Annotated in this window: 57 protein-coding genes (2 of these 57 cut by a window edge); 22 read left to right on the top strand and 35 right to left on the bottom strand. The window is 41.1% G+C overall.

The window, feature by feature from the left end; all coding sequences use genetic code 11:
- The 5 genes from HCN54_RS14470 to HCN54_RS14490 all read right to left on the bottom strand — a co-directional run.
- Window positions 1-2,930, bottom strand: partial view of a VPS10 domain-containing protein gene (locus HCN54_RS14470; protein ID WP_167598345.1) — the 5' portion only. It extends 253 nt beyond the left edge of the window; only the first 2,930 of its 3,183 coding nucleotides appear in the window; its start codon is at window positions 2,928-2,930; its stop codon lies off the left edge, out of view.
- A gap of 60 nt (window positions 2,931-2,990) precedes the next feature.
- Entirely contained in the window at window positions 2,991-4,334 is a 1,344-nt protein-coding gene (locus HCN54_RS14475) for an MATE family efflux transporter (protein ID WP_167598346.1), read from the bottom strand.
- Between the two features lie 98 nt (window positions 4,335-4,432).
- Entirely contained in the window at window positions 4,433-5,473 is a 1,041-nt protein-coding gene (gene hemH / locus HCN54_RS14480; protein ID WP_167598347.1) for a ferrochelatase, read from the bottom strand.
- Between the two features lie 100 nt (window positions 5,474-5,573).
- The gene (locus HCN54_RS14485) at window positions 5,574-6,308 is read right to left on the bottom strand and encodes a ThuA domain-containing protein (RefSeq protein WP_167598348.1); all 735 of its coding nucleotides are present in this window, start codon (window positions 6,306-6,308) and stop codon (window positions 5,574-5,576) included.
- A 2-nt stretch (window positions 6,309-6,310) separates the two neighbouring features.
- Complete coding sequence (locus HCN54_RS14490; RefSeq protein ID WP_167598349.1) at window positions 6,311-7,198, bottom strand: helix-turn-helix transcriptional regulator; 888 nt, start codon at window positions 7,196-7,198, stop codon at window positions 6,311-6,313.
- Between the two features lie 190 nt (window positions 7,199-7,388).
- Between HCN54_RS14490 and hemA the strand changes: the two genes are divergently transcribed.
- From hemA to HCN54_RS14560, 14 genes are all read left to right on the top strand, one after another.
- Window positions 7,389-8,654: a glutamyl-tRNA reductase gene (gene hemA / locus HCN54_RS14495; RefSeq protein WP_072981749.1), complete on the top strand. Its 1,266-nt coding sequence runs from the start codon at window positions 7,389-7,391 to the stop codon at window positions 8,652-8,654.
- Between the two features lie 3 nt (window positions 8,655-8,657).
- Window positions 8,658-9,575 carry a hydroxymethylbilane synthase gene (gene hemC, locus HCN54_RS14500; RefSeq protein WP_167598350.1) on the top strand — a complete coding sequence of 306 codons (918 nt, stop codon included), beginning with the start codon at window positions 8,658-8,660 and terminating at the stop codon, window positions 9,573-9,575.
- 20 nt (window positions 9,576-9,595) lie between these two features.
- Window positions 9,596-10,252, top strand: coding sequence for a uroporphyrinogen-III synthase (locus tag HCN54_RS14505; RefSeq protein ID WP_167598351.1), 657 nt, complete (start codon window positions 9,596-9,598; stop codon window positions 10,250-10,252).
- A 33-nt stretch (window positions 10,253-10,285) separates the two neighbouring features.
- Window positions 10,286-11,317: a uroporphyrinogen decarboxylase gene (gene hemE / locus HCN54_RS14510; protein WP_072981753.1), complete on the top strand. Its 1,032-nt coding sequence runs from the start codon at window positions 10,286-10,288 to the stop codon at window positions 11,315-11,317.
- A complete protein-coding gene (locus HCN54_RS14515) occupies window positions 11,314-11,805 on the top strand; it encodes a DUF6973 domain-containing protein (protein ID WP_072980790.1) in 492 nt (163 codons plus the stop codon). The genes hemE and HCN54_RS14515 overlap by 4 nt, the downstream gene beginning before the upstream one ends.
- Entirely contained in the window at window positions 11,802-12,542 is a 741-nt protein-coding gene (locus HCN54_RS14520; RefSeq protein ID WP_167598352.1) for an EI24 domain-containing protein, read from the top strand. Before HCN54_RS14515 ends, HCN54_RS14520 begins: the two co-directional genes overlap by 4 nt.
- Window positions 12,539-13,165, top strand: coding sequence for a hypothetical protein (locus HCN54_RS14525; RefSeq protein WP_167598353.1), 627 nt, complete (start codon window positions 12,539-12,541; stop codon window positions 13,163-13,165). The genes HCN54_RS14520 and HCN54_RS14525 overlap by 4 nt, the downstream gene beginning before the upstream one ends.
- Window positions 13,166-13,183: 18 nt before the next feature.
- Window positions 13,184-14,086, top strand: a complete 903-nt coding sequence (gene hemF / locus HCN54_RS14530; RefSeq protein WP_167598354.1) for an oxygen-dependent coproporphyrinogen oxidase — start codon at window positions 13,184-13,186, stop codon at window positions 14,084-14,086.
- 34 nt (window positions 14,087-14,120) lie between these two features.
- The gene (gene hemB / locus HCN54_RS14535) at window positions 14,121-15,110 is read left to right on the top strand and encodes a porphobilinogen synthase (protein WP_167598355.1); all 990 of its coding nucleotides are present in this window, start codon (window positions 14,121-14,123) and stop codon (window positions 15,108-15,110) included.
- Window positions 15,111-15,225: 115 nt separating this feature from the next.
- Entirely contained in the window at window positions 15,226-16,404 is a 1,179-nt protein-coding gene (locus HCN54_RS14540; protein ID WP_072980800.1) for a CNNM domain-containing protein, read from the top strand.
- Window positions 16,401-16,874: a methylated-DNA--[protein]-cysteine S-methyltransferase gene (locus tag HCN54_RS14545; protein WP_167598356.1), complete on the top strand. Its 474-nt coding sequence runs from the start codon at window positions 16,401-16,403 to the stop codon at window positions 16,872-16,874. Before HCN54_RS14540 ends, HCN54_RS14545 begins: the two co-directional genes overlap by 4 nt.
- A gap of 36 nt (window positions 16,875-16,910) precedes the next feature.
- Window positions 16,911-18,050, top strand: a complete 1,140-nt coding sequence (locus HCN54_RS14550; protein ID WP_167598357.1) for a serine hydrolase domain-containing protein — start codon at window positions 16,911-16,913, stop codon at window positions 18,048-18,050.
- Between the two features lie 2 nt (window positions 18,051-18,052).
- Entirely contained in the window at window positions 18,053-18,766 is a 714-nt protein-coding gene (locus HCN54_RS14555) for a 3'-5' exonuclease (RefSeq protein ID WP_167598358.1), read from the top strand.
- 30 nt (window positions 18,767-18,796) lie between these two features.
- Window positions 18,797-20,488 (top strand): ABC transporter ATP-binding protein, encoded by a 1,692-nt coding sequence (locus HCN54_RS14560; protein WP_167598359.1) that lies wholly within the window; start codon window positions 18,797-18,799, stop codon window positions 20,486-20,488.
- Between the two features lie 569 nt (window positions 20,489-21,057).
- Here HCN54_RS14560 and HCN54_RS14565 read toward each other — a convergent pair.
- The 7 genes from HCN54_RS14565 to HCN54_RS14595 all read right to left on the bottom strand — a co-directional run bounded on the left by HCN54_RS14565 (window position 21,058) and on the right by HCN54_RS14595 (window position 28,454).
- A complete protein-coding gene (locus HCN54_RS14565; RefSeq protein ID WP_167598360.1) occupies window positions 21,058-21,714 on the bottom strand; it encodes a 3-oxoacid CoA-transferase subunit B in 657 nt (218 codons plus the stop codon).
- Window position 21,715: 1 nt separating this feature from the next.
- Entirely contained in the window at window positions 21,716-22,354 is a 639-nt protein-coding gene (locus tag HCN54_RS14570) for a peroxiredoxin (RefSeq protein WP_167598361.1), read from the bottom strand.
- A gap of 38 nt (window positions 22,355-22,392) precedes the next feature.
- A complete protein-coding gene (locus HCN54_RS14575) occupies window positions 22,393-23,097 on the bottom strand; it encodes a CoA transferase subunit A (protein WP_167598362.1) in 705 nt (234 codons plus the stop codon).
- A gap of 84 nt (window positions 23,098-23,181) precedes the next feature.
- A complete protein-coding gene (locus tag HCN54_RS14580) occupies window positions 23,182-25,521 on the bottom strand; it encodes a penicillin-binding protein 1A (RefSeq protein WP_167598363.1) in 2,340 nt (779 codons plus the stop codon).
- 7 nt (window positions 25,522-25,528) lie between these two features.
- Complete coding sequence (locus HCN54_RS14585; RefSeq protein ID WP_167598364.1) at window positions 25,529-26,011, bottom strand: gliding motility lipoprotein GldH; 483 nt, start codon at window positions 26,009-26,011, stop codon at window positions 25,529-25,531.
- The gene (locus HCN54_RS14590) at window positions 26,004-27,173 is read right to left on the bottom strand and encodes a stage 0 sporulation family protein (RefSeq protein ID WP_167598365.1); all 1,170 of its coding nucleotides are present in this window, start codon (window positions 27,171-27,173) and stop codon (window positions 26,004-26,006) included. Before HCN54_RS14590 ends, HCN54_RS14585 begins: the two co-directional genes overlap by 8 nt.
- A gap of 243 nt (window positions 27,174-27,416) precedes the next feature.
- Window positions 27,417-28,454 carry a rhodanese-related sulfurtransferase gene (locus HCN54_RS14595; RefSeq protein ID WP_167598366.1) on the bottom strand — a complete coding sequence of 346 codons (1,038 nt, stop codon included), beginning with the start codon at window positions 28,452-28,454 and terminating at the stop codon, window positions 27,417-27,419.
- A gap of 543 nt (window positions 28,455-28,997) precedes the next feature.
- Between HCN54_RS14595 and recA the strand changes: the two genes are divergently transcribed.
- The 4 genes from recA to HCN54_RS14615 all read left to right on the top strand — a co-directional run bounded on the left by recA (window position 28,998) and on the right by HCN54_RS14615 (window position 32,498).
- Window positions 28,998-30,008, top strand: coding sequence for a recombinase RecA (recA, locus tag HCN54_RS14600; RefSeq protein ID WP_072980825.1), 1,011 nt, complete (start codon window positions 28,998-29,000; stop codon window positions 30,006-30,008).
- Window positions 30,009-30,079: 71 nt separating this feature from the next.
- Window positions 30,080-30,496, top strand: a complete 417-nt coding sequence (locus HCN54_RS14605; protein WP_128755653.1) for a hypothetical protein — start codon at window positions 30,080-30,082, stop codon at window positions 30,494-30,496.
- Between the two features lie 17 nt (window positions 30,497-30,513).
- The gene (locus HCN54_RS14610; protein ID WP_167598367.1) at window positions 30,514-31,062 is read left to right on the top strand and encodes an RNA polymerase sigma factor; all 549 of its coding nucleotides are present in this window, start codon (window positions 30,514-30,516) and stop codon (window positions 31,060-31,062) included.
- A complete protein-coding gene (locus tag HCN54_RS14615; RefSeq protein WP_167598368.1) occupies window positions 31,059-32,498 on the top strand; it encodes an outer membrane beta-barrel protein in 1,440 nt (479 codons plus the stop codon). The genes HCN54_RS14610 and HCN54_RS14615 overlap by 4 nt, the downstream gene beginning before the upstream one ends.
- Window positions 32,499-32,702: 204 nt before the next feature.
- On the opposite strand, the gene HCN54_RS14620 is transcribed toward HCN54_RS14615, so the two are convergent.
- Window positions 32,703-33,458 carry a lysophospholipid acyltransferase family protein gene (locus HCN54_RS14620; protein WP_167598929.1) on the bottom strand — a complete coding sequence of 252 codons (756 nt, stop codon included), beginning with the start codon at window positions 33,456-33,458 and terminating at the stop codon, window positions 32,703-32,705.
- A 115-nt stretch (window positions 33,459-33,573) separates the two neighbouring features.
- Here HCN54_RS14620 and trpS point away from each other — a divergent pair, with 115 nt between their 5' ends.
- A complete protein-coding gene (trpS, locus tag HCN54_RS14625) occupies window positions 33,574-34,542 on the top strand; it encodes a tryptophan--tRNA ligase (RefSeq protein ID WP_167598369.1) in 969 nt (322 codons plus the stop codon).
- Here trpS and dprA read toward each other — a convergent pair.
- Window positions 34,539-35,639 carry a DNA-processing protein DprA gene (gene dprA, locus HCN54_RS14630; protein WP_167598370.1) on the bottom strand — a complete coding sequence of 367 codons (1,101 nt, stop codon included), beginning with the start codon at window positions 35,637-35,639 and terminating at the stop codon, window positions 34,539-34,541. The two genes, trpS and dprA, sit on opposite strands and share 4 nt — an antisense overlap.
- Before the next feature lie 95 nt (window positions 35,640-35,734).
- On the opposite strand from dprA, the gene HCN54_RS14635 reads away from it, so the two are divergent.
- Both HCN54_RS14635 and HCN54_RS14640 read left to right on the top strand, forming a co-directional pair.
- Entirely contained in the window at window positions 35,735-36,667 is a 933-nt protein-coding gene (locus HCN54_RS14635; protein WP_167598371.1) for an SPOR domain-containing protein, read from the top strand.
- 99 nt (window positions 36,668-36,766) lie between these two features.
- A complete protein-coding gene (locus HCN54_RS14640; protein WP_072981757.1) occupies window positions 36,767-37,276 on the top strand; it encodes an acyl-CoA thioesterase in 510 nt (169 codons plus the stop codon).
- Between the two features lie 63 nt (window positions 37,277-37,339).
- On the opposite strand, the gene HCN54_RS14645 is transcribed toward HCN54_RS14640, so the two are convergent.
- The 21 genes from HCN54_RS14645 to HCN54_RS14745 all read right to left on the bottom strand — a co-directional run bounded on the left by HCN54_RS14645 (window position 37,340) and on the right by HCN54_RS14745 (window position 57,521).
- The gene (locus HCN54_RS14645) at window positions 37,340-38,758 is read right to left on the bottom strand and encodes an amidohydrolase (RefSeq protein WP_167598372.1); all 1,419 of its coding nucleotides are present in this window, start codon (window positions 38,756-38,758) and stop codon (window positions 37,340-37,342) included.
- A 68-nt stretch (window positions 38,759-38,826) separates the two neighbouring features.
- The gene (locus tag HCN54_RS14650) at window positions 38,827-40,080 is read right to left on the bottom strand and encodes a murein hydrolase activator EnvC family protein (protein WP_167598373.1); all 1,254 of its coding nucleotides are present in this window, start codon (window positions 40,078-40,080) and stop codon (window positions 38,827-38,829) included.
- The gene (locus HCN54_RS14655) at window positions 40,080-40,847 is read right to left on the bottom strand and encodes a DUF4292 domain-containing protein (protein ID WP_167598374.1); all 768 of its coding nucleotides are present in this window, start codon (window positions 40,845-40,847) and stop codon (window positions 40,080-40,082) included. Before HCN54_RS14655 ends, HCN54_RS14650 begins: the two co-directional genes overlap by 1 nt.
- Before the next feature lies 1 nt (window position 40,848).
- Window positions 40,849-42,195: a tetratricopeptide repeat protein gene (locus HCN54_RS14660; protein WP_167598375.1), complete on the bottom strand. Its 1,347-nt coding sequence runs from the start codon at window positions 42,193-42,195 to the stop codon at window positions 40,849-40,851.
- 9 nt (window positions 42,196-42,204) lie between these two features.
- Complete coding sequence (locus HCN54_RS14665; protein WP_167598376.1) at window positions 42,205-43,215, bottom strand: sugar phosphate nucleotidyltransferase; 1,011 nt, start codon at window positions 43,213-43,215, stop codon at window positions 42,205-42,207.
- A gap of 93 nt (window positions 43,216-43,308) precedes the next feature.
- Window positions 43,309-43,743 carry a dUTP diphosphatase gene (dut, locus tag HCN54_RS14670; protein ID WP_072980851.1) on the bottom strand — a complete coding sequence of 145 codons (435 nt, stop codon included), beginning with the start codon at window positions 43,741-43,743 and terminating at the stop codon, window positions 43,309-43,311.
- Window positions 43,744-43,775: 32 nt separating this feature from the next.
- Window positions 43,776-45,212, bottom strand: coding sequence for a lipopolysaccharide biosynthesis protein (locus HCN54_RS14675; RefSeq protein ID WP_072981759.1), 1,437 nt, complete (start codon window positions 45,210-45,212; stop codon window positions 43,776-43,778).
- A 72-nt stretch (window positions 45,213-45,284) separates the two neighbouring features.
- Complete coding sequence (locus HCN54_RS14680; RefSeq protein WP_167598377.1) at window positions 45,285-45,707, bottom strand: hypothetical protein; 423 nt, start codon at window positions 45,705-45,707, stop codon at window positions 45,285-45,287.
- 177 nt (window positions 45,708-45,884) lie between these two features.
- Window positions 45,885-46,760 (bottom strand): ATP synthase F1 subunit gamma, encoded by an 876-nt coding sequence (gene atpG, locus HCN54_RS14685; RefSeq protein ID WP_072980855.1) that lies wholly within the window; start codon window positions 46,758-46,760, stop codon window positions 45,885-45,887.
- A gap of 29 nt (window positions 46,761-46,789) precedes the next feature.
- Window positions 46,790-47,134 carry a four helix bundle protein gene (locus HCN54_RS14690; RefSeq protein WP_167598378.1) on the bottom strand — a complete coding sequence of 115 codons (345 nt, stop codon included), beginning with the start codon at window positions 47,132-47,134 and terminating at the stop codon, window positions 46,790-46,792.
- 26 nt (window positions 47,135-47,160) lie between these two features.
- Entirely contained in the window at window positions 47,161-48,741 is a 1,581-nt protein-coding gene (gene atpA / locus HCN54_RS14695) for a F0F1 ATP synthase subunit alpha (RefSeq protein WP_072980859.1), read from the bottom strand.
- A gap of 50 nt (window positions 48,742-48,791) precedes the next feature.
- Entirely contained in the window at window positions 48,792-49,331 is a 540-nt protein-coding gene (gene atpH / locus HCN54_RS14700; RefSeq protein ID WP_167598379.1) for an ATP synthase F1 subunit delta, read from the bottom strand.
- Window positions 49,332-49,346: 15 nt separating this feature from the next.
- Window positions 49,347-49,847, bottom strand: coding sequence for a F0F1 ATP synthase subunit B (locus tag HCN54_RS14705; RefSeq protein ID WP_009781967.1), 501 nt, complete (start codon window positions 49,845-49,847; stop codon window positions 49,347-49,349).
- A gap of 76 nt (window positions 49,848-49,923) precedes the next feature.
- Entirely contained in the window at window positions 49,924-50,112 is a 189-nt protein-coding gene (gene atpE / locus HCN54_RS14710) for an ATP synthase F0 subunit C (protein WP_004569351.1), read from the bottom strand.
- A 17-nt stretch (window positions 50,113-50,129) separates the two neighbouring features.
- A complete protein-coding gene (gene atpB, locus HCN54_RS14715) occupies window positions 50,130-51,317 on the bottom strand; it encodes a F0F1 ATP synthase subunit A (protein WP_167598380.1) in 1,188 nt (395 codons plus the stop codon).
- A gap of 90 nt (window positions 51,318-51,407) precedes the next feature.
- Window positions 51,408-51,806, bottom strand: coding sequence for a DUF6168 family protein (locus HCN54_RS14720; protein WP_167598381.1), 399 nt, complete (start codon window positions 51,804-51,806; stop codon window positions 51,408-51,410).
- The gene (locus HCN54_RS14725) at window positions 51,803-52,018 is read right to left on the bottom strand and encodes an AtpZ/AtpI family protein (protein WP_167598382.1); all 216 of its coding nucleotides are present in this window, start codon (window positions 52,016-52,018) and stop codon (window positions 51,803-51,805) included. Before HCN54_RS14725 ends, HCN54_RS14720 begins: the two co-directional genes overlap by 4 nt.
- Complete coding sequence (locus HCN54_RS14730) at window positions 51,987-52,391, bottom strand: polymer-forming cytoskeletal protein (protein WP_167598383.1); 405 nt, start codon at window positions 52,389-52,391, stop codon at window positions 51,987-51,989. Before HCN54_RS14730 ends, HCN54_RS14725 begins: the two co-directional genes overlap by 32 nt.
- A complete protein-coding gene (locus HCN54_RS14735; RefSeq protein WP_240924897.1) occupies window positions 52,391-54,952 on the bottom strand; it encodes a tetratricopeptide repeat protein in 2,562 nt (853 codons plus the stop codon). Before HCN54_RS14735 ends, HCN54_RS14730 begins: the two co-directional genes overlap by 1 nt.
- Before the next feature lie 324 nt (window positions 54,953-55,276).
- Window positions 55,277-55,990, bottom strand: coding sequence for an ABC transporter ATP-binding protein (locus tag HCN54_RS14740; RefSeq protein WP_167598384.1), 714 nt, complete (start codon window positions 55,988-55,990; stop codon window positions 55,277-55,279).
- Window positions 55,991-56,051: 61 nt separating this feature from the next.
- Window positions 56,052-57,521: a DUF5687 family protein gene (locus tag HCN54_RS14745; protein ID WP_167598385.1), complete on the bottom strand. Its 1,470-nt coding sequence runs from the start codon at window positions 57,519-57,521 to the stop codon at window positions 56,052-56,054.
- A 104-nt stretch (window positions 57,522-57,625) separates the two neighbouring features.
- Between HCN54_RS14745 and HCN54_RS14750 the strand changes: the two genes are divergently transcribed.
- Window positions 57,626-57,671, top strand: the 5' end (the start) of a protein-coding gene (locus HCN54_RS14750; RefSeq protein WP_167598386.1) for a ferredoxin--NADP reductase. 1,007 nt of this gene lie beyond the right edge of the window; 46 of the gene's 1,053 nt are visible here — the first part of the coding sequence; it begins with the start codon at window positions 57,626-57,628; its stop codon lies beyond the right edge, outside the window.

A 57,671-nucleotide genomic window follows, 5' to 3' on the forward strand; every position in this document is an offset into this window, starting at 1 on the left:
GTTTGATACAGCGCTTTTTCAATTTCCTCAAGATCTTCCCGCAGGGTTTTAGACTTTTCCCGAAGTTCTTCAGTATCGGGATTGTCTTTATACTGCTTTTCAAAAGCACTCAACTGCGTGTTGATGTTTCTGATCTTTTTGATGCTCTGGTGCGCGTGATCTACAGTCTCATTTACATCTGAAATAAAATCAAATTGCGCCTGCATATCTGCAACGGTCGCTTCAGAACGTGGATCTGCCAGAACGGTGTATGGTTGCGTATAATCAGTTCCGTTTACATTCAATTTTACAGTGTATTCACCGGGGATTTGCTGTGGCCCCTGAGTACTCGCCCACCACAAGATCATTCCCGGAAGTCGCTCTGCGCCGTCATAGGTCATATCCCAGTTGAATTGATTAGCCCCTTCTTTGACTTTTAATTTATCGTCACTTCCTTTACTGCTGTACGATTTGATCGTATCGTTTTTAGCATCAAAATACGTCAATGAAATGCTGTCTTTTTCAGCATCGTATTCCGGAAGGTAGAAATAGGTCATCACGCCGCTTGGATGATTGGTCCCTGCCGAATTCGACTTGCGACTACCGCCGTCCATTCTGTAAGTATCTTTTGGTTTATACAAATGCACTGCATCGGTATCTTCTGCTTCGATCGCCTGATGCAACATACTTAAATCATCAATGATATAAAGGCTTCGCCCTTGTGTTGCTACGATCAAATTGTTCTCCTTAAGCGCCAAATCAGTAATCGGAACAATAGGTAAATTCAGCTGAAAAGGTTTCCAATTTTCACCGGCGTCAAACGAAATGTACATTCCGGTTTCGGTACCTGCATACAATAAACCTTCTTTTTCAGGGTCTTCGCGCACGACACGCGTGAAGTGCTCTGCTTCGATTCCGTCAGTGATTTTTTCCCAGCTTTTACCGTAATCTGTAGTCTTGTATAAATACGGTGCAAAATCACCGGTTTTATATTTGGTCCCGGCGATGTAGCAGGTGCCCTCGTCAAAATAACTCGGCTCAATACTGTTGATCATCATCCACTCGGGCATTCCTTTTGGCGTTACATTCTCCCAGTTTTCACCGCCGTCGCGCGACACATAAACCAAACCATCGTCGCTACCGGTCCAGAGCAAGCCTTCTTTCAACGGACTTTCATTAGCTGCGAAAATGGTACAGTAATATTCTACGGAAGTATTGTCTTGCGTGATCGGCCCACCGGAAGAACCTTGTTTTGATTTATCATCAGTGGTAAGGTCCGGGCTGATCACTTCCCAACTTTGTCCTTCGTTTGTGGTTTTATGCACGTGATTACTGAAGGTGTACAACACATCTGGATTGTGACGGGAGAACATAATGGGGAAATTCCATTGAAAACGGTACTTCATATCTTCAACACCGTGGCCCATTGGGTTATCTGGCCAAACCGAAACCGAACGCACCGTGTTGTTCTCGTGATTCACTCGGGTTAAGAAGCCGTCATAGCTTCCACCATAAACGATATTTGGATTTTCTGGGTCTACCGCTATATGCGCACTTTCGCCACCGGCTGTGCTTTCCCAATCTTCTTCACTAATGCTGTAGCCATCTGTTCTATGTGGAATTCGCACCGTAGAGTTGTCTTGCTGCGCTGCATAAATGCGATACGGAAACTGATTATCTGTCGCTAATCTATAAAACTGCGCAGTAGGCTGATTGCCGTAAGTACTCCAGGTTTCTCCACCATCATAAGTGATCTGAGCGCCACCATCATCTCCCATTACCATACGCATAGGATTTTCTGGAGCGATCCATAGATCGTGGTGATCCCCGTGCGGCGCATTATGACTTTCAAAAGTTTTACCGCCATCGGTACTTTTATGATAGCTCACATTAAGTACATACACGACATCTTCATCTTGAGTATCTGCATATACTTTAGTATAATACCACGCGCGCTGTCTTAAGTTGCGATCGGCGTTGATGAGTCTCCAGCTGATACCGCCGTCTTCACTTCGATAGAGACCACCTTTATCTTTATTTTCAACCATCGCAAAAACACGTTCTGAATTTACAGGCGAAACCGCAACTCCAATGATTCCTAACGTATCTGTTGGGAACCCGCTGTTTTTTGAAATTTCTTTCCAGGTTTTACCGCTATCAGTAGATTTCCATAAGGCTGAACCTTCACCACCACTGATAAAGCTGTACGGCGTTCTGCGGGAATGCCAGGTTGAAGCATATAAAACACGTGGATTATTTGGGTCGAATGTCAAGTCGACTGCACCGGCATCTTCGGTAGCAAAGAGCACGCGCTCCCAATTGGCGCCACCATCTGTAGATTTGTAAACTCCACGCTCTTGCGTTGGTTTATAAATATCTCCCAAAACCGCAGCATAAACAATGTCTGGATTGGTAGGATGTACACGTATTTTTGAAACGTGTCGGCTTTTAGGTAAGCCTGCTTTTTCCCAGGTTTTACCGGCATCTGTAGATTTCCACATTCCGTAACCGGAAGAAACATTTCCGCGCAGCGTGTTTTCACCACCACCCACATAAATGATATTGTGATCGCTAGGAGCAATTTCCACCGCGCCTATACTTCCGCCGAAATAACCATCAGAAATATTGTCCCAAGAACGACCACCATCTTTGGTACGCCATACGCCACCACCGGTAGCTCCAAAATAGAATAAGTTGGGTTTACCCGGAACACCGGTCACCGCCGCACTACGACCACCTCTAAACGGACCTATAAGACGATATTCTAAAGCTTCATAAAGAGCTTCATCAACGTCCTGTGCTTGAATATTGGTTGATGAAAGAAAGAACAAAGAGCAAAATAGCCCAAGCAAACAAGATACACTGCGAAATGCATTCCGCGCGCTTCGCGTTGTTTGAGTGTAACCGCTTGCGGCATTTGACCCTCGATTAACGAGTAAAAGTTTGTGCATAATTAAAAGACTTAGTTAGTAGCTAACTAAGTTAATCATTACAATCTTTTTTGAATACCTCTAGTCTAATTTTAGGCGTGTTTCTCGCCATAAAAAGTAAGCCGTAACTACTGTTGATAAGGTATCAGCAATGGGAAAAGAAATCCAAACGCCTAATTCGCCAAAGTAATTAGGAAGTATAAGCACCAGCGGAATAAAGAAAAATCCTTGTCTGGTGAGCGTTAAAAGCAATGCCGGAGTTGCTTTACCAATCGCTTGATAATACGCCGAACCAATTAACTGAATCCCTATGATAGGAATCGCTGCAAACACCCAGCGCATCGCCCAAGGAGTATCGCGCAGCACCGCTTCGTCTTGCGTAAAAACCGAAACAATCGCTTCGGGGAACGCCATAATTGCTATAAAGATCAGTACGGCAACCCCGCAAGCATAATAGATCGCTAGCTTGATGCTTTGACGCACCCGATCAAAATTTTGCGCTCCGTAATTGTAACCGGCGATCGGTAGAAAACCTTGGGTAACCCCAAGGACGGGAAATAGAGCGAACATAAGCATACGACCTATGATCGCATAGACTGTGACCGAAGCTTCGCCGCCCAGTTCAAACAGAATATTGTTCATCAACAAATAGGTTAAGCTTACCACTGCTTGTCGCGCAAGGGTCACAAAACCTAAAGCCGACATTTCTTTTAAAATAGGCCAGTCAAGACCAAAATGGCTGACATCAATTTTCAATTCAGAATTGTCGCTTAGGAAGTACCATAACACGTAAAAAAAACAACAGATGTACGATGCTGTGGTTGCCCAAGCGGCGCCTTCCATCCCCATATCTAGGATGTTGATTAAGAGATAGTCAAGAATCAAGTTCCCTAACGACGGAATGATCATCGCAATCATTGCAAATTTAGGTTTGCCTTCGGCCCTGATCACATTGTTGCCCATCATACACAGCGCAAGTACCGGCACTCCGTAAAGTACAATTCGGTAATAGATCTTTGCGGGCTCAAAGATGTCGCCCTTTCCTCCGAAGGCAGGAATTAACTGATTGATAAAAACCAAGCCTAAAATCACCATACTGATGGTCAACAGTAAGGTTATGGTTATTTGATTACCAAAGGTTTTTAGCGCCTTGCTCTTATCATTAGCTCCTAACGCGCGAGAAATAATAGAAGAACCACCTATCCCGATCGCCATCCCCAAAGCTGCAATAAAAAAAGAAACCGGCAGCACCACATTGATCGCTGCGATCGCAATACTCCCAATCCAATTGCCCACAAAAATGGTGTCGACAAGAATATTGAGCGACATCACTAGAATGCCTATAGATGCCGGCACTGCTTGCTTGATAAGCAGCGTGCTGATTGGTTCGTTTCCTAAAGCTTCAGAACGTTCAGTTTTTAGCAATTTGTTTTGGGTTAAAAAGATTCATGCTTGTAAGTATTCTCGAAAATAAAAATTCCAGATGCTTACAAAAAAAGATTCCCGCCTACGCGGGAATGATGTTATGCTTTAGCTTTTGAGGCTTCAACTAGTGCCCAATCGTTGATCCAGGTAGCAACAACATGCGCCCAATCGTCGCGATCATTTAAGCAAGGGATAGTGGTAAATTCCTTACCGCCCATCTCGTGGAAGATCTCCTCGCCTTCCATCGCAATTTCTTCAAGCGTCTCGAGACAATCACTCACAAAAGCCGGAGTAACGATTGCTATTTTTTTGATGCCTTCTTTACCAAAACGCTCTATGGTACGATCGGTATAGGGTTGCAACCACGGGTCAAAACCTAAACGAGATTGGAAAGAAGTGAAATAGGTTCCTTCTTTTAAATTGAGTTTTTCAGCAACCTGGCGTGTGGTTTCATAACACTGGTGGCGGTAGCAAAACTGATGTGCCTGAGAAGGCGTCTGACAACAGCTGCCGTCTATTTTACAATGACTTTTTGTAACGTCGCTTTTGCGAATGTGTCGCTCAGGAACTCCGTGATAACTGAAAACCAACATCTCATAGTCAAGGTTTTCAATTTTCTCGTGAATGCTTTTTGAAAGTACTTCAATATACTCCGGCTTGTTGTAAAACGCAGGAATATCTGAAAAACGCATATGCGGAAAATGTGCTTTACGCAACTCTTCAGCTAAAACAAGAATGGTTTCTGTTGTCGCCATAGCAAACTGAGGATACAAGGGAAGAATCAAAACCTCATCTACACCTTTTGCATTCAACTCTTCAAGACCTTCTTTTAGGGAAGGTGTGCCGTAGCGCATCGCCAATGCCACAGGAACATCAACTTTCTCTGAAACTTTTGCCTGCAGGCGTTCACTCAACACGATCAAAGGCGAACCTTCGTCCCACCAAATTTTTGAATAGGCTTCAGCAGATTTTTTTGGTCGGGTATTTAAGATGATTCCTTTTACAAGCAGCGTGCGCGCCCAAAGCGGGACGTCGATCACGCGCTCATCCATCAAAAACTCTCCTAAATATTCTTTTACATCCTTAGGATCGGTGCTTTTAGGCGATCCCAAATTCACTAGAAGTACTCCTTTTTTCATGCCTTTTTTTTAGTGCGTCAAAATTACGACTTATCAATTTTTTAGAAATACGATAACTATAAAGCTTATGTGAAACTTTATTGAGAAAATCTATTTTAATTTATTCCATCAACCAGCGCATCACACTTTCCAGATGTGCCTTAAATGCCACCTCATCATACGCTTCGTCGGTGTGGCCGCCGCCGGTATAATACATTCTACCACCATCAAAATCCTGATACCAAGCAATGGGATGATAATCGCCGTTGGTTCCGCCTTCATAGCTGCTTTCATCCAAATACAATGTAGGAGTCACCGCGTCACTTAAATTGTAGTAGTTATACCACTCGTCTGTGCGCTCAAAAGTTTTAGCATACATGCTGGTGGTTACGTGCGGAGCCGCTTTTTTTAAGGATGCCTTCCGCACATTTGGATTATTAGGATGATCTTTAAAATAACCACCCACTAATTTACCGTACCACGGCCAGTCAAACTCAGTATCTGTGGCTGCGTGGATGCCCATAAATGCACCGCCGTTTTGAATATAATTTTTGAACGCAGCTTCCTGATCAGGACCTAAAATATCTCCCGTGGTGCTTAAAAAAATAACAAGATCGGTTTTAGCTAAATTTTCAGTATTGATAGCCAAAGAGTCTTCGCTTTGCGTGATCTGCCAACCTTCCTGAGCTCCTATATCTTTAAGCGTTGCAACTCCTTTTTCTATGGAACCGTGACGCCAACCCATCGTTTTGGTAAAAACTAAAACGTGCTTTGTAACAGGTTGGTTTGTTGTTCTGGTCGAATTGCAACTCGAAAGAATCAGCAATAGACCTAAAACCGGGATTAATTTTCTCATAATTAGCTTAAAGATTGAATGTATTTTTTGGGCGTAGTCCCGTATTGTTTTTTGAAAGCCGCAATGAAATGACTTGCAGTACTGTAACCAATTCGCAGCCCTACTTCATTTACATTGTGCGAACCGCTTGCCAATAATTGGCGGGCAACTTCCATCTTATAATCGAATAAAAAACTATAAACCGAGTCCCCATAGATCTGCTTGAAACCTTCTTTGAGTTTATTGAGGCTAAGATTGATCTCATCGGCGAGTTCCTGTAGCGATGGCGGTTCGGCCATTCGTGCGATCACGATGTCTTTAGCGCGTTTAATCTTTGCTACATTATCCTCATCAACCAAAAACGGACACTGCTCCACATCAGCTTCAGACGGACGGTTAAAATACAAGCTGATCAATTCGTAAACCTTCCCTTTAAAGTACAAAGCCTTGACCGAAGGATGCAGGTTGTAATTCATCAATTGGTTGAGCACAATCGCCATGGAAGGTGAGATCAAACCGTCTTTGTAATATTTTCGGTCTCGATTTTCGTCACTTAAAAAGGTGATAAAATCTGCTTCTCTTGAAAAGAGCGAATGAAATTTCTTGATCGAAATAAACACCGAAATCACCCAACTCTCCGGAGCGATCTCCAAATTAATGGGTAAATCCCGCTGCGGATTATACAGCAACAACGAATGCTCCTCCGCAAGCGGAAGTTTGTAATTTCCTTCATTAAACTGAAAGACCGAATTACCCTTTGCACAAAAATGAAATTGAATAAAACTACTATCAACTTCACGGGCTATCTGTTGGGCTTCAGTGGTTTCATTATTAAATTTTAGAATAAAAAATCCCTCTTCAATAGTGGTTTCACTATATAAACCTGTAGCGATATTTTTGACTGCTTCCATAACTTTAAAAATAAACTTTATTTAGATTTATTCTAAACAGTATCGTTTCTTCATCTTACAACACCTCACTAAATTAGCCCATTTGCAGCATTTTCCTCAAAAAAAGAGCAATTTATTCGGTCATCGTTAAAAATCATACCTCTAGCGTTATTTTTTGAAGCTTTACCGAAATACATTTGCACCCGAACTTATGAATACAAACGGCAAACGACATTTTTACCCGGCTTATCCCGGTGATTTTTTCGCCATCGGCTTAAGCTATTTAAAAGCAGATGCTGAAACGCGCGGGCATTTTAGTGTTGATAGTACCATTCAAGAAGCGATTTTAAGTCGCGCTCACGAAGAGGGTATTGAAGGCTTGAGTATTATTTCTACCTGCAACCGTACCGAATTGTATGGTTTTGCTCAAGAACCTTTAGACCTCATCAAATTGTTATGCGAGCACACGCGCGGCACCATTGAAGAGTTTAAAGCGGTCTCTTACGAGTACAAAAACGAGCAAGCCGTCGAGCATCTTTTTAAAGTGGGCACCGGTCTTGACAGTCAGATTCTAGGAGATTTTGAAATTATAAGTCAGTTAAAAAGTGGCTTTAAACGCGCTAAAAAACTCAATTTGGTCAATCCGTTTATGGAGCGATTGATCAATGCCGTGATTCAGGCGAGTAAGCGCATAAAAAATGAAACCAATATTTCGAGCGGGGCAACTTCAGTGAGTTTTGCTTCGGTTCAATATATGTTATCCCGTGTTCCTTTTATTTCAGAGAAGAACATTTTGCTTTTCGGTACCGGGAAAATTGGGCGTAATACCTGTGAAAATTTGGTAAAACACACCAAAAACGACCACATCACGCTCATCAACCGCACCAAAGACAAAGCCGAACGCATCGCGGGGAAATTCAATCTTATTGTTAAGGATTACGCTGATATTCAGTCGGAAATCGCTCAAGCAGATGTGCTCATTGTAGCAACAGGCGCACAAAAGCCTACCATTTCAAAAGAGCTTTTATACCTCAAGAAACCCTTACTTATTCTCGATCTGAGCATTCCGAAAAACGTGAATGAAAACGTTGAAGAAGTAAACGGCGTAAGCCTGGTGCATCTTGACCAACTTTCAAAAATCACCAACGATACGCTCAATCGCCGCAAAAAGCAATTGCCGCAGGCAGAAGCTATCATCGAGGAAATTCAAGAGGAATTTTACGAGTGGTTAACCGCGCGTCAATTTGCTCCTACCATTCGCGCTTTAAAGATGAAATTGGCCGATTTTAAAGATGGAGAGATCGACAATCAGCGCAAAAAAATTGATGGTTTTAATGAAGAACAAGCCGAAATTATCAGCGAGCGCATCATTCAAAAAATCACTACTCAGTTTGCAAAACACTTAAAAACCGAGGATTTTTCAAATACCGAAAGTCTGGAGTTGATACAGAAAGTGTTTAAACTTCAAAATAACTAAGCTTTGGCAAAAACCATACGCATAGGTACCCGCGATAGCGAACTAGCGCTTTGGCAGGCACATACCGTACAGAATCAATTGGAATCTTTAGGTTATAAAACCGAGTTAATCTCGGTAAAATCAACCGGAGATCTTATCCTTGACAAACCGCTTTACGAACTTGGAATAACCGGTATTTTTACCAAAACTCTTGATGTTGCGATGATCAATGGCGACGTAGATATCGCGGTGCATTCTATGAAAGATGTTCCCACGCAACTCCCTAAAGGTATTGTGCAAGGTGCGGTTTTACCGCGTGCTGCTACCGAAGATATTTTTGTCTTTAAAGGTGATAAAAACGCTACAGATTTTTCAGATTCTGTTACCATTGCTACGGGAAGTTTACGCCGCAAAGCGCAATGGCTTAATAAACACCCAAAGCATCAAGTGGTTGATCTACGCGGAAACGTGAACACCCGCCTGCAAAAGGTTGCCGATAATGATTGGGCGGGGGCTGTTTTTGCAAAAGCCGGTTTAGAACGCATTAACTTGAAGCCCGAAAATCACGAAGTTTTAGACTGGATGATTCCTGCTCCGGCACAAGGCGCAATGGTGGTCGCAGTAATGGATAATGATGTTTTTTGCAAGGAAGCTTGTGCAAAACTCAATGATGCTGATGCAGCGTTAACCACAAAAGTTGAGCGCGAATTTCTTCGGAAATTAGAAGGTGGTTGTACCGCTCCTATTGGTGCGATCGCAAAAATTGAAGACGACCATATTCATTTTCATGGAGCGCTTTTCAGTCTGGATGGAACTCAAAAATTGGAGATTAAAGAAAGTATTCCGATTTCAGAATGTCAGGATTTTGGTGCGCTATGTGCTTTAAAAATTCTGGAAGAAGGCGGCCGCGAATTGATGGAAGCTATTAAGAAAGAACTTTAAAAATCCCCTCATCCTCAACAATGAAAAGCATTCTTTCCACAAAAAAACTCACTTCTGCTCAAAAGAATTTGATCTTGGGCGCAGGTTTTTCAGTGGTTGAATATGATGCGATTCAAATTGAATTTCTGGATGTTGAATTTCCGAAGAACTTAGAAAATCTGATTTTCACGAGTAAAAATGGGGTTCAGGCTTTTTTAAACACGCAACCCGATTTAAATACTGAAACGTTCAGCTGTTTTTGTGTAGGTTCTAAAACCGAAAGTTCTTTGATCAAAAAAGGCTTTAATGTGGTGAAAACTGCTCAAAATGCAGCAGATTTAGCCGATTTCATCGTGAAAAACCACAAAAATGCGCATTTTTCATTCTTTTGCAGTGTAATAAGAAGAAATGAACTTCCAGATTGTTTGACTAAAAAACAAGTGTCTTTTGAGGAAATTGTTTGCTATAAAACAAAAAGCAATCCGCAAGAATTCAAGCAGGAATTTGACGCCATTCTTTTTTTCAGTCCGTCTGGAGTACAAAGTTTTTCGGCTGTAAATCATTTTAAGACTATGCTTTCGGTTTGCATTGGTAACACCACTGCTGCCGAAGTTCAAAAACATACCCAAAACGTTACCGTTGCCAATGCCACTACCATCGAGAGTGTTATTGCGCGGGCGGTAAAGGCTTTAAACTAACCTCGGGTGCGCTCGAGACGACAAGAAACTATTATGATCAAGAACGATTTATTTTTAAGAGCATTAAAGGGAGAAACGGTAGAGCGCCCTCCGGTGTGGATGATGCGTCAAGCGGGACGTTATTTACCCGAATTTCAAGAGATCAAAGCAAAATATGATTTCTTTACCCGTTGCCAAACTCCGGAGCTTGCCAGTGAGATCACCGTGCAACCCATACGCCGTTATGGGATGGACGCCGCGATTTTATTCAGTGATATTTTGGTGATTCCGCAGGCGATGAATATTCACGTAGAGATGAAACCTGGCATTGGGCCGTGGTTGCCAGATCCTATTCGTTCTCACAAAGACCTAGATCGTGTGATCGTACCGGACATTAACGACACACTGGGTTATGTAATGGACGCCATTAAAATGACTAAGGAAAAACTCAACGACGAGATTCCGTTAATAGGTTTTGCCGGTAGTCCGTGGACGATCTTGTGTTATTGCGTGCAAGGTCAAGGTTCAAAAAACTTTGATATCGCAAAAGAATTTTGCTTTACCCAGCCCGAAGCTGCACACGCGCTGCTTCAGAAAATCACAGATACCACAATTTTATATTTAAAAGAAAAGGTAAAAGCCGGAGTGAATGCCGTTCAGGTTTTTGACAGCTGGGGTGGAATGCTCTCTCCGGTAGATTATCAAGAATTCAGTTGGCAATACATTCAGCAGATCATTGATGCTTTAAAAGAAGAAATTCCGGTGATTGCCTTCGGAAAAGGCTGCTGGTTTGCGCTAGGCGAAATGGCAAAAAGTGGTGCTTCGGCATTAGGTGTAGATTGGACGTGTAGCCCACGTAACGCACGCTACCTAACCGGTGGCAACATTACGCTTCAAGGAAACTTTGATCCTACGCGCTTGTTTTCGCCTCCGGCGGAAATAAAACGTATGGTTACCGAAATGATTGACGCTTTTGGAAAAGACAAATACATTGTGAATCTAGGCCATGGTATTCTACCAAATATTCCGCTAGAAAATGCCGGCGCGTTTATTGAAGCCGTAAAAGAATACAAAGCTGAGCGATGAGCATACTTGCCCGTTTAAAAGGATTGAGTTTTTCTCAGCTTTTTAAGCTGGCGGGTCTTTTTGTTCAAAACCCGGGATACGTTTTTCTGACGGCGAAGGCCTCAAAAAAAGCCTTGAGCATCGCCACTAAATACTACGGGAATACCCATCATAAAAGCAATAAAGCAAATGCGTTTAGACACGCCGTTTGGAATGTTCTTCTAGGCCAGGCGGTGTACAAAAAAACACAAAGCCTGCGCCAAGCGCAAGATTGGGCTCAGCGTTTTACAGATTTACATGAAGAACTTTTTGTAAACCGAAAAATGGATCGTGTGATGGATTTGCACAACAATGCGTTTGGTATTCAAGCCCTTCGCATGTTTGCAAACAGACCTGAAGCTGAAGCAATTCATTTTTTACGGGAAGCTGCAGAAAATGCGATCGCAATAGCCAGCCCTGCTGAAGCAGAAAATCACCAGAATAAATTGGTTTATATTCCTAAGTCATGATTAAAGCATTGCTCAACGGACTCCTCGCTTACAAAGATGCGCTGCCGCTCATAAGTAAGCTAAACCTGTGGAAATATTTTGCAGTTCCCATGCTCATTAGCTTTATTACGGCTTTAAGTATTGGCTTTAGTGCCTATGGCTTTTCTGACGATCTTGGAGGCCTGATTTCTTCCTTATGGATCTGGGAATGGGGAGCCAGCACTGTACGCACCATAAGTGATATCGCCGGCGCGCTCCTCATCATTGCTCTCGGCCTCATCGCTTACAAACACATTGTAATGGCCTTGTCCGCTCCGTTTATGAGTCCGGTATCAGAAAAAATAGAGGCCCATTTATATGCTAATGTGCATCAACATCGCAACACTTCAAATGCGAGTCAGCTTTTACGCGGTCTTAAGATCAACCTCCGCAATTTAGCCTGGGAACTACTTTTGAGCATTCCTTTTTTGCTTTTGAGTCTAATTCCTGTTGTTGGTGTTTTGGCAACTGCAAGCCTCTTTCTGATTCAAGCGTATTATGCCGGTTTTGGGAATATGGATTATACGCTGGAGCGCCATTTTAGCTATCGCGAAAGCATCAACTTTGTTAAAGCGCATCGCGCTTTTGCCACCGGAAACGGTATCGTTTTTATGCTGTTTCTGCTCATTCCGTTTGTGGGAATTATTTTGGTGTTGCCTATTTCGGTGACTGCCGCAAGTACGACTACCCTTCAGCTTCTTAAAAAGCAAAGTCTATGATGCGTATTTTAGAAAAATATGATACTTCATTAGTCTACACCGGCGTGGCCATGAATCTTTTGCTGGCCTTTCAATATTTTAAATTCTGGTGCTGGCCGCAGTATGGGGATATTGATACCATTACCACGCTTACGCTTTTTATAACTTTTGAATTTATTCTGGTACATAGTGGTGTTTTTATGGCGCTGGCACCCCGTAAAATGTCCTTGTTCCTGTTTTTTCCCTTTTACGGCGTTTTCGCTTACGGATTTTTTAAAGCCGGAAACAACCCTTTTATCATTGTCAGCTATTTGCTCATTATGCTAAACAGAATGCGTTTCGCGTTTTCTGATGTTTCCGAAGCTATACGCTCCCGGGCTATTTTAACCTCTATTCTGGCGGCAGGCATCTATTTTGTTTTGATATTTGTAGTCCTGTTTAGCCAACCTATTTTACCTGATTTAGGTTTAAATGAACCCTTTTTAAAACAATCGGGCTATTTTGAACAAAACAGTAGTGGCGGACTTTTCAACGAAGATCCCAAAACAGCTTTATGTTTTGGTTGTATTTATTATTTAATTCTAGCATTAATTGAGGTCAAACTCATTAATCGTGCACAAAAATCTTCTATCGCCACGCATTAAGACCACAAATAAAATTTTATGAGAGAACAGTTTGTTAGCTATATAAAAAACCTGCAAGATCAGATCACCGCAAAGCTTGAAGCTATTGATGGCAAGGCTACCTTTAAAGAGGATCTTTGGCAACGTGAAGAAGGTGGCGGTGGGCGCACCCGAGTGATCGAGAACGGAAATGTGATCGAGAAAGGCGGTGTTAATATTTCTGAAGTTCACGGCCCACTAGCCCCGGCGATGCAACAGTATTTTAAGGTAGGTGACGTTGATTTTTTTGCGTGCGGACTCAGTCTGGTCATTCATCCTAAAAATCCTTATGCGCCTACAGTGCACGCCAATTGGCGGTATTTTGAAATGCTCGACAAAGCCGGAAACCTTGTAGATTCTTGGTTTGGTGGCGGACAAGATTTAACGCCTTATTATCTTTTTGAAGAAGATGCGCAGCATTTTCACCAGACGTGTAAAACAGCTTGTGACAAGCATGATCCGGAGTTTTACCCGCAGTATAAAAAGCGTTGTGACGAGTATTTTTACAACAGTCATCGCGGGGAAGCCCGTGGTCTTGGCGGCTTATTTTTTGACTACCTCAAAGCTACCGATGAACGCTCAATGCAAGACTGGTACAACTTTGTAACCGAGGTTGGCGATAGTTTTCTCACGGCCTACGCTCCTATTCTTGAAAAGCGTAAAGGTCTAGCCTACGGCGAAAAAGAGCGTGATTGGCAAGAAGTGCGCCGCGGCCGTTATGTAGAATTCAATCTTGTTCACGACAAAGGCACACTTTTCGGGCTAAAAACTAACGGAAGAATTGAAAGTATTTTGATGAGTCTTCCTCCGGCAGTACAGTGGCGCTACGATCACCATCCCGAGCCGGGAAGCCCCGAAGCGCAACTGGTAAACGTTTTAGAAAATCCTAAGGATTGGGTGTAAAAAATTGAAATAAGAATTAAGAAAAAAGAATATTATGTTCCCATTAAGAAGAAATAGAAGATTACGTACTTCAGAAGCTTTACGCGCAATGGTGCGTGAGACCATAGTAACTCCAAGTGATTTTATCGTTCCGCTTTTTGTGGTAGAAGGAAAAGGTGTAAAAGACGAAATCGCATCAATGCCGGGCTATTATCGCTTGAGTTTAGACAACCTTCAGAAAGAGATTAAAGAACTCTGGAAAATGGGTCTTAAAAGCGTTTTGCTTTTCGTGAAAGTTGATGATAAATTAAAAGACAACGCAGGTACCGAAGCGCTAAATCCAGACGGATTGATGCAACGCGCCATCAAAACGGTTAAGGAAACCGAGCCGCAAATGGTAGTCATGACCGATGTTGCGCTTGACCCCTTCTCTTCTTTTGGTCACGACGGAATCGTAGGCGGCGGAAAGATCATCAACGACGACTCGAGTGCGGTTCTTGCCGAAATGGGATTATCACACGCCAATGCCGGTGCCGACTTTATCGCGCCCAGCGATATGATGGACGGTCGCATTTTTGAAATGCGCACCCTTCTTGAAGATGAAGGGCATCATGATGTTGGGATTATGAGTTATTCGGCAAAATATGCTTCGGCGTTTTATGGTCCGTTTAGAGATGCGCTTGACAGTGCTCCGGTAGATCTTAAAGATGTTCCGAAAGATAAAAAAACCTATCAGATGGATTACGCCAACCGCGAAGAAGCCATTAAGGAAACCTTGATGGACGTTGACGAGGGTGCAGACATCGTGATGGTAAAACCGGGTCTTTGCTATCTGGATATCGTACGCGATATTAAAAATGCGGTGAATATTCCGGTTTCCGTATATCAGGTAAGTGGAGAATATGCGATGATCAAAGCCGCAGCCGAAAAAGGATGGCTTGATCACGACGCTGTAGTTCTTGAACAAACCTACGCGATCAAACGCGCCGGCGCAGACCTTATCGCGAGTTATTTTGCAAAAGATGTTGTTAAATTGATTTCTTAGAGTGAAAATAAAAAGAGGCTTTAGGAGCCTCTTTTTTATGTTTTCCCCTAAGCTTTTCATAAGATTTTGGCGCACGTTTTTCAATATGGTATATTAGCCTATATCTTAAGACACTATGCTGCTACTCATCGCTTTTGCATTTATATCGATTTTTTTCTCGTTTCTCTGCTCTATTCTTGAGGCTGTTTTACTCAGTATAACGCCTAGTTTTATCCGAATAAAAACCAAAGAAGGAAAAAAATATGCCGAAACCTTAGCCAATTTTAAAAAGGATATTGATAAGCCGCTTATCGCCATTCTTACCTTAAATACAATTGCGCATACCGTAGGTGCAATTTTAGTGGGCGATCAAGCCGGTAAAATGGCTGCAGAATCTGGCTACGATGTCAACATCTTAGGAATCAATTTTGTTGGTTTGGTTTCAACAGTAATGACCTTGGCGATCTTAGTTCTTTCAGAAATTATCCCGAAAACCATTGGTGCAACCTACTGGAAATCCTTGGGGAATTTCACCGCCAAATCCCTTAAGATCATTTTGCTTCTTTTAAAATACACCGGCGTTTTATGGCTTTTAATGCAAGTGACCAAACTCGTAGGGAAATCTGCGCACGTAGGCACGATGAGTCGTGAAGAGTTTATGGCACTCACTGATGCTGCCGAAAAAGAAGGAGTTTTTGAGGACAATGAGACTACTGTAATTAAGAACTTGCTGGTTTTTAAATCGGTGATGGCCAAAGACGTGATGACGCCTTTTCCGGTAGTTATTTCAGAAGATGAGACCATTACCCTCAAAGAATTTCAGAAGCAACACCCCCATTTAAAATTCTCACGAATTCCGGTTTTTAAAGACAAATCGCACAACATCACCGGTTTTATTCTTAAGGACGATGTTCTTGAAGAAATTGTTGAAGAACGCGGTGAAAAAACGCTGGCAGACATCAGACGCGATATCCTTATCGTAGATGCAGACCAACCTATTCCGCAGCTTTTTGACACCTTTGTTTCGAGTCGCGGGCACTTGGCTTTAGTGACCGATGAATTTGGAAACACCATTGGTATCGTTACTATGGAAGACATCATCGAAACCCTTCTTGGACTCGAGATTATGGATGAGAGCGATGATATCGAAGATATGCAGGTACAAGCCCGTAAAAACTGGGAACGACGCGCAAAACGTATGGGAATCGTTTTAGACCGAGCTCCAGAACCGGTTAAAGAGGTAAAACTCTCTCCGCAGCACGACACCGATGTCAAACACGAAGACAGACCGGATACTGATAAACCTTCAGAATGAATCAAGTCTTAATAGCTTCTCCACTGGGAACTCTTGAAATCAGCGGTGATCTAAACGGAATCTCAGCGGTAACTTTTTTGGAGGAGGAAAGTCCGCAGAGCGAAAAAATTCCGGATGTTTTAAAAACAGCTGTGATTCAACTACAAGAATATTTTGATGGAAATCGCACTGATTTTAAACTCAAACTGAATCCTCAAGGCACCGATTTTCAAAAACGCGTTTGGCAAGAACTCAGCCAGATTCCTTTTGGAAAAACCACTTCGTATTTACAAATGGCTAAAAATCTGGGCGACCCTAAAGTGATTCGCGCAGCTGCTTCGGCAAATGGTAAAAATCCTATTGCAATCATCATTCCTTGTCATCGCGTCATTGGCAGCGATCAATCTATGACCGGCTACGCTGGCGGCATCTGGCGTAAAAAATGGCTATTAGCGCACGAAAGTCCGGTGACGCAGCAATCGCTTTTCTAAACGTTCCGCATTTAATTTTTTGGGTATCTTTAAGTTATGAAAATACTCAAACGCATCTTTTTAAGCTTAATCAGCCTGATCCTCATACTCATCATCGCATTGTATGTATTTGATTATGACTATTTGATCAAAGCCGTGCACACCATATATTTCACGGGTCACACCACTGCCTATCTTGAGGATTATAAAAAGTTTGACAACACCACCATTAAAGCAGGAACTGCGCAACCCTGGCCGCAAGCCAAAAATTACAACAACTACACCTTGAGCGATGAGCTGATGCAGACTCATAAAGAGTTTGGTTCGATCGCTTATATGGTGATCAAAAACGACAGTATTGTTTTTGAAGATTATTATGATGGGTTTGGTCAGGATTCTAAAAGCAATTCTTTTTCGATGGCCAAAAGTTATGTTTCGGCATTGCTGGGGAAAGCTATTAAAGATGGATACATAAAAAGTTTAGATCAGCCTGTAGGTGATTTTATTTCAGAATATTCAGAAGGAACTGCAGCGCAAATGACCGTGGGCGATTTAGCATCGATGGCTAGCGGACTCAATTGGGACGAGTCGTATTACAGTCCGTTTTCTGTGACGACACGTGCGTATTTTGATGACCATCTAGAACCCGTGATGCTCGGTTTGGGAATGAAAGAAAAACCGGGAGCCGCGTATAAATACCTCAGCGGAAACACGCAATTACTCGCGATGGTTTTAGAGCGCGCCACCGGTAAAAAACTAGCCAATTATCTTTCTGAAAGTTTATGGAAACCGCTTGGCGCCAATCAAGATGCGCTTTGGCAATTAGACAGTGAAGAAGGCGGACTTGTGAAAGCCTATTGCTGTGTTGCTTCTAACGCTCGGGATTTTGCACGCTTAGGAAAACTTTATAAAGATTATGGTGAATGGAATGCCAAACAAATTCTAGACTCAGCCTTTGTGGCTAAATCGATCACGCCCAGATTTGAAGGCGAACCGTACGGCTACGGATTTTGGCTGAAAGATTATAAGGGTAAAAAGGTATTTATGATGCGCGGGCACTTGGGTCAGTATGTTATGGTGATTCCTGAAGATGATCTTATAGTAGTGCGCCTGGGCCACAGCCGGGGTAAAACCAATGCGACCGGTTATCCTGATGAAATGGACGCCTATCTTGAAGAAGCTTATAAAATGAATTGACTATGATCTCCCGACTTCAGCTTGAAAACATTCTTTTTTTAGATATTGAAACGGTTCCGCAACACGAGCATTTCAGCGATCTGGATCCCGAATTACAACAACTCTACGCCGATAAAACCGAGTATCAACGAAAAGACGAATTTACCGCTGAAGCTTTTTACGACCGGGCAGGAATTTGGGCAGAATTTGGCAAGATCGTTTGTATTTCTGTAGGGTATTTTCACAACACAGAACAAGGCCGAAGCTTTAGAACGACTTCATTTCAAGGGGATGAAAAGCAACAGCTGCTCGCTTTTAAAAAATTATTGACCGAGCATTACAATAAACCCCAACACGTACTTTGCGCCCATAATGGGAAAGAATTCGATTTTCCATTTATTGCAAGAAGAATGATCATCAATGGAATAAAACTTCCGTTTAAGCTGGATTTATTTGGCAAGAAACCTTGGGAAGTTCCGCATTTGGATACGTTAGAACTGTGGAAATTTGGCGACTACAAACATTACACTTCTTTAAAATTACTCACCAAAATTTTAAATATTCCATCTCCCAAAACCGATATCGACGGCAGTCAGGTTTGTGAAGTTTTCTACAAAGAGAAAGATATCAAACGTATTATAGAATATTGTGAGCGTGATGTGGTGGCTGTTGCACAAATCGTCCTGCGGTTGCGTAACGAGCAATTGCTGCAAGAAAACGAGGTCACTTCCGTCTAGATTGCTTCAGATAAATTGTACTTTTAAAGTGTGAATCAAGCGCCACTTCTTTCGGTTAAAAATCTAAGTCTGGGATTTAAATCCCGCAGTACGACCAATGCGGTTTTACACGACATTAGCTTTGATGTTCTTCCTAATGAAATCGTGGGAATCGTTGGGGAATCAGGCTCAGGAAAATCGGTAACCAATCTGGCTGTTTTAGGTTTATTGCCTCAAAAGAGTGTTGACATTTCTTCGGGCGAAATTCTTTTTGAAGGCGCAGATTTGCTCAACTACTCTACCCAAGAACTTCAGAAAATACGCGGGAATGCGATCTCGATGATCTTCCAAGAACCTATGAGTTCGCTCAATCCCTCGATGCGCTGCGGAAAACAAGTCACCGAAATACTGCAACGTCATAAAAAACTATCAGCCCAAGAAGCCAAAACCGAAACACTCAAACTTTTTGAACAGGTAAAATTACCAAGACCGTCGAGCGTTTTTAAGGCGTATCCACACGAAATAAGCGGTGGTCAAAAACAACGGGTGATGATCGCAATGGCGATCGCCTGTAAACCCAAATTGCTCATCGCAGACGAGCCTACGACCGCACTTGATGTAACAGTGCAAAAAGAAATTATTTTGCTTTTAAAAGAGCTGCAAAAGGAAACAGGAATGAGTATCCTGTTTATTTCGCACGACCTTTCACTGGTGAGCGAGATCGCAGATCGTGTTATCGTGATGTATAAGGGAAGGATTGTTGAGCGCGGTACTGCTGCATCTATTTTTAAGAATCCTAAGGAAGAATACACTAAAGCCCTTATTTATGCCCGACCCTCTACAAAAGAGCGTTTGGAGCGACTCCCTACGGTTGCTGATTTTTTAAATCAAAAGCCCATGGCGCCTGCGGTAAGCGAGGCGGTAAGAACAGCGAAACACCAAAAACTGTATTCAAAAACTCCGTTGCTTGAGATTAAAAATGCTCAAAAGGAGTATTATAGTAACGTTTCATTCTTTGGTAAAAAAGAAACCATCAAGGCTGTAAATGATGTGAGTTTTAAGATTTACGAAGGCGAAACCTTAGGGCTTGTGGGTGAAAGCGGCTGCGGAAAATCAACGTTAGGAAATTTAATTCTGCAGTTAGATCAAGTGACTTCCGGTCATATCTTTTATCAGGGTACCGACTTGACGCGTTTAAAAACCCGTGACTTGCGGAAACTGCGTAGAGATATTCAGATCATTTTTCAAGACCCTTATTCCTCTTTAAATCCGCGATTAACAGTGGGTCAAGCGATCACCGAAGCGATGGAAGTTCATAAACTTTATGCATCAAAAAAAAAGCGCAGAGCAGAAGCCTTAAAATTGCTGGAGCAGGTAGGATTACTTCCCGAACATTACGACCGCTATCCGCACGAGTTTAGTGGAGGTCAGCGCCAGCGTATAGGTATCGCACGTACCATCGCTGTAAAGCCTAAGTTTATTGTTTGTGACGAATCGGTCTCCGCTTTAGATATTTCGGTGCAAGCTCAAGTGCTCAATCTTCTGAACACCTTAAAAGAAGAATATAATTTTACGTATTTATTTATCTCTCACGATCTGGCCGTGGTCAAATACATTTCAGATCGTTTGCTCGTGATGCGCAACGGACAATTTGAAGAAACCGGAGAGGCCGATGCGGTGTACGCTGCTCCTCGAAGCGATTATACGCAAGCCCTTATTAATGCTATTCCCAAAGGGATTTAAAACATAAAGAAAAACACTTTACGTACCAAATACCACAGCATTGCAATAACCGCTACGGTTGCTTTAAAACTATATGTTATTTTTTGGAAGAAAGACACGGGTTGGGTAAGTGTACGCATTGGGCGATGCTTTTAATGAAACATAGATTATTAAGACTAAAAAACACCTTTGATAGTAAAGGTGTTTGTTTTTATAATTGGAATCTTACGATTCAGGGTTTCTAAAAAATAAAAACCGCAAGGCTCCCCTCGCGGTTTTTTTAACAAATCATAACATCAAAATACTCCTATTTTGAAGCTAAACAACAACCTCTGTTTGCAATTCCTAGGGTTGTTATAAAATCTTACCGAGTTGGAATGCTGCTAATGTAGGATTTTTTTTCATTGCTACAAACAAAATCAGTTGATTTTATCAAAACAATGTTAAAAATTATTGCTTTTCAACCGAATTTAAGTGTTGTTCAGCGTTGAAAATTCTGAAACAAGTATTTCAACGAATAACATCAATCGTTTAAAGACAAAAAAAGAGCCTCTTTAAAGGCTCTTTTATATCGATAAACTACAAATTATTTATGCTAGAATCATCTCCGGAACCTCATCAGGTATTTCTAAGACACCTTCGGTCGCTTTCTTAATTTCTTCTACAGAAACTCCAGGGGCGCGTTCTAAAAGCTTAAAACCTTTAGCAGTAACTTCTAACACCGCCAGGTTGGTGACTATTTTAGTAACACAGCCCACACCGGTAAGCGGCAGTGTACAACGCTTTAAAAGTTTAGACTGCCCGGCACGATTGGTATGCATCATTGCGACAATGATATTTTCGGCACTCGCGACAAGATCCATCGCGCCGCCCATACCTTTCACCATTTTGCCCGGAATTTTCCAGTTGGCTATATCCCCGTTTTCAGCGACTTCCATTGCACCCAAAATAGTAAGGTCAACGTGTTGCCCTCTGATCATGGAGAAACTTAAAGCCGAATCAAAAAACGAAGCGCCCAGGAGCGTAGTAATGGTCTGTTTACCGGCATTAATAATGTCGGCATCCTCTTGCCCTTCAAAAGGAAAAGGCCCCATTCCTAAAACCCCATTCTCACTTTGAAATTCGACTTCAATATCATCCCGTACATAGTTGGCAACCAGTGTAGGTATGCCAATACCGAGATTCACATAAAAACCGTCTTGAACTTCACGTGCGATACGCCTGGCGATTCCGTTTTTGTCTAGCATATTATTTGTTTGGTTGTGGAGTCATTCTTAAATAAGATTTGATCTCTGTATGCCCTTTAGGGAAAAACTCCGGAATTTGCTCATTGCTTACACTTGGAGAGATCACACAATCTTCGCCATCTTTCCAGTTAGCAGGAGTAGCCACTTTGTGATACGCCGTTAACTGAAGCGAATCGATCACGCGTAAAATTTCGTCAAAATTACGCCCTGTTGAAGGTGGATACGTAAGTGTAAGTTTAATCTTCTTATCTGGGCCAATCACAAAAACCGAACGTACCGTAGCCTTTTCACTCGCATTGGGATGAATCATATCATACAGTTCTGCAACCTTGTGATCTTCATCTCCAATAATCGGATAATCTACTGTTGTATTTTGGGTTTCGTTGATGTCTTTGATCCATTCATTATGAGATTCAATACCATCAACACTTAGAGCGATAGGCTTTACATTGCGCTTTTTAAACTCGCTGTGGTAATTGGCTACTGTACCTAATTCTGTGGTACAAACCGGCGTATAATCTGCCGGGTGAGAGAATAAAATCCCCCAACTGTCTCCAAGCCACTCGTGAAAATTTATGGTTCCTTCTGTTGTATCTGTTGTAAAATCTGGTGCAACATCACCTAATCTTAAATGTGCCATTGTTTAATTAAATTTTGGTTGTTATGTATTCTTAGTTGTTACTTGTCTTGTTTCCTTACGGTACGCTGCTCGATACGCTTTTCATAGTTCTTTCCTTCAAAAATGCGTTGAACAAAAATCCCGGGAATATGTATTTGGTTAGGGTCTAATTTCCCGGCAGGTACGAGCTCTTCAACTTCGGCAACTGTAATCTTTGCTGCCCCACACATTATGGGATTAAAATTACGCGCCGTTCCTTTAAAAATGAGATTGCCTGCAGTATCACCTTTCCAGGCCTTGACAAAAGAAAAATCAGCTTTAAAAGCGTGTTCTAAAACATACATCTTGCCATCAAACTCACGCGTTTCTTTGCCTTCGGCTACTTCGGTACCATAGCCTGCAGGGGTGTAGATCGCCGGAAAGCCTGCTTGTGCTGCACGGCAACGTTCGGCTAAAGTTCCCTGCGGAATCAATTCGACCTCAAGTTCACCGCTTAACATTTGGCGTTCAAACTCAGCATTTTCGCCTACGTAGGATGAGATCATTTTTTTGATCTGCTTTTTCTGAAGCAATAAGCCCAAACCAAAATCATCTACTCCGGCATTATTAGAAATACAGGTTAGATTTTTCACGTTAAGTATAACGAGTTGCTCGATCGCCTTTTCCGGAATTCCGCTCAGCCCAAAACCACCTAACATCAAGGTCATATTGTCCTCAATGCCCGTTAATGCTTCTGTAACCGAGTTTACCGTTTTTGTTATCATTTTCTCATTTTAGTTTAAGAAAATTACAAAATACGTTTTCTAACCGCAATCTTTTAGCAGTAATTTATGGTATTCTAAAAAGGATTAAAAGTCCAACTCATCTGGTAAGTCTACTTCCTGTGCTGCGCCTTCTGCCGGGGCCGAACAATCTACACGAATTGACAAGTTTTCAGGTCGCTCAAAATCACCTTTTGAAATTTTAAGCTCTTCGTCTTCGTAGCATTTTTTCATAAAAACCGCCCAAATAGGTAATGCCATTGTTGCTCCCTGACCATAGGTAATTGAAGGGAAGTGCACCGAGCGGTCATCGCCTCCTACCCAAACACCACTAACCAGGTTAGGAACCATACCCATAAACCAACCGTCACTTTGATTTTGTGTAGTTCCTGTTTTACCGGCAATTGGATTTTTAAACGCATAAGGATGCCCCGTAACTACATTGTTATACACATAGTTATTGATCGCACCTGAGCGTAATCTAGCACCAGAACCATACTGGGTCACCCCTTCCATCAGATTAACAGTAACGTAAGCCGACTCTTGACTGATAATATCTTTAGCTTTAGGAACACTCTGATATAAAACGGTACCGTTTTTATCTACGATTGTAGAAACGATCTGTGGCTCTACGTGAACGCCTTTATTTGCAAAAGCAGAATATGCCGAAACCATCTCAAACAAACTCAAGTCTGCTGTACCCAAAGCAATAGAAGGAACTTCCGGGATATTTTCTGTATCCACACCGAGTTTTTCAATAAGATTGATAACCGGTTTAGGACCTACGCGATGCATTAAACGCGCTGATACGGTATTGATCGAGTTTGCTAAAGCCGACTTTAGCGTTACCATTCCCTTAAAGCCACTGCTAGAATTTTCTGGACACCAAGCTTTTTGAGCTCCCATTTCTCCCGCAGGAATACAATACGGAATATCTGGAACCGTATCGCAAGGCGAAAGGTGCAATTGATCTATGGCCGTGGCGTATAAAAATGGCTTGAACGTTGAGCCTACTTGTCGTCTACCCGTTTTTACGTGATCGTACTGAAAATGCTTGTAATTGATTCCTCCTACCCAAGCTTTAACTTCTCCTGTTTGCGGAGTCATACTCAACAAACCTGCGCGTAAGAATCGCTTGTAATACAAAATACTGTCGCGTGGAGTCATCATGGTATCCACTTCTTTTGCACCGTCTTTCCAGACAAAAACCCGCATATCAGTTTTTTTATCGAAAGAAGCCTTGATATCTTCTACCGATATATCCTGAGCGGCCATCTTTCTCCAACGGTCAGAATTTCGCATTGCGCGATTGATAATTACTTCTTCTTCCTCTTTACTAATATCTCTAAAGGGTGCCGTACTATTCTTTTCGTTCTGACGATCAAATTCGCGTTGAAGATTTTCCATATGTGCGGTTACCGCTTCTTCTGCATAAAGTTGCATACGAGAATCAAGCGTTGTGGTAATTACGAGTCCGTCGCGATAGATGTTGTAATATTCTTCATTACCATCAGCATCTACACCTTTTGGATTTTCTTCGATCCATTCAGACATAAAGGCTCTTAAGTATTCTCTAAAATAGGTTGCGATTCCATCTGCGTGACCTTCTGGAGAGAACTTGATCTCCATAGGCATTGCGATCAGACTGTCGCGCTCGGTTTCGGTAATTTTTCCGGTTTCAGCCATAAGCGCTAAAACCGTATTTCTTCGCTCTAGCGACTTATCTCTTGAAATCTCCCGATACGGATTAAACTGTCTTGGATTTTTGAGCATCCCGGCGATGATCGCAGATTCTTCGGGACGTAACTCACGAGGCTCTTTGTCAAAATAGATCTTTGAAGCAGAACGAATTCCCACCGCCTGAAACAGAAAATCCTGCTTGTTGAGATACATTGTAATAATCTCTTCTTTAGTATACTGGCTTTCTAAACGCGCGGCAATAATCCACTCTTTTACCTTTTGAAGTACACGCTCAAACTTGCTGCTTGGAGTGTCAGAAAATAAAAGTTTGGCCAACTGCTGCGTGATAGTACTTGCTCCTCCTTTTGAACCTAAAAAGGCTACAGCTCTAGCCGTACCTCGCATATCGATCCCGGAGTGCTCATAAAAACGTCTATCTTCGGTTGCAACTACAGCATCAACAAGGTTTTGCGGCAAGTCTTCATATTTAACCGGAGTTCGGTTTTCATTATAGAATTTACCTAAAGTTTTTCCATCGGAAGAAAGAATTTCAGTAGCGAGATTGCTTTCTGGGTTTTCAAGCTCTTCAAAGGTGGGCAGTTTACCAAAAGCTCCCCAAGAGGCAAGAAGAAACACTAAAATTATAGCAGCTAATCCGCTTAAAAACAAAATCCAAAACCCTTTGATATAGGGTTTATGGTTTGAAGTTTTCGCCTGTTTTGCAGGCTTCTTTTTACTTTGAGCCATTTTATCTCTATTCGTTTGTTTTTTCTATACGCAAACCTACATCTCTGATTCCTTCTAAATCAGCAATTGGATTTACGTCCCCGTTGCGACGCATTGCCTGCTTCAGCTTAAAGGTGTAGCTGCCTGCTTCGCTAAATTGTATATGTTCTTTATACCAAAGTTTATTTTCCTTAATATCGCCAAAACCGGTGCCTAGCCAGCTTCCGTCAGGATTTGCCATCTTGTACTCTAGCGTATCTGTAATGGTTTTTCCGTTAGGAAATTGCATCGAAGCGATCAAAAACACGTTGCTAAATGCGTACGAATTGTCATTGCGCAAGGTTATAAACGCATTATACGTTCTTAAAGTGTCTAAGTTATCGACTTTTAGCGTTACCACAGAATCGCTTTTCCAATGCTTGGGCAGCGATTTATATTCGTGAAAAGCAGCTGTTTTATCGCAAGACCAAAAACAGCTTAAAACTAAAAGCGCACAGAGGTATTTATGCATTTTTTTTAGGTCCCTTTTTTCGGAAATTTCCTTTTTTACGACGGTTTTTTGAACGCTTTCTGCTGTTTTTAGGTTTGTCAAAACGGGTTAAACTGTCTTGCCCTACAACGTTTCCAAAATCTACTTTAGCGTCTGTAATAAGTTCTGCAGCATACTCTTCTAGACTTGCTACTTTGTTTTTCTTCTTATTGGCTTCAATGATCTCATTGGCCTGCGTGGTGGTCAGCTTGTGCCAGTTCATCCACTCGCCTTCATAAGCATACCAAAGGTGTCCTTGAAAAATATCAATCTTCTGGCAAACCGCTGTACCCTTGTCTGTATACAGTTTTTGTTCTGTTTTTGGGAAATCTTTTAGCGCATCTAAATAGGCATCCAACTCATAATTTAAGCAGCATTTTAGCTTTCCGCATTGACCTGCTAATTTTTGCGGATTTAAAGAAAGTTGCTGATAGCGTGCTGCACTGGTCGTCACCGATCTAAAATCTGTTAACCAGGTTGAGCAACACAGCTCGCGCCCACAAGAACCTATTCCGCCTAAACGCGCCGCTTCTTGTCTAAAGCCTATTTGACGCATTTCGATACGGGTTCTAAACTCTTGTGCAAATTCTTTGATCAGTTGTCTAAAATCTACGCGCTCCTCTGCGGTATAGAAAAAAGTCGCTTTAGAGCCGTCACCTTGAAACTCAATATCAGAGATTTTCATCTGAAGTCCTAAACGAATAGCGATCTGGCGCGAACGTACTTTAATGCCTTCTTCACGCTCTTTTACGCTTTCCCAAACTTCAATATCCTTTTGATTGGCTTTGCGATAGATTTTTAGAAAATCGTCTGAAGTGTAGGAGATTTTCTTCTTTTTCATTTGAATGCGTACCAACTCTCCGGTCAATGAAACGATACCCACATCGTGACCCGAAGCCGCCTGAACTGCTAGCACTTCGCCTACGTTGATCTGTAATTTATCTACGTTCTTCACGTATTCTTTGCGACCATTTTTGAAGCGAACTTCAACAAAGTCAAAGGGTTCCTGCCCATCAGGCAGACTCATATTTGAAAGCCAGTCAAAGACTGTAAGTTTGTTACATCCGTCGGTACCGCAAGTACCATTATTTTGACAACCACGTGGTTGACCGTTTTTGGTCGTACCACAATTTCCACACGCCATGAGATCCTATATGTTTGTAAATCTCCAGATTAAAAAACTCTGGGATTTGATGATTTATATATGTTGACAACGGAAAGCTTCCGTCTTAATTGCTGCTAAAGATAACATTTTAGCTATGCAAAAATATAGTAATTCTAATTGGGGATTAAAGCAAATGTGCGGCATTTTGCATTTTGGAAGCTGTTGCGCATAAAAAAAGTCGGTTACCTAAAACCGACTTTTTCTGCGTTGCTTCTTCAATTCTTATACTTTCTTCTGAAACTTCAGCTTTTCAGATCTTCCTTTTTTAAAGATTTTGTTGCTGTTAGGAATGCCTTTGCGCAGTTCTTTTTGCACTTCATAAGGCAAAGCGATCACCTCTTTACATTCGTCTGAACAGGTGTGATTCATCGCTTCGGCACACTCGTCACATTGAATGAAAAGTAAATGACAAGCTTCGTTAGCACAGTTTACGTGCGTATCACAAGGCTTTCCGCACTGGTGGCAATTTGAAATAATATCTTCTGAAATTCGCTCGCCACGACGATGGTCAAATACGAAGTTTTTCCCTTTAAATTTATTTTCAAGCTTTAACTGCTCAACCTGACGCGCGTATTCAATAATTCCGCCTTCGAGCTGATAGACTTGTTTAAAACCTTTGTGTTTATAGTACGCACTGGCTTTTTCACACCGAATTCCACCGGTGCAATACATCACCAATTTTTTATCTTCTTTGTGATCGCGAAGGTCTTCTTCAATAAGATCTAAGCTATCGCGGAAGGTATCAACATCTGGAGTAACCGCGTTTTTAAAATGCCCGATCTCGCTCTCATAGTGGTTGCGCATATCCACAAGCACCACATCATCTGCTTCAATGAGTTCGTTAAAGGTTGCAGCATCTACGTGAACACCTTTATTGGTAACGTCAAAAGTCTCGTCATCAAGACCGTCTGCTACGATCTTAGGACGCACTTTAACTTTGAGTTTTAAAAAGGATTTTGCGTCTTGCTCGATGGCGATATTGAGACGTACATTTTCTAAGAAATTAATTCCGTCTAAAAAGGTTTTAAATTCTTCAAAACGTTTTGCCGGCACCGAAAGTTGGGCATTAATTCCTTCTTGAGCCACGTAAATACGACCCAGGACATCCATTTGATTCCAGGCTAAAAATAGGTGATCTCTAAAAAGTTGCGGATTGCCGATTTTGGCATATTGATAGAACGAGAGCGTCAAGCGGTCTTCGCCAGCCTCATCAATTAATGCTGCTCGTTCTTTTGCGCTTAATTTGTTGTACAGTTGCATGCTATACTTAATTTTAAGGTTAAAAGTGGCGCAAAAGTAGCATTTTTAAGTCATTAGCTGCAATAATAGCTCCGTGTGTTTTAAAACTTGTCTCGCTATAAAACAAAAAAATGCCCGCGAGTTTCTCGGAGGCATTTTTCTTGAACGGCTAATTCAGGTTATATATTATTTGATTTCATCAACATAATACCGCTAACCGCCGTCCAATCTGATATTGCAAAAATAAGGAATGCCTACGCAGCCCTTATCTACGCAATGTATTTGCTTAACTTTCTGCACCATAGCACATAAGGTTTTACATTTAGATACATACTTACGCAAGAGGTTGCTTTGGTAGATGTTAAATTTTATTCGGAAATATTCCGTCTCTAGGTGTTCAATCTCATTAAAATTTCGATTAAATAGGAATTTTTCCAATAATTTGGATTGATTTCATTGGCGTGCATTAAAAGAAATAGTACTTTAGCAGCGCGTAATAAAGAATCTATATTTAGTAGTGACTCTTTAAAAATGCACTCAAAATCAGCGTTAAAGACAAAAACTATGAGCAAAGAACAAGAAGCTAAATTAAAAGCCCTGAAGCTTACCCTTGATAAAATGGATAAAACCTACGGAAAGGGTACCGTAATGAAGATGGGTGATAACGCGATCGTTGAAGTTGAATCTATTTCTACAGGTTCGCTTGGTCTTGATATGGCATTAGGCGTTGGTGGTTTACCTAAAGGTAGAATCATCGAGATCTATGGTCCTGAATCTTCAGGTAAAACAACCCTGACTTTACACGCCATTGCAGAAGCGCAAAAGAAAGGTGGTATTGCAGCCTTTATTGATGCGGAGCACGCCTTTGATCGTTTTTATGCTGAAAAACTTGGCGTAGATATAGAAAACCTCATCATTTCACAACCGGATAATGGGGAGCAAGCACTAGAAATTACAGATAATTTAATTCGCTCTGGAGCTATTGACATTATTGTCGTTGATTCTGTTGCTGCCTTAACTCCAAAGAGTGAGATCGAAGGAGAAATGGGAGATTCTAAAATGGGATTACATGCTCGTTTGATGTCTCAGGCCTTACGTAAACTTACGGGATCTATCAGCAAAACCAACTGTACTGTTATCTTTATCAACCAGTTGCGTGAGAAGATCGGGGTGATGTTTGGTAATCCAGAAACAACTACCGGTGGTAATGCACTTAAGTTTTATGCCTCGGTACGTCTTGATATTCGTCGTTCTACACAGATCAAAGATTCTAATGGCGAAGTGCAAGGAAACAAAACCCGTGTAAAAGTGGTTAAGAATAAAGTTGCGCCTCCGTTCCGTCAGGCAGAATTTGATATAATGTATGGCGAAGGCGTTTCTAAAGTTGGTGAAATCCTTGATATTGGTGTTGATTATGAAATCATCAAAAAGAGCGGTTCTTGGTTTAGTTATCAAGATACCAAACTAGGACAAGGACGTGATGCAGTAAAAGCCATCTTGAAAGACAACCCGGATCTCTTAGAAGAACTCGAAGTTAAAATCAAAGAAGCCATCAAAATAGCTAAAGAAGCTTAGAAAAATTTTTAAACGGCTTACGCAACCTTTTTCATCTTAAAGTATCTACTTACAAAAAGCAGATAATTTTAATGATGAAAAAGGTTTTTTTATTAATTGGTTTATTAGGTTTAATAACCAGTTGTTCCCTGGATGATGAAGGGCAAGTGGTGAGCTATGAAGCGCTCCCGATTGCAGATTATGAGTTACCCGAAAGTTTTGTCTACGGCGAGCGCTATCAATTGCCGGTTTCGTTTGTATTACCTACAACGTGCCACGAGTTTTACAATTTTGAAGCCGCTAGAGAAGACAGCACCCGTTTTGTGTATGCCATAAGTCAGGTTTTAGAAAGTGATATGTGTACAGACACACCAAACGACACGATTTCCACTTTTTTAAATTTCGATGTAATTTACCGTTACACCTACGTCTTTAAAATGTATAAAGGCGATGATGAAAATGGGGAGCCTATTTATGAAACTCAAGAAGTTCCTGTAGAGCAACCGTAATTTAAGCACGTAACAATGTGAGTTTAGAAAAGCTCTTAAAACGTTTAACTAAGGAAAAACCCAAAGCGCAGGCCGAGTTGTATACTTTGTACGCTCGCACGCTCTTTGGGGTTTCCCTTAAGTATTCTCGTAATTATGAGGAGGCTGAAGATAACCTTCAAGATGCTTTTTTAACCATTTTTAAAAAAGTACATCAGTACAAAGGCAAAGGCTCATTTGAAGGCTGGTTAAAGCGTATTGTGATCAATACCGCTTTACAAAGGTATCGCAAACAGAGCTTGTTTGAGCTTGTAAATGAAGAACAGATTGAGCAGGAGGAAGTTCTTGTTGACACCAATGAGATCCCGCTTCAATTTCTATTAAAAATAATACAAGAATTACCAGACCGCTATAGGCTGGTGTTTAACCTTTATGTTCTAGACGGTTACCCGCACAAAGAAATTGCGCAAATGCTAAGCATTAGCGAAGGAACCAGTAAATCTAATTTGGCGCGTGCCCGAATGATCTTAAAAGAAAAAGTTGAAAATTATCAGCAGAGTGAAACCCTACAATCCTCAACACGGTGAAAGAGCAAAAAAACATAGACCGCCTGTTTCAGGAAAAGTTTAAAGACTTTGAGGCAATGCCTGATGACAAAGTCTGGGCTGGCATTGTAGACAAGCAGCAGAAAAAACGAGCATTTATCCCGCTATGGCTTCAATTGAGTGGCGCAGCAGCTGTCTTAGCCCTAATCCTTCTGGCCGGTAACCTTATATTCTCAACATCAGATGCGCAAGATGTTGAAGTGGTTTTAGAGGAAACTGAAACGCCTGAGCAAGAGCAGCGCACACCCAAAACTTTTAAGCAAGCTCCGGACAATGCCGTGGTTTCTTCCGAAGAAAAAAGCACTGAAGATTCTAATTCTCAAAAGAAGGCCGAATCTAATCCAAGTACTAAAGCTACTACTGTTGCCTCTACTTCAGCTACGGAAGCAAATCAAGGAAAAAGTAACGCATCAAACACAACTCGAAACCGAAATAATTCGAAATCCAACAAAGCAGGCAGCACTGCTGCTTCAACAGGTATTGCTACCGCTGACCAAGGCAATGATGCAAATGCTACACAGGATGACAACACTTCAAACACAGAGCAGAACACAACCGCTATAGCCGCCATCGAAAACAAATCCCAACAAAATGCTGTGGCAGATAAATTACCTTCATTGGAAGAAATCGCAAACGCGCAAAATGAGGAAGAAGCTCTAGCGGATACCGAAACTTCAAATACAGCATCTCAAAATACGTCACGCTGGGGTATTACGCCTATGGTGGCTCCCGTATACTACAACAGTTTTGGCGGCTCTGGGATCGCGGCAGAATTTGCCGATAACAAGAAAAGTGGCGATGTGAATTTCAGCTATGGGGTTCAAGTAAGTTATGCCATTAACGACAGGCTTACGGTGCGCTCCGGAGTGAATAAAGTTGATTTGGGCTACCGTACGGAACAAGTAAACTTTGCTCCCAGTATTCAGGGGCAATCTATTAGCAGTATAGATTATAATCAAAATTCGCAGCTGATTCAAGTCGCAGATGCTAATAAAAGTCTGGCTTCTTCAGCAGCAGAATTTGCGAGTAATGCTTCAGTTGCGGGTACGAGTATAAACAATGCTCTGCGTCAAGAATTAGGCTACATTGAGGTTCCTTTTGAAGCTGAATATGCTTTGCTCAATCGTAAATTCGGTATTCAAGTGATTGGTGGTTTTAGCACCCTATTCTTAAACGACAATTCCATTTCACTGGAAGAAAATAATAATTTGGTTTCTCGTATCGGGTCGTCAAACAGTCTTAATAATACTAGTTTGAGTACCAACGTTGGTTTGGGCTTAGATTATAAATTCACGCCTCACATTCAATTCAATCTGGAACCTATGTTTAAATACCAACTGAATGCCTATACCAAATCGGTGAGCGATTTCAGACCCTATTATTTAGGTCTTTACACTGGTTTAAGCATTCGGTTTTAAAATATATGAAAGGGGAAGATGAGATAACCAAAGTTTGGCTGCACTTCAACCGGCTGGACTTTGGTTTAATCTTCAAACTTTAAAAGAAACTGTGTACTGCCAACTAACAGTGCACAGGAAGTTAGGTTAGTTTTTTAGTTGGTTAGGTTAATTATTGCATATGCAATGATGAAGAAAAGTCGCCTTGTGGTTAGGGCGACTTTTTTAGGTTTCCGCGTAGGCTTGGTCTTTTAGCAATTCGGCATGAATGGCTTTAAAAGCCTGCTCTTTTACAGTTTTTCGATCTATCGCTTTTAGGCCTTTGGTTTGAATAAATGGCAAGACTTTTACGCGCATCAATCCCGGCGTACCGGTGAAAAATTCATAAGAAAAACGCTTTTTATTATCATAAAACACCATTGGCACAATAGGCACTTGATGATCTATCGCTAGCCTGAATGCTCCGTCTTTAAAGGTATCAAGCACTATACTAGTGTCATCGGGCACACCACCTTCAGGAAAAATACAAATACTAAGCCCCTGGTTGAGTCTGTTTTGAGCACTTTCAAATACCGCTCTTCTACTTTTGGGATCCCCGCGGTCTACCAGAATACACGTTTGTTTATAGAAATATCCAAACAGTGGAAATTTTGCCAGCTCTTGTTTTCCAACAAATACAAAAGGGTTACGCACACTACTCAACATCAACATTATATCTGTCATTGAGGTGTGATTAGCGATATACATATAGCTTTTACCCATTTCTGTTTTTTCAAGACGTTTTACCTCTGGCCAAAACCCCATTCCGTATAAAATAATGCGCGCCCACAGCCTAGCCATTTTAAAAAAGTAAGGATACCAGGAGTCTTTAGCTACCGAAATAAGTAGGAAAGGCAACAATATGATAATGGGCACTATGATGAGCACATAGAACCATATGCGCCAAAGTAAAATCAGTAATTTCTGAAGCAGTCTTAACATCAACAGTATAGGATTTCTGCCGACTTGCAGATACAAACCGACGTTTCAAAAATAGACATTTTAAAAGGAGTTAATACTTGAAAAGGGGTAACTTTACGCAAAATTTAAATGAACCATGTCACGAATTTTAACAGGTGTTCAAAGTACGGGAACACCACATTTAGGTAACTTATTAGGAGCTATAATCCCTGCGATCAATATGGCTAATCAGCCTGAAAATGAATCTTTTTTATTCATCGCAGATATGCACTCGCTTACTCAGATTAAAAATGGCGAAACCTTAAGACACAACACCTATTCTACTGCCGCGACATGGCTTGCTTGTGGTCTTGATATTGAAAAAACGGTTTTTTACCGCCAGAGCGATATCCCACAAACCACAGAGCTTACTTGGTATTTAAGCTGTTTTTTTCCGTATCAGCGCTTAACATTAGCACATAGTTTTAAAGACAAAGCTGATAGACTGGAAGATGTAAATGCCGGACTTTTTACCTACCCGATGCTTATGGCCGCTGATATCTTGTTGTATGATGCCGAAATTGTTCCGGTAGGTAAAGATCAATCTCAGCACCTTGAGATGACACGCGATGTCGCTTCTCGTTTTCACGCGCAAATGGGTGAAACTTTTGTAATTCCTGAGCTGAAACTTCACGAGGAAACGATGTATATCCCGGGAACCGACGGTGCGAAAATGAGTAAGAGTAAAGGCAACACCATCATAATTTTTCAATCTGACAAAGCATTGAAAAAACAAATTATGAGTATCGAGACTGATAGCACGCCGCTTGAAGATCCTAAAGATCCTGATACTTGTAATGTTTTTGGCATTTATAAGTTGTTAGCTTCAAAAGATGAAGTTGCTCAAATGCGTAAAAATTATGAAGCCGGTGGTTATGGTTACGGCCACGCTAAAAAGGCTTTGTACGAGCTTGTCTTAAACAAGTTTGAAAAAGAGCGTGCATTGTACAACCATTATATGGACAATCTTGATGAATTGGATGCCGCACTACGTGTTGGAGCAGAAAAAGCTCGAGTAATTGCAAACGAAGTTCTAAATCGCGTTCGTAAGAAAGTAGGATACTAAGTCAGTTCAAACTGTTTTCCGGGCAAGGGTCTTACTACTCCTTTTAATTCCATATTAAGCAAGATACTGGCTACTTTAAACGTGGGCATTTTGCAATGCAGTGCGATCAAATCGAGTTGCTCTTTGCCCACGTCTGATAAAAAATTGCAGATCACTTTTTCTTCTGCATTGAGTTCTACAAAAAGTTGCTTTTGCACAGGTTTGAGCTCCTCTTCTATTTGCCAATTGAGCAAATAAATTAAATCTGCTGCGCTGGTAATTAACTGTGCTTTCTGCGTTTTGATCAGGTTATTACATCCCAAACTTTGCGCATCTCCCGGTCTTCCGGGGACTGCAAAAACATCTCTGCTGTAAGAATTTGCGATATCTGCAGTTACGAGCGACCCTCCTTTTTCGGCACTTTCGATTACTACCGTAGCTTCACTCATCCCGGCAATTATGCGGTTTCTACGTAAAAAGTTCGTTCGGTCAAACGCGTCACTGCTCCAAAAATCAGTAATGAATGCACCCTGCGCTTCAACAGCCTTAACATACTTAGCATGAACTTTAGGATAGATCTGGTTCAAACCGTGGGCTAACACCGCAATCGTATCTAAACCTTGATCTAGCGCTGCGCGATGTGCAGTAATATCTACTCCATAAGCAAACCCCGAAACCACAAGCGGATTTAAAGGTGCAAGATCCTCTACGAACTGCTTTATAAAGTCTACTCCGTGATTGGTGACTTTACGCGTTCCTACAATAGAGATCATTCGCTGTTGAGAAAAATTTTTACTTCCGCGTTTAAAAAGCAAAATTGGCCCGTCGATGCAGTGCTTTAATCGCTCAGGATAGTTTTGATCTTTATAACTGCAGTAATCAATGTTATGCTCTTGAATGAATTTTAATTCTTCTTCGGCCGCAAGCCTGTGTTCCTTTTCAAAAAAAGCTTTCAACTTAAAAGCGCCGATTCCATCTAGTTTTAAAAGGCTTTCTTTCTTTTGATCTAGCACTTGTTGTGCAGTTTCAAATCGCGCAATAAGTCTTTTGATCGATGTGTCGCCTAAATTAGGAATACGCTGTAAGGTCAGAAATGCGTGAAGTTCGTCTTCTTTCATTATTTTAAATTGCTGTTAATAAAGGTATTGCAAAATTGTTAACAAATCACGAACAACTTTCTAAAGGCGGTAGCATTTTTTTTTAATTTTACTTTATGCATTTTTCAAACTACATCAGCGACTTACTTTATAGATACGAGTGCGTGATCGTTCCCGGCTTCGGAGCGTTTTTAGCACACCGCGTTTCTGCATATCACGACGAAACCGCACAGGCCTTTTTCCCACCTAAAAAACGTATTTCTTTTAATGCACAATTGAAAGAAAATGATGGACTATTAGCTAATTATGTCGCTTCGGCAGAGCATTTAAGCTATGAGAGTGCATTACTAAAAGTGCAAGAATTCGCTATGAATATTCAGCAAAAATTGAATGCTGAAGAAACACTTGTATTTGATAAAATTGGTACCTTGTCTCAAAATGAAGCCGGAAACTTGAGTTTTGAGCCTGAGCAATCTACCAATTATTTAACCGAAGCTTTTGGTCTTGCCTCGTATACCGCTCAACCGGTGACACGCGAAGTATTAGCGCAAGAAGCCGAAGCTCTTGAAGAGAAAGCGCCTATACATCTTACTCCAGCCCGCCGCTCAAACGGCTGGATGAAGTATGCTGCAGTAGGATTGCTTACCATAGGTTTATCTGGAGCATTAGGCTTTTTATATTTCAAGGATATTGCAGATCATAATTTTGCCGAAAAACAAAAGGCAGAAAGTCAGATCGAAAATACTATTCAGCACGCGACCTTCACAATTGATAATCCGTTGCCTGCCGTTACTTTGAATGCCTTTAAACCAAAAGGAAATTTTCATATCGTAGCAGGAGCTTTTAGAATTCCTGAAAATGCTGAAACACGTGTAAATCAACTGCGCGAAGCCGGTTATAAAGCACGCACTTTAGGTGAAAACAAATACGGCTTGCATCAGGTGGTTTACGGAAGTTACACAGATCGCACCGAAGCTCTAAAAGAATTACGCAACATACGTAATACAGATAATCCTAATGCTTGGATGCTGATCCAGGAATTGAATTAAAGATCTCTTTTTACGATTAATATGCAAAAGCCTCCAAACTAGGAGGCTTTTTTGATTTTCTACCGGCTTTTTCTTCCTATTTTTGCCGAAAATCAAACTATGAAAGCAAAAACGCCTTCTGAATCGCGTACCACGCAAACCGATCTGGTTTTGCCGAATGAAACAAACCCTTTAAACAATATGTTTGGAGGCGAACTTCTTGCACGTATGGATCGTGTTGCGAGTATTACCGCCAGAAGACATTCACGCCGAATTGTGGTGACTGCATCGGTAAATCACGTCGCGTTTAATAAAGCGATCCCATTAGGGAGTGTGGTGACTGTAGAAGCTTCGATTTCCAGAGCTTTTAAGACCTCTATGGAAGTTGTGATCGATGTGTGGGTAGAAGACCGCGAAAATGGCCTTAAATCAAAAGCAAACGATGCGATTTACACCTTTGTTGCCGTAGATGAAACCGGAATGCCGGTACCTATCCCTCAAATTAAACCGGAAACCGAAAAAGAAATCCAGCGTTATGATGCGGCTTTACGCAGAAAACAACTCAGTCTTGTTCTCGCCGGAAAAATGGAAGCTAAAGAAGCTACTGAATTAAAAGCGCTTTTTGAGTAAGCCAATTCAATCATAAAGCAAAAACGGGAAGCAGTTGCTTCCCGCTTTTGTTTAGTATGTAGACTAGTTTCTATAATCTAGTGCCGGTTCTCGATCTCCCAACAAAGGGATATACTCAAAATCTTCGCCACGCTTTTCTTCAAATTCAGTCCAAGCTGCTTTAAGAATTTCGGGTTGGTCAAATAAGTCCATACCTGTTTTAGCCATAGTTTTTGCTGCTACCATCATTCCTTTGGTGCCTATACTGGTCCCTCCTGCTGCCACTGCTTGCCAACTGTGTGCCGGTGTTCCCGGCACCCAAGTAGCCGTATACAGACCAACGGTAGGTACGGTAAAACTCACGTCTCCCACATCTGTAGAGCCGCCCGCTTCAGGAATAGGATTGTACTCACTTATACCTTCTACATTTTTTACATCAAGGTCTGTATTCAAGCTTGTAGCAATTTCTTCGGCAAACTCGCGTTCTTCGGGCGTATAGGTATACCCACCAACCTCTTTCAAGTTGTCGTACATAAGTTTCTGTAGCGTAAGATTGGGTAGCAATTCGTGCGTTCCGCCAATCATTTCATAATCCATTGTTGTACCGGTTCCTAGTGCTGCTCCTTCAGCTGCTTTAACCATTCGGTCAAACACATCGATCACCACATCTCGGGTCGTGTGGCGCGCATAATAATATACCTCAGCAAAATCAGGCACAACATTTGGCGCCTTTCCTCCGTCAGTGATCACGTAATGAATACGGGTATCTTCGGGTACATGCTCGCGCATCATATTGATCATATAATTCATCGCCTCTACCCCATCAAGTGCTGAGCGCCCTTTCTCAGGAGCACCGGCAGCGTGTGCTGCGATTCCGTGAAATCTAAATTTAGCCGATTTGTTTGCTAATGCCGCGCCTGGATCAGCGCCGTTGGAATTTCCCGGATGCCAATTGATCACTGCATCCACGTCATCAAAGAGTCCAGCGCGCGTTAAATACACCTTACCTGAACCTCCTTCTTCGGCGGGACAACCGTAAAAACGAATGGTTCCTGATTTTCCTGTATTTTCCAGATAGTGTTTTATTGAAATCGCCGCGGCCGCAGATGCTGTACCAAACAAATGATGCCCGCACGCGTGCCCGGCCACACCGCCATTAGATTCTTTATGCGCAACGGCCTTTTGCGATAAACCGGGCAAGGCATCATATTCTCCTAAAACCGCGATCACCGGCTTACCCGAACCATAACTCGCAACAAAAGCAGTAGGCATTCCCGCCACGCCTGGTTCAATGGTGAAATCTTCTTCTTTTAAAGTTTTTTGAAGTAAAGCAACGCTTTGTTCTTCTTGATATCCCATTTCGGCGAAAGACCATATTTTATGGGCGATCTCGCCGTAGGCTTGGGTGTTTTGATCAAGCTGTTCTAAAACTTGCTCTTGTTTGTTTTGGGCGAAAAGAATCGTGGAGAGTAAACACGTAAAAAGGAAGGTAGTTTTTTTCATATAAAATCAGTTTGAAGAATTTGTGCACTTCTAAAATACAACAATCTGATTTTACGAGCTATACTCTGTTACATATTGTAAATCCAGTCTTCAGGATTCAAGCGCACTGAATCTTTATAGACTAAAAATTTCAAAATGGTTTTTCCATTGAATGAGTTCTCGGCAATTTCTCCTAAGGCTTGTTTTGTTGATACTTGATCGTTCACTTTCACCTTAAGGTTTTTTAAGTTTTGATAGACCGTGAGGTAATTACCGTGACGAATGAGTATGGTATAGCCGCCGCCCCGTATTAATTGCACTTGTTGTACGGTGCCTTTAAATGCTGCACGTGCAACACTACCGGGTGCAGTCTCAATCTCGACACCACTGTTGTATGTGGTAATATTTGGAAGCGTAGGATGCTTTGAGGTTCCGAATTTTTTATACACCCTGCCTCGTTCCACAGGCCAGTCCATTCTACCTTTATTCGAGGCAAAATCATTAGCAAGTGCTTTTGCCGCCGGAGTCAACGCAAAAGTAGGCATCGCTCCCTTTTTGATCTCTGTTTCAGAAGTAGTGGTAGCGCCACTTTCCTTTTTAGAAGCAGCGATCGCTTCCCGAATCAATCGGTCTATTTCCCGGTCAATACGATTAGCTTCGGCTTGTTTTTTATTGATCTGCGCAGCATAAGAGGATTCTTTCTCACGTATAGTCGCAATTAAAGCATCTTGCTGTTTTTTCTCATCTTCAAGCTTTTCTTGCTCTCTTTTGTTTTGAGCGATCAATTGCTGTTTTTCTTCCTTTTGATCTATGAGCTTGATATTGGTTTCTTGTAAAAGTGTCGTACGCTCTTTAATCTGGTCGCCTTGTTTTTTGCGGTAATTGCTGTATTGCTTCATATACTGCACCCGCTTATAGGCTTGTAAAAAACTCTCTGAAGACAGCAAAAACATAATACGGCTCTGACTGCTTTTACTCTTGTATGACTTTTGCACCATCGCCGCGTAATCTTCTTTAAGCTTTGATAGTTCGGCTCTCAGCTCACTGATTTTATTGATGTTTTGATTGATCTTTTGGGTGAGCAAATTCGCCTGACTGTTGGTTACCCTTATGAGGTTTTCCCGGGTTTTAATTTTTGAAGCTAAATCTTCAACCTGGCTCAGCACGTTAATCTCCTTCTTCTTGTTGCTTTGTCGCAACTTGCTCAACTCTTCAATCTGACTCATCAGCGCGCGACGCTGGCGCTCCAGCTCAGCTTGTTTGTCATTTTGGGCAACAGCGAGTAACGAACTTAGCAAAAGTCCAAAAAATAGGGTGTATTTCAATTTCAGCTTCAACTGCATTAAAGTTCGATTTCTTTTAAACCACCGGGAATATTAAACGGAAAACTCACTTCAGAATTAAAATCTAAACCGCGGTATGTGATGTCAATAGTTGTGGTTTTTTCTGCCTCTTGTGCTTTCACGTGGATTTCTGAAGGAAAAAAGCCTTGTTGCTCCTCGATATAATCTCCGTAGGAAATGGTGAGGTCGCGCTGAGCTTCCCGCTGGGCCAGTCGCTGTTCTTGTAGCGTAAACGCCCCGCTGTTAAGATAGAAAAACAGATCAAACAAGGCAGATTGCTTACGCGGTGCTACCAAATAGCGCGAAGAGGTTGCGCCGGCGCTAAAGCCCCCACTTCTTAAATCGTAAATAGGTTGCCCCAGCAGTAAAGCTTCAACTTGGTCATAATCTAGCTCTGTACCTAATAAATCACTCAATAATTCAAAGTCGCCGTCAAAGTAAGTTCCGTCAATTTTCTCGTAGAATTGAACACGGTCTTTCGTGATCATTGCTTTCGCTAAAGAAATCCCTAACACCGAAGCACTCATCCAGATGGTTTCTCCTTGTTTCATTCTTAGACTTACCGTTACATTTTGTGTGGTCTCAGGATCTGAGTATCGAATTTTAAGCCGTGCTGCCAAAGTCTCAAACTCAGGGTGCGTGTCATAATGCGCTTTAATGATTTTTGCCGAAGCTAAATCTTCTGTAGATGCTGCATTTTTGGTCGCCTTACATCCCACAAGACCTATAAGCGTTAGCACTAAAATTCCTCGATATATCAATTGCATACTATTGTGTCAAATTTGTTAATCGCTTGCGATACGCTGCTGCCTTTTCGGCATTTCCCAGCGTTTCGTAAGCGCGCGCAAGTTCGCTATAAAAATCGGCTTGCATTTGAGGATTTTCAATTACATAATCAATCCCCATCTCTAAATAATCTACCGCGTTCTGCGCTTTTCCTAAAGCGTTTTGCGCTACCCCATAAACTAAATAAAATACCGCCTGCGCCGGATAAAATGCCAGCGCTTCTTCACTTAATGCAGCAGCATTCTCAAACTGTTGTGCCTGTAATTGCAAGAGTACCAAATTACGCAGCACATTTACATCATCGGGATTTTTCTTATAAGCAGCCTCATAATAAGATAACGCCTTTGTTTTATCATTATTCTTTAGGTAATAAGCTCCTAATTCTTCATTAACATCAGTCGCCTCTTCCTCAGAAAATAAAGCGATCGCTTGTTCTAATTCTGGTTCAAACTCCGGATTGCGATCTACAAAGATTAAAAAATCATTAAGGACGCTATGTTTTGCTTTAGCTTCAACTTTTGAACTTTTCATCACGCGTTCTAAAGATTGAAAAGCGCGCGCTACATCATTCTGTTCTAAATGAAATTTGTACAGCGCCAAATGCACTTCATCTGCCTTTGGATTTACTTTAAGTAACTTTTGTGCAGTAGCATAAGCCTGTTGCGTTTTACCTTGTTCACTATAGATATAAATGAGATTGAGGTAATTTTTCTCATTTTGCGGATTTTGAGCAATCGCGTCTAGAAGCATTTTTTCTTTATAATCACCTCCGCTCAATGCCATAGCCTGTTCTCTGATCTGATTGCGATAAGCATCTTTACCCAACGCTTCATCCAGCTCATCTAAAACGTCTAAGGCTTCTTTAAAGGCTCCCTTACGCACATAAATACGCGCTAGATCTTCTTTATACTTAATGTCAAACTTAGCCAGGTCTTGTACTAGATCTATCGCTTTATCAAAATCCTGACGCGCATAGTACACTTCGTATAACGCCTCCATAATATCCCGCTGATTGGGTTTAAGCTGAAGCGCTTTCAGGTAATTGTTTTCGGCTTCTTGAGTGTTGCCCAAAGCCGCCTCATTTTTACCTTTTTCAAAATATAAAATAGACTCTTGCGGCCGTAATGCAATGCATTTATCTAATGCTACGATCGCGCGATCATAGTTCTCGATTCCTTTTTGCTTCAGTGCTTCAAAAAAAGATTCTTGAAAAGCGTCTGTAACATCTTCCAACTGATCTACATTCACGTCTTGCAAAGGTGTAGGCTCTTGGGCTTCCGCCAAAGGCGAAAACAAAAGCAACATTCCTAAAAACGCGAATCTTTTCATTTTGATCTTTTAAACCAACTCAGAATAGTCTCCTATACTGATTGCCGTAAAGTTACCATCGAATTTAGCATAATTACCAATCATAGCATTTTTTAACTGCGCATTAGTAACCTGGCTATAATTCTGAATCAAACTTTCTTCAATGCTGCTGTTTTCAATAACCGTGCCTTCACCTATAGAGACATTTGGGCCAATGGTAGCATCTTTTATCACCGCATTTTCACCAATATAACACGGCGGAATCACCGATGCATTCTCTAGTTGAGCTGAAGAAGCAACTAGGTGCGCACCTTCTTTGTGCAAAAACTGAAGCATTCTTCCGTTGGTCTCTACAGTAACGTTTTTATTGCCACAGTCCATCCATTCATCGATTTTACCAGGTTTAAATGTGTAGCCTTTCGCCTGCATTTGCTTGATCCCGTCGTTGATCTGATACTCGCCACCGTGCATCAATTTAGCATCTAAAACCGCCTGCAATTCGCTTTTGAGCACAGCTCCATCTTTAAAATAGTAAATGCCTATCACCGCAAGATCTGAAACAAAATCTTTGGGTTTTTCTACCAGACCTTCGATCTCATTGTTTTCATTTAGCGAAACCACGCCATAGGCTTCAGGATTTTTAACCTGTTTTACCCAGATCACACTGTCTGCTTCTTTATCTAACGTAAAATCTGCTCTAAAGAGTGTATCTGCATAAGCAATTACACAAGGGCCGCTCAAAGATTGTTGCGCGCACATAATGGCATGGCCTGTTCCTAAAGGTTTATCTTGATAATAAATGCTTCCTTTTGCGCCTAAATTTTGTGCGATTTGTTTGAGGTTTTCTTCGGTTTCTTTACCAAAATCCTCTGCGATCACATACGCTACTTCTTCGATTTTCTCATCCAGAACGCTTGCGATATCTTCCACCAAACGCTGCACAATAGGTTTGCCCGCAATAGGGATTAACGGTTTTGGAATGGTTAAGGTATGCGGCCGTAGTCGTGATCCACGACCTGCCATAGGGACTATGATTTTCATACGTTTAAATTTCTGGTTGTTCTCTGCAAAAAGAACCGTTATTTGAATTTAAAAGGCGTGTTTTGGGTGAATGCCTCTTAAATCATTAGCTCATTATTTGGTTCCGGTACTTCCGAAACCTCCAGCGCCGCGAGCCGTTTCACTTAAAACTTCAACTTCATTCCAATCAGCACGCTCGTGTTTTGCGATGACTAGTTGGGCAATGCGTTCGCCATTTTCGATCGTAAAATCTTCGTTAGATAGGTTGACTAAAATCACGCCGATTTCCCCACGATAATCTGCATCAATCGTTCCCGGAGCGTTGAGCACAGTAATACCTTTTTTTGCTGCTAGACCACTTCTGGGGCGCACTTGGGCTTCTATACCCACAGGAAGCTCAATGAACAAACCTGTTTTGATGATCGCGCGTTCTAAAGGTTTTAAGGTCACCGGTGCATCAAGCGCTGCGCGAAGATCCATTCCTGCAGAAGCTTCGGTCTCGTAATGCGGTAATGCGTGATTAGATGTATTGATAATGTTTATTTGCATAATGTGCTTTTAAGTTCCACGCTGTGGAATTTCTATTTTTTATTTCGCCCTAAAATGGCATTTAATTCCTTATGTTCCAGCAAGAGTGTTAATCCCATAAAAGCCAGAAAAATTACACCATTCACCCCATAATTTGATCTGAAAAAATAAAAGGAGACCAAAGCTCCGCTGGTAGCCAGAAGAAGATACATACTTATTCTGCTTACGTTGTAGGGGATCTGATAATATTTTTGGCCGTAAAAGTACGAAATCAGCATCATCGTACCATAAGCTACAACCGTCGTATATGCCGAAGCCATAAAACCAATGAGCGGTATAAAATACCAATTGAGCGCAATGGTAAGTGCTGCGCCTAGAATTGAGAAATACATTCCATACCGGGTTTTATCGGTAAGCTTATACCACACCGATAAGTTGTGATAGATTCCCAGAAATAAATTAGCCAATAGAATATAAGGAACGATCTCAATGGCTTTAAAATAGCTTGAGTCACTAATGAGAAGTGCTTTAAAAAAGTCGATAAAGCACACGATAAAAAGTAATCCTGCAGCACCTACAACCACAAAATATTTTAGTATGGTGGCATAGGTAGTTGGCGCATTTTTGTTTTTAGCATGACTGAAGAAAAAAGGTTCAGCTCCCAAGCGAAAGGCCTGTATAAAAATGGTCATAAAAACCGCCAACTTATAACATCCTGAATAGGCGCCCATGATATCCTTATCTAGCATATTCCCAATTAGAAGCTTGTCTAAATTCTCATTTACCACAAAAGCTAAACCCGCAACAAGTACCGGCCAACCATATTGCCACAACTGACCGAATAACTGCTTATCAAATACAAGTTTGATCCTAAAAAAATCAGGCGCAATTAAAAGAAAAGTCACCGCGCTCGCAGCTAAATTGGCCGCAAAAATATACGTGAGTAAAGCAGTTGGGTCGTACCAACTAAACTGCATATTAAATTCTGGAATTGCCCAAAGGAAAAAGATATTGAGTACAACATAGATCGCAAGGTTGGTAAGTTTTATTCCTGTAAAGCGCAACGCTTTACCTTTTGCTCGCAAATACGCAAAAGGAGCTACTACAAGCGCATCTAAAATGGTGACACCTAACAAGTATCCAAAATATTCTACAGGAAGCTCTAGAGCCTCGCAAATGGGCACACGCAATGCATAAAGTAGGGTGAACGCAATTAAAGAGGTTACAGTAAGTGCGATCAGCACCGTGCTGTACACTTTATTTTCATCTTCGGCTTTAGAAAAAAAACGGAAGAAGGCCGTTTCCATACCGTAAGCCAATAAAACATTTAAGAATGCCGCCCCCACATAAAAGGCTGTATTATCCGCATAGCCCGAAGTTTCCAAACTATCGGTGTGCAGACTGATCAGAAACAGGTTCATCAATCTGGGGAGAATAGTGGCTAGCCCATAAACCGCCGTATCTTTTACAAAACCTTTAAGTACGCTCAAAGAAGTTCGATTTTTTCCATTTAAAATTAACTATTCGGAAGCAATCCAAAACCGAGACTGCAACGCTTTCTCCTATTTAACCTCTAGAACGGTATAAAAGGTCTTATCTCCTACTTTGTATTCTAATAAGGCTTCATTTGCTTTGATTTTAAAAGGAACTTCAACCGGAATTTGCGGTAAAGGATTTTTCGCTTCATCTTCACGATTTACGGATAATATGCGGTCTTTACTATTCGCAGGCACTGTTGAGAAGGTGGCATAATACAGGTTGGTATCTTCCCAAAGTACTTTAGATTTTTTCTGCTGAAAATATAAAGATTCAAAGCTTACCTCTTGCGGAATATTTTTGGCTACAAAACGAATGTTTTCGATGCCGTTAACCCCAGATTTACGAGTCGCTTTTTCAATCTCAAAAGGCGGGTTCTTAACGAGTTGGTTGCTTCCTCCACAAGAGAATAAAGTAAATAAGAACAAAGCTGATAATATGTTTTTCATAAGTGCTTAGATTGGGTTTACAAAGCTAACGTATGGATTGTTTAGGTCGTATACAACAGATAAACTATCTCTGTCTATCGCAATAGCTATCAGAACTGGATATTAAGCGCTGCGATTGTACCAACAAAAAAGCCTTGCAACAATTGCAAGGCTTTAAGATATGAAATAAAATAATTTCTAGTTGTTTAATGCTTCTGCACCACCTACGATCTCAAGGATCTCGTTAGTAATTGCAGCCTGACGCGCTTTGTTATATGTCAATTTAAGCTGATCTCTCAACTCAGTCGCATTATCTGTTGCTTTATGCATCGCCGTCATACGTGCACCGTGCTCACTTGCTACAGAATCTCTTATTCCCTTAAAGAATTGTGTTTTTAAAGCTTTAGGTATAAGCTGTTTTACAATCTCTTCTTTTGATGGTTCAAAGATATAATCTGTAGTGTTTGCCGGAGCTACCTCTTCAAATTGCTCTTTTAAAGGAACAATAGGTAAAAACTGCTCACGGGTAACAATTTGTGTAGCGGCATTTTTGAAGGAATTGTAAAGCAATTCAACTTTATCATAAGTTCCTTCGGTAAATAAATTCATTGCACGCTCAGCAATTGCTTCAACATTCTCAAACGTTAAATCATCAAAGATCTCACTGTCATTAAAAATCACGGTGTGTGATTTTTTCAGAATGTCATTTGCTTTTTTACCAATGGTTAAGAAGTGTACTTCTTTACCGGCGTATACAGTATCTGCAATGTTCTTAGCTTCTTTTACGATGTTTGAGTTGAAAGCCCCTGCAAGACCTCTATTTGAAGAGATCGCAATTACAAGCACTTTTTCAACAGGACGCTCTTCAGCAAAACGGCTTCCGCTGTCTCCTTCCATCGAAGCACTAAGATTTTGAAGCAACTCGGTTAATTTATCAGAATAAGGGCGCATTGCTGTAATAGCATCTTGAGCCTTCTTCAACTTAGCAGCCGACACCATTTTCATAGCGCTTGTGATCTGCATCGTTGAAGATACTGATGAAATTCGGTTACGTATTTCCTTTAAATTTGCCATTTATTTAATTCAAAATGTTGAATTGAGAATTATGAGTTTTTGATTATACTAACCAACAACCTAATTAATTCCTCACAGTTTTCCGAAAGAGCTTTAGATACTTCAGCTATTTCAGTATGTTCAATAATTTGCAACCAATATTGAGTTTCTTCTGCTTCTTTTAAAGCTATACTCAATTTATTCTTAAAATCTTTGGTACTTACTGCGCGTTGCGATTCACGCACATTCGCACCAATACTTGTTCCAGATTTTAAAAGTTGTGATCCAATCTCATAAAAACCTTTGGCTTTTAATTGTTGTGTGTAAATAACTATTTCACACGCAAAATGAAAGGACTTATCAACTATCGCATTATTTCTAGGAACATAAGCCATCTAAATTCTACATTCAGAATTTAGAATTACTTCTTATATCGAGCAGCAAGGTCGTTTGCTACTGTAGTCAAGGTGTCGATCACCTCATCTGTAAGCTTACCTGCTTTCAGCGTATCTAAAGTAGCTCTGTGCTTAGCATTCAAAAGTTCAAGATAGTCTGTTTCAAACTCTTTTACTTTATCGATAGGCACATTGCGCAATAGGTTTTTAGAACCTGCGTAGATAATCGCGATTTGATCTTCTACAGTATACGGTGTGTTTTCCGCTTGCTTTAAGATCTCAACATTACGCTTACCTTTTTCAATAACGCTTAACGTAGCGGCATCAAGGTCTGAACCGAATTTAGCAAATGCTTCTAGTTCACGGAAAGCTGCTTGGTCTAACTTAAGCGTACCAGATACTTTCTTCATCGACTTGATCTGCGCAGAACCACCCACACGTGATACTGAAATACCTACGTTAATCGCCGGACGTACACCCGAGTTGAATAAGTCACCATCAAGGAAGATCTGACCATCGGTAATCGAAATTACGTTTGTAGGGATATATGCTGAAACGTCCCCTGCTTGAGTTTCGATAATCGGAAGCGCAGTTAATGAACCTCCACCTTTAACAATAGGCTTTAAACTATCAGGAAGATCATTCATATTCTTTGCAATATCATCATCAGCAATCACTTTTGCAGCACGCTCTAATAAACGAGAGTGTAGGAAGAAAACGTCTCCAGGATACGCCTCACGACCCGGTGGACGACGTAATAAAAGTGAAACCTCACGATAGGCAACCGCTTGCTTAGATAAATCATCATAGATGATTAAAGCAGGACGACCTGTATCTCTGAAATACTCTCCAATTGCAGCACCTGCGAATGGAGCATAAACCTGCATAGGAGCAGGATCTGATGCATTTGCAGCTACAATTGTAGTATAAGCCATTGCACCTTTTTCTTCAAGTACACTAGCGATACCAGCTACAGTAGAAGCCTTTTGACCTACAGCAACGTAGATACAATAAACAGGCTCTCCAGCATCATAAAATTCTTTTTGATTCAAAATGGTATCAATACAAACAGTAGTCTTACCTGTCTGACGGTCACCAATTACAAGCTCACGCTGACCACGACCTACAGGAATCATCGCATCGATAGATTTGATACCTGTTTGTAAAGGCTCATTTACCGGCTGACGATAAATAACACCAGGCGCTTTACGCTCAAGTGGCATCTCATAAGTTTCACCTTCAATTGCTCCTTTACCATCGATAGGTTGTCCTAGGGTGTTAACAACACGTCCTACAATACCTTCACCTACGTTGATCGAAGCGATACGTTGTGTACGTTTTACTGTAGCACCTTCTTTAACTTCTTTAGAAGGACCTAAAAGTACAACCCCAACGTTATCTTCTTCTAAGTTCAATACAATACCTTCAAGACCTCCGTCAAATTCAACGAGCTCTCCGTATTGTGCGTTAGAAAGACCATAAACACGGGCAATACCATCACCCACGGTGAGTACTGTTCCTACCTCATCTAATGAAGCTGATGCTTCAAAGCCTGAAAGTTGTTTCTTTAAAATCGTTGAAACTTCAGCTGGTTTTACTTCTGCCATTTTGTTTGATATCTAAGTAAGCTTTGATACAACTCAAAGCTAAGTTGTAATTATAAACGTTTACTAAATTCTTTTTGTACGCTCACAAGTTGATTTGCAACACTCGCGTCGTACTGTACATCTCCTACACGAAGAATAAACCCTCCTATTAAACTTGGGTCCATATGTTGTTCTAAAGTAACCTCACTGCTATTGGTAAGCTCTTTTACTTTAGCTAAAATTTTTGCTTCTAAACTAGCGTCTAACTCCACAGCTGTTGTTACCTGAGCAACAACAATTCCTTTAGACTCATTATATAAACTCACATAGCTTTGAGCTACCTGACCTAAAAGAGCGCTACGCTTTTTATCAACCAAAAGATCGATAAGGCTTAGTGTGCTTGGGTCATAATCTGCAAAAACAGCCTTTAACGAAGCTCTTTTATCTTCGGGCTTTATAACAGGACTTTTAAGCACACTGCGCAATTCTTTACTTGCGTTTAGTGTAGCATCAATAGATTTCATATTACCAAAAACAACTTCTTCAGTACCTTTTTCTTTGGCCTGATCTAAAATTGCCTTTGCGTAACGTATTGCTGCTCTTGATGACATGAACTGCTTGTTTTATTAGTTAAGGGTAGCGTCTTGCAGCATTTTATCTACATACTGCTGCTGTTTTTCTTTATCTGAAAGCTCTTGCTTAACCACTTTCTCTGCGATTTCAAGAGAAAGTTCTGCAACTTGACCTTTTAACTCAGCCACTGCCGCACGCTTTTCTGCTGCGATAGCCTCTTGTGCTTGAGTGATGATTTTATCAGCTTGCGCTTTTGCATCACCTTCAGCTTCTGCGATCATTTTTGTTCTGATCTCACGAGCTTCTTTCAGCATAGCATCACGCTCTGCACGTGCTTCCTGCAATGCTTTTTCGTTGTCTGCCTGAAGATTTTTCATCTCCAAACGTGCTTTTTCTGCTGCTTCTAATGCACCTTGAATTCCTTGCTCACGCTCATCTAAAGAGCTCAAGATAGGTTTCCAAGCAAATTTCTTCATCAATAAGATGAGGATAATTAATATAACAGCTTGCATTACAAACAAGCCCGGCGAAAAATCATTTAATAACTGATCCATCTTTGAATTTAATGTTTTAAATAAAACAACTCCTGTAACCAACCGTTACAGGAATTGCTTAGTTGTTTAAGCTTGATTATTTACCTAAGATCAACGCACCGAAAGCAAGACCTTCTAAAAGTGCACCAATAATAATCATCGCAGTTTGAATCTTACCAGCCGCTTCAGGTTGACGTGCGATACCTTCCATCGCTTTACCACCGATTTGACCTAGTCCGATACCACCACCGATAACGATTAATCCAGCTCCAATTAAATTGTACATAACAATTGATTTAAAAATTAAACAAAACTTTCTCTTACATCCTCTACGTCATCCACTTCGTGTCCCTCTTCATCGTGCTCGTGGTGATGGTCGTGTTCTGCAACCGCCATGCCAATGAACAACGCTGAGAGCATCGTAAAGATAAATGCCTGTAAGAATGCTACTAATATTTCAATAACCGAGATGAACAAGGTAAGAACCAGAGATAATCCTGTAGAACCTACTGCGCCAAACTGGGCTTTTAAAGTAATCATTAATGCGATCAACCCCATTACCACAACGTGACCTGCGGTGATGTTTGCAAACAAACGAATAAGAAGGGAAAAAGGCTTGGTCAACATACCTAAAACTTCGATAGGTATTAATATGATTTTCATAATCACCGGTACATCCGGCATCCAGAAAATGTGTTTCCAGTAATCTTTATTACCGCTAAACTGAACGATAAAGAATGTGAATAAAGCAAGACAAACAGTAACTGCAATTTGCCCCGTGATGTTGAAACCGAAAGGTGTCATACCCAATAGGTTTGAAACCCAGATGAAGAAAAATACAGTAAGCAAGAAACTCATATACTTACGATACTTGTGCTCCCCGATATTAGGACGTGCGATCTCGTCACGTACATAGATCACTAGCGGCTCTAATGCACGGCCAAAACCGGTTGGGATATTTTTCTTTTTGTATTGTTTTCCTAAAGAACCAAACCAGAACAATAACAGTAATCCTACGAGTAAGATTCCAAACACACTCTTGGTGATGGATAAGTCAAAAGGTTTGTGTGCATTTACCGGATGATGATCTTCTCCCATCACGATTTCCTCCGCACCTTCTTCTAGTTCGTAAATTTTATCGTGAAGATTTACAAAACGGCTTCCTCCTTTTTCAACAACAACCTCACCATCAATATCGTGATGAAATTCTGAAGACATAAATGCTACAGGACCGTTACTCGCCCATAAAATTATAGGTAATGAAAAACCTACACTGTGACGCTCACCATCACTCCCTTGATACGAGAACAAGTGAAAGTCATGAGAATCTTTTAAGTGATGATTGGTATAATCTGTGATTTCCTGCTGGGTATTTACAGGGCCTTCGTCATTAGCTTCCGCGACACTATGCTCTTGCGCATTTAACAGCGTTCCGCACAATAGAAAACTGATAACAGCTAGAAAATGAATGGGTAAAGAAGTTATCTTCATTATTATTTTTTAAAAAATCAGGCTTGCTAAAATTTGGTGCAAAACTAATCAATTTATTCACAATTGCACCTTTTTTATCAAGAAATAGACTTAAGATTCTTTTTTTAAGATTTTAACAATTACCAAGACCTCATAGATCAAGAATATAAATATGGGTATCAACATACTAAGACGCTCCATTCGCGTGAAAACAGTTTCAGAAAAGAGCAAATTTTTAAAAACTAAAGCCCATAAAAAAAGTTTGCCGAAAATGGTAAACAAAAACATATATCCTACCTTATCGTGAAGCTCCGGAAGCAGTGCCGGAAGGGTAATAAATGTGAGACAAATGATCAAGCTGCTGACACCACCAAACAAATAAAAATTGAGCAGATTGTAAGGAAGTTCTACATCAAGAAGATTGAGTATACCTAAATGCAGACCGTAAAAAACTACAGCCAGGCCGATGATCGTTCCTGCTGTGGTAAGAAGAGGTTTTGTAAGATTCATGAATTTAGATCTTTGACGGCTTTAATGATCACGTACATCGACAAAAATACGGCGAGTAACGTAACCGCAGGTTCTAAAAATGCAGTATTAAATTTTACATCGAGCCAAGAGCCCAAAAGATTGCCCAAATAAATGGTGACCCCCATTTGGATGGCAACGGTAGAAAATTTTGCCCAGCTTTTAAGCGGACTTTCCGGTTTCTTTTCTGACATCTTTAGACAGGTTTTTTACACCGCTTCCCATGACACAACTCGCATTAAAGTCGGCGCCGGGTTCTATCGCAAGTTTTTCGGTAGCGACCTCTCCTTTGATGACTGCAGAAGCTCTCAGGTTTAATAACCCACTAATAGCTACTGTGCCATCTACTTTACCTTCAATATCTGCTTCTTTACACACGAGCGTACCGATTAAAACTCCAGATTTACCAATAACCACCTTGCCGGTGCTTTCAATTTTTCCTTCTAACTTTCCATCAATTCTAAAATCACCCTCAGACTTGATTTCTCCGGTAATCGAAGTTCCATCACTTATTCTGTTTTGTTTATTGCCTGTTTCAGGGGCTTTTACAGATCTGTCTTTTCTCATTATTGTGAATCTAAATTTTTATATGCTTCCAAGTTTTTATGCAGTTGTATAATTCTATAATTGGCAGAACTTATCACAACAGGTTCTTGATCTTCTTCAATCACAACGAGCTTAGCCTCTTTCAGTCGCTCAGCAAAATATAAAGCCTCGACTTTTGATTTAAATCCGTGAAGCGCCAAAAACTGCGTTGCCTCATCATAAACGTCTCTTGATGCGCTCAATTGTGTAAAATTATTTTGCTTTAAATAGTTGCTGATCGAATCTTGCTTTTGTAACAACGCATTCTTTTCGCTGGTTTTAAAAGTATACAGCAAATTGTATTTTTTGGCCTCAGCATCCGCAACAAACGTATTGTTTTTGAGCTGTGGTAAAGCTTTTTCTAATAACTCTTTAGCCTTCTTCCCTTCTTCTTGGTTGGGATAATTCAAGGCCACATAATTTAAGGCTTGCTCATAAGCATCATAGCCTTTTGAGCGGCCAATTGCGGTTGCTTTTAGCAATTCAAACTTCGGAACAAAAGCATCTCCCGCATACTCGTCTATGTAGCGATTGGCTTGCGTAATAACCCTAGCATATTCTTGATTCTCAAAATCCCGATAGAGGTTGTTATAAAGCACTTCAGGACTATTCTGATCTTGCTCTAAGGCCTTATCAGGATTGTTGATGATACTCGCATATCTGGTGTCCCCGTAATTCTGAAGAATATCAAATTTATATTTATCACTGTTGAAGGTATCGCCGCTCGCTTCATAAAGCTGATACAAATTATATTTTGTCGGAAGCACTAAACGTTCTTCAGGATTGGCTGCCAGCAATGCTTCTAAACGCTGAATGGCCAACTGCGGTTCTTTTAATTTTTCTTTATAGATCAAGCCTAGCTGATAGTAAGCAAAATTGCGTGCTGTACTGATGCTATCGATGATAGGTTGTTCCGAAGGAATTTTACTGATGTAATTGTCTGCATTGTAAATCCCGTTATCCACTTCTTCAAGGAGATCCTCCTCACCTGCAATCTCGTTAGAAGCGAGTGCACTGCCTACACTGCTTGAAACACGCCAGTTATCTGCATTTTCACGAGAGCCCCAACGCTGCTTAAAATCAAGTTTGCCTTGTGCCACCTGCACCGGATTGTAGAAATAAAACCCACTGCTTCCACCTGGTGGATTGGGTCCGGAACTTGGGTTATTAGCAACAAAAAATTCGTTGTTCGCAATAGCTGCTTCGGCGTTTGCTTCAGCGATAGAGTCTTTTGCTTTTTGTTCTTTAAGGGCGGTGATATACGATTCAAAATATGCCTGCCGGTCGGCATCGTTCATATAAACCAAATTGAGAATACTGTCATTGCGCGTGGCGATTCCTTCATATAAAATCACATCGCTAAGATTCTCGCGCTTTTTACTGATGTTGCGGTATTCTCGAGTATTTTCCGGAATAAAAGCTAACGTACTATCATAATAAGCACCTGCGATCAAATATTCTGAATTGTTGAAATTGAGATCCCCCAGACTTAAATAATCTCGGGAAGTCAAGTATTTATCTTCGCCTTGCGAGGCAATAGATTTGTTATAGTAGGCTACCGCCGAATCTTCGCGACCTACATTGCGGTAGAATTCTGCAAACTGATACTGAATGATGTCTAGATACGGCCTGTTTTCTCGATTCTCTTCTAGATCTGTAAGTAGCTTAAAAAGGCGTTCTTGATCTCCCGTCTCATAATCAAAATTCCGAATCTTGTTGATGTACGCATTGATCATATAGCGGCGCGGAGAACGACGGTTGAGATCAATAACCTTGTCATAATTTGCATTGGCCAATTGGTTCTGCCCGATGTTGTCATAAAGCTGACCCTTGATAAAATAATACCGGCCTTTTTCTTCGTTTTTACGGGTGAGGTAGGCTGCTTTTTCAATATAAACCAAAGCACTATCTAGGCGGTTTTCAAAAATATATCCTTGTGCCAGCATCGCAGAAGCATCAGCAAAATCCTGCCGATCAAGTGCATCTTCTTCCTCCAGAAGTTTATGCAGACTCGCTATAGCCAGCTTGGTATTGTCTAAACGAATTTGAGTTTTGGCCTTCCAGATTTTGGCTTGGGCAATGTTATCACTTGCCGGATAATAGGATAAAATGTAGTTGAAGGCTTCTAGCGCGCGTAAAAAACGCAAATCATAATACCGCGCTTTTCCAAGCAGCATAAACGCTTCATCAATCTGCGGATTGCGCTCAGTCCCGTTAATTTCCATACTGTGTTTTTGTATGGCTTTTACGGCTTTTTCTTCGGCAATTTTAAAACTAGGGTCAATCGCTTCTCCCGGTAAGGGCACAAAATCTGGAGAATCTAAACGCTCAATGGGTAAGATGGCCCAAAAATTATCTTGATAGCCCTCAATAAGTGCATCACGCCCTTGCTCAAAAGCCTGGCGACCATTAAAAAGGGTATTGTATTCTGCGGTGATCGCGTGAAAATTGCGCGATAAAAACTTGTCTTTCTTACGGGAGCAGCCCACAAGAACAGTCAAAAGCACCAGAATAGCGAGTAATTTTTGTACCTGAGTTTGCAAATCGATTTAGATTATATAGCAATAACTGCAAAGTAGCAAAATTAGTATGAAGGGGTTAAAAAGACGTTAAAATAATTTTTAGATGTTAGGTCTTCTCAGTTTATACCGAAATTATAATTACAGCGATTATTAAAACTACGAGACAACCTACTAGAAACGAATTTGGGTGATCAATACAATTTTTATAGCTCCCTTTGAATAATGTACTAGCCCATAAAATCAAGCCTCCAAATGCTTGAACACTTAAATATCCCATAATTCTAATCCCTCAATCAAAAATTTAAAAAACAATAGCTGTAACAGAGAAAAATAAGTAATCTTCATCTACTCCACCCCCAAACTCTCCTTACTAAAATAGGCCTCAAGCTCTTTTAGGGTAGCTTCAGAAGTTTTGATGTCTTTTACAACACTTCCTTTTTCTAGGACTACAATGCGCTCGCAAACTTCGGTAACGTGCATCAGGTCGTGACTCGAGACCAAAACTGTAACACCAGTTTCTGCAGCCAATTTTTTGATGATGCCTTTTAGTCGTATTTGCGTGGTTGGGTCCAAATTTGCAAAGGGTTCGTCAAGAATTACCACTTCAGGATTTCCGATCAAGGTTGCAACGATGCCCACTTTTTTCATATTTCCTTTAGAAAGATCGCGCAGGTACTTGCGTTTATTTAAAATCTCATCATTAAAGAAATCTTCAAATCCGGCAAGCAACTTATCTACATCAGCTTTGTTCTGCCCGCGCAATTCGCCGATAAAATAGAAATATTCTTCCGCCGTGAGATAGCCAATTAAAAAACTCTCGTCTATAAACGATGCAGTATACGATTTCCAGGCTTCGCTCTCGTGTACTTTGACTTCACCATTTTGAATATATCCCGTAGTAGGCTGGATTAAATCGAGCAATGCACTAAATAAAGTGGTTTTTCCGGCACCGTTATTTCCTACCAAACCAAAAGATTCGCCTTTAGGAATTTGAAGTTCGTCTATTTTTAATACAGTAACGCCGTTGTAAGTTTTTGATAAATCGTGAATATGTATCATAATATCAATTTTTAGTGGTTAGTGAGGTTTTTCTCCCACAGGGAGGGATTGAGGGAGAGCCTTAGTTTTTCTGTTTGTAAGCTGCTATCGTTTTATATTTTTCGGTCTTGTAGATGCCAATGATCTTTTTGAACATAAAATCTCTAAACGCAAAACCGGAAATTCCGGCTAAGGCCACTAGCGCATAGCCAAATACGGGCCCGAGTGTAAAATGCCCTATGGTATACAGTACAATGGGCAATAACAGCTTCGGCATTGTGATCAATAAAGTTTTAACATTGAAAGACGAACTATCGCCAAAGGCTTTTTTATTGCTCGTCAAATCAATAGGTGTTTTGATATAAGCACCGCCCCAAAGCACCACGTGCCCGTTTACTCCCATATTGTAGATTCCGCCTACAAAAACAGCAGCATACGCTTCCCAACCAAAATATAAATAGCCCAAACCTAGAATCGTAGAGATCCCTGAAGCCAGCACGACAAGCATCCATTTAGACCGTAGATATTCTTCATAACTGATGTTTTGAGTCATCATAAGCGGATAGTACGAGCTGTCCCAACTGGGTACAAACTGCCCAAAACTGAACAGGAACCCACCGGTGACAAAGATTCCGGCAAAGATTTTCATAAACGGATTGTCGTAACTGTCAATTCCACCGGTAAAAAAGAGTAATCCGTAGAAAAGAAACACCACGCTCATAATCACCGTGGTTCTTGAGCGCTTGTTACGCTTAATGAGCTTAATATCATTTTTAAGGAAAACAGCCGTTTTACCGAAACGGTCTAACCAATCTAGATTTTCGGTAGAAGCCTCTTTCGTTTTTGCTGAAAGTCCGGCGTCGAGATACAGTCGGTTTAAGAAATAGCTGTGCGCCACTTTATACAACGCTATCGCGACTACAACCGGAATGGCGAACATCCACAATTGCTCAAATAAACCTTGAAAATATACGCCGGTATACGGTGTAACATCAAAAATCCCGTAATACTGCAGCGCGCCTAAACCAATAATCACCGAAGCTACGCCTACTACCAGCGGCATGGCGTCGTTTAAAAATACATTGATAAAGTTGTTGATGTAGATCATCGCCATCATTCCCAAATGCCAAGTGATAACCTGAAGCGGGTCATACCCCTGCGTCAACAACACCACGCTAAACGGAATAAAGAAAAATGCGTGCACAATGTTGAAAAACGAGAACATCGTTTTACCCAGTGCAAAGTTGACGATCTTCGATTTTTTAAACGGCATTAAAAGCAGCGGTTTAATATTAACCACCGGCATTTTTTGCAGCATATATTTAATCACTAGATCAAGCACCACATAATAAATCATAAAGCGATTTACGGTTTCTAGTGGCTCTAGACCGGCTTTTTCAAGACCAAAATAAGCACCAACACCCGCCAGTGTAAAAAGTCCGATAAAATATAGCGCTCCCAGCGCCATAAAGATTTTTAGAATAAGATTGGTCTGAAAAGCGGCAGATCTAAAAAAACTCTTCCACTCGAGTGTGAGGAAATATTTTATCATAAAGAATTGATTTTCTGTGTGGGCACACCTCATTGGTATGAAAATTATAAAAATGTTACGTTGCAAAACCGCATCGCTTTGTATTTTTGCCAAAATTTTATTCAATGAGCGATTTTCACGCACTTACTATTCAAGACATTACCCGCGAAA

It is taken from the genome of Leeuwenhoekiella sp. ZYFB001, assembly GCF_011784865.1.
GTDB classification, from domain to species: domain Bacteria; phylum Bacteroidota; class Bacteroidia; order Flavobacteriales; family Flavobacteriaceae; genus Leeuwenhoekiella; species Leeuwenhoekiella palythoae.

Excerpts from the sequence above, each read along its gene's own strand:
- HCN54_RS14680 (WP_167598377.1), bottom strand. The coding sequence starts at position 45,707 with ATGAAAAACATATTATCAGCTTTGTTCTTATTTACTTTATTCTCTTGT.
- HCN54_RS14720 (WP_167598381.1), bottom strand. The coding sequence starts at position 51,806 with ATGAATCTTACAAAACCTCTTCTTACCACAGCAGGAACGATCATCGGC.
- atpA (WP_072980859.1), bottom strand. The coding sequence starts at position 48,741 with ATGGCAGAAGTAAAACCAGCTGAAGTTTCAACGATTTTAAAGAAACAA.
- HCN54_RS14485 (WP_167598348.1), bottom strand. The coding sequence starts at position 6,308 with ATGAGAAAATTAATCCCGGTTTTAGGTCTATTGCTGATTCTTTCGAGT.
- atpE (WP_004569351.1), bottom strand. The coding sequence starts at position 50,112 with ATGTACAATTTAATTGGAGCTGGATTAATCGTTATCGGTGGTGGTATC.
- HCN54_RS14640 (WP_072981757.1), top strand. The coding sequence starts at position 36,767 with ATGAAAGCAAAAACGCCTTCTGAATCGCGTACCACGCAAACCGATCTG.
- HCN54_RS14690 (WP_167598378.1), bottom strand. The coding sequence starts at position 47,134 with ATGGCTTATGTTCCTAGAAATAATGCGATAGTTGATAAGTCCTTTCAT.
- hemH (WP_167598347.1), bottom strand. The coding sequence starts at position 5,473 with ATGAAAAAAGGAGTACTTCTAGTGAATTTGGGATCGCCTAAAAGCACC.
- HCN54_RS14705 (WP_009781967.1), bottom strand. The coding sequence starts at position 49,847 with ATGGATCAGTTATTAAATGATTTTTCGCCGGGCTTGTTTGTAATGCAA.
- HCN54_RS14555 (WP_167598358.1), top strand. The coding sequence starts at position 18,053 with ATGATCTCCCGACTTCAGCTTGAAAACATTCTTTTTTTAGATATTGAA.
- HCN54_RS14595 (WP_167598366.1), bottom strand. The coding sequence starts at position 28,454 with ATGCAACTGTACAACAAATTAAGCGCAAAAGAACGAGCAGCATTAATT.
- hemB (WP_167598355.1), top strand. The coding sequence starts at position 14,121 with ATGTTCCCATTAAGAAGAAATAGAAGATTACGTACTTCAGAAGCTTTA.
- HCN54_RS14635 (WP_167598371.1), top strand. The coding sequence starts at position 35,735 with ATGCATTTTTCAAACTACATCAGCGACTTACTTTATAGATACGAGTGC.
- HCN54_RS14585 (WP_167598364.1), bottom strand. The coding sequence starts at position 26,011 with ATGCATAAATACCTCTGTGCGCTTTTAGTTTTAAGCTGTTTTTGGTCT.
- HCN54_RS14575 (WP_167598362.1), bottom strand. The coding sequence starts at position 23,097 with ATGATAACAAAAACGGTAAACTCGGTTACAGAAGCATTAACGGGCATT.
- HCN54_RS14745 (WP_167598385.1), bottom strand. The coding sequence starts at position 57,521 with ATGATAAAATATTTCCTCACACTCGAGTGGAAGAGTTTTTTTAGATCT.
- dprA (WP_167598370.1), bottom strand. The coding sequence starts at position 35,639 with ATGAAAGAAGACGAACTTCACGCATTTCTGACCTTACAGCGTATTCCT.
- atpB (WP_167598380.1), bottom strand. The coding sequence starts at position 51,317 with ATGAAGATAACTTCTTTACCCATTCATTTTCTAGCTGTTATCAGTTTT.
- HCN54_RS14550 (WP_167598357.1), top strand. The coding sequence starts at position 16,911 with ATGAAAATACTCAAACGCATCTTTTTAAGCTTAATCAGCCTGATCCTC.
- atpG (WP_072980855.1), bottom strand. The coding sequence starts at position 46,760 with ATGGCAAATTTAAAGGAAATACGTAACCGAATTTCATCAGTATCTTCA.
- HCN54_RS14525 (WP_167598353.1), top strand. The coding sequence starts at position 12,539 with ATGATGCGTATTTTAGAAAAATATGATACTTCATTAGTCTACACCGGC.
- HCN54_RS14515 (WP_072980790.1), top strand. The coding sequence starts at position 11,314 with ATGAGCATACTTGCCCGTTTAAAAGGATTGAGTTTTTCTCAGCTTTTT.
- HCN54_RS14740 (WP_167598384.1), bottom strand. The coding sequence starts at position 55,990 with ATGATACATATTCACGATTTATCAAAAACTTACAACGGCGTTACTGTA.
- HCN54_RS14730 (WP_167598383.1), bottom strand. The coding sequence starts at position 52,391 with ATGAGAAAAGACAGATCTGTAAAAGCCCCTGAAACAGGCAATAAACAA.
- HCN54_RS14605 (WP_128755653.1), top strand. The coding sequence starts at position 30,080 with ATGATGAAAAAGGTTTTTTTATTAATTGGTTTATTAGGTTTAATAACC.
- HCN54_RS14620 (WP_167598929.1), bottom strand. The coding sequence starts at position 33,458 with ATGTTAAGACTGCTTCAGAAATTACTGATTTTACTTTGGCGCATATGG.
- HCN54_RS14725 (WP_167598382.1), bottom strand. The coding sequence starts at position 52,018 with ATGTCAGAAAAGAAACCGGAAAGTCCGCTTAAAAGCTGGGCAAAATTT.
- HCN54_RS14580 (WP_167598363.1), bottom strand. The coding sequence starts at position 25,521 with ATGGCTCAAAGTAAAAAGAAGCCTGCAAAACAGGCGAAAACTTCAAAC.
- atpH (WP_167598379.1), bottom strand. The coding sequence starts at position 49,331 with ATGTCATCAAGAGCAGCAATACGTTACGCAAAGGCAATTTTAGATCAG.
- HCN54_RS14665 (WP_167598376.1), bottom strand. The coding sequence starts at position 43,215 with ATGAAAATCATAGTCCCTATGGCAGGTCGTGGATCACGACTACGGCCG.
- HCN54_RS14490 (WP_167598349.1), bottom strand. The coding sequence starts at position 7,198 with ATGGAAGCAGTCAAAAATATCGCTACAGGTTTATATAGTGAAACCACT.
- recA (WP_072980825.1), top strand. The coding sequence starts at position 28,998 with ATGAGCAAAGAACAAGAAGCTAAATTAAAAGCCCTGAAGCTTACCCTT.
- HCN54_RS14505 (WP_167598351.1), top strand. The coding sequence starts at position 9,596 with ATGAAAAGCATTCTTTCCACAAAAAAACTCACTTCTGCTCAAAAGAAT.
- HCN54_RS14565 (WP_167598360.1), bottom strand. The coding sequence starts at position 21,714 with ATGCTAGACAAAAACGGAATCGCCAGGCGTATCGCACGTGAAGTTCAA.
- hemF (WP_167598354.1), top strand. The coding sequence starts at position 13,184 with ATGAGAGAACAGTTTGTTAGCTATATAAAAAACCTGCAAGATCAGATC.
- hemA (WP_072981749.1), top strand. The coding sequence starts at position 7,389 with ATGAATACAAACGGCAAACGACATTTTTACCCGGCTTATCCCGGTGAT.
- HCN54_RS14650 (WP_167598373.1), bottom strand. The coding sequence starts at position 40,080 with ATGCAGTTGAAGCTGAAATTGAAATACACCCTATTTTTTGGACTTTTG.
- HCN54_RS14655 (WP_167598374.1), bottom strand. The coding sequence starts at position 40,847 with ATGCAATTGATATATCGAGGAATTTTAGTGCTAACGCTTATAGGTCTT.
- hemE (WP_072981753.1), top strand. The coding sequence starts at position 10,286 with ATGATCAAGAACGATTTATTTTTAAGAGCATTAAAGGGAGAAACGGTA.
- HCN54_RS14540 (WP_072980800.1), top strand. The coding sequence starts at position 15,226 with ATGCTGCTACTCATCGCTTTTGCATTTATATCGATTTTTTTCTCGTTT.
- HCN54_RS14570 (WP_167598361.1), bottom strand. The coding sequence starts at position 22,354 with ATGGCACATTTAAGATTAGGTGATGTTGCACCAGATTTTACAACAGAT.
- HCN54_RS14545 (WP_167598356.1), top strand. The coding sequence starts at position 16,401 with ATGAATCAAGTCTTAATAGCTTCTCCACTGGGAACTCTTGAAATCAGC.
- HCN54_RS14645 (WP_167598372.1), bottom strand. The coding sequence starts at position 38,758 with ATGAAAAAAACTACCTTCCTTTTTACGTGTTTACTCTCCACGATTCTT.
- trpS (WP_167598369.1), top strand. The coding sequence starts at position 33,574 with ATGTCACGAATTTTAACAGGTGTTCAAAGTACGGGAACACCACATTTA.
- dut (WP_072980851.1), bottom strand. The coding sequence starts at position 43,743 with ATGCAAATAAACATTATCAATACATCTAATCACGCATTACCGCATTAC.
- HCN54_RS14660 (WP_167598375.1), bottom strand. The coding sequence starts at position 42,195 with ATGAAAAGATTCGCGTTTTTAGGAATGTTGCTTTTGTTTTCGCCTTTG.
- HCN54_RS14590 (WP_167598365.1), bottom strand. The coding sequence starts at position 27,173 with ATGGCGTGTGGAAATTGTGGTACGACCAAAAACGGTCAACCACGTGGT.
- HCN54_RS14520 (WP_167598352.1), top strand. The coding sequence starts at position 11,802 with ATGATTAAAGCATTGCTCAACGGACTCCTCGCTTACAAAGATGCGCTG.